Origin of the sequence: Streptomyces luteolifulvus, from assembly GCF_008806595.1 — a bacterium.
Taxonomy (GTDB): Bacteria; Actinomycetota; Actinomycetes; order Streptomycetales; family Streptomycetaceae; genus Streptomyces; species Streptomyces luteolifulvus.
Map to the genome: position 1 here is coordinate 1 of NZ_VZRB01000041.1, position 55,682 is coordinate 55,682.

At 70.0% G+C, this 55,682-nt stretch carries 57 protein-coding genes, 1 rRNA gene, 2 pseudogenes and 1 riboswitch (1 of these 61 running past the window's edge); of the genes and pseudogenes, 32 read left to right on the forward strand and 28 right to left on the reverse strand.

The window, feature by feature from the left end:
• The first annotated feature begins 10 nt into the window (after positions 1-10).
• From rrf to F7R91_RS35720, 11 genes are all read left to right on the forward strand, one after another.
• Positions 11-127: ribosomal RNA gene (gene rrf / locus F7R91_RS35670) — 5S ribosomal RNA — on the forward strand.
• A 109-nt stretch (positions 128-236) separates the two neighbouring features.
• The gene (locus tag F7R91_RS35675; protein ID WP_150956888.1) at positions 237-845 is read left to right on the forward strand and encodes a CDP-alcohol phosphatidyltransferase family protein; all 609 of its coding nucleotides are present in this window, start codon (positions 237-239) and stop codon (positions 843-845) included.
• A 114-nt stretch (positions 846-959) separates the two neighbouring features.
• The gene (locus F7R91_RS35680) at positions 960-3,455 is read left to right on the forward strand and encodes a mannose-1-phosphate guanyltransferase (RefSeq protein ID WP_150956890.1); all 2,496 of its coding nucleotides are present in this window, start codon (positions 960-962) and stop codon (positions 3,453-3,455) included.
• Between the two features lie 97 nt (positions 3,456-3,552).
• Positions 3,553-4,458: a DUF881 domain-containing protein gene (locus F7R91_RS35685; RefSeq protein WP_150956893.1), complete on the forward strand. Its 906-nt coding sequence runs from the start codon at positions 3,553-3,555 to the stop codon at positions 4,456-4,458.
• A complete protein-coding gene (locus F7R91_RS35690; protein WP_003988855.1) occupies positions 4,455-4,787 on the forward strand; it encodes a small basic family protein in 333 nt (110 codons plus the stop codon). Before F7R91_RS35685 ends, F7R91_RS35690 begins: the two co-directional genes overlap by 4 nt.
• Before the next feature lie 5 nt (positions 4,788-4,792).
• Entirely contained in the window at positions 4,793-5,623 is an 831-nt protein-coding gene (locus F7R91_RS35695; RefSeq protein WP_150956896.1) for a DUF881 domain-containing protein, read from the forward strand.
• Positions 5,624-5,684: 61 nt separating this feature from the next.
• On the forward strand, positions 5,685-6,587 hold the full coding sequence (locus F7R91_RS35700) for an FHA domain-containing protein (protein WP_150956899.1): 903 nt from the start codon (positions 5,685-5,687) through the stop codon (positions 6,585-6,587).
• A gap of 41 nt (positions 6,588-6,628) precedes the next feature.
• Positions 6,629-7,366 (forward strand): transcriptional regulator FtsR, encoded by a 738-nt coding sequence (gene ftsR / locus F7R91_RS35705; protein ID WP_150956902.1) that lies wholly within the window; start codon positions 6,629-6,631, stop codon positions 7,364-7,366.
• 84 nt (positions 7,367-7,450) lie between these two features.
• Positions 7,451-7,924: a bifunctional nuclease family protein gene (locus tag F7R91_RS35710; RefSeq protein ID WP_004002801.1), complete on the forward strand. Its 474-nt coding sequence runs from the start codon at positions 7,451-7,453 to the stop codon at positions 7,922-7,924.
• A gap of 259 nt (positions 7,925-8,183) precedes the next feature.
• Positions 8,184-8,828 (forward strand): MerR family transcriptional regulator, encoded by a 645-nt coding sequence (locus F7R91_RS35715; protein WP_150956905.1) that lies wholly within the window; start codon positions 8,184-8,186, stop codon positions 8,826-8,828.
• A 55-nt stretch (positions 8,829-8,883) separates the two neighbouring features.
• A complete protein-coding gene (locus tag F7R91_RS35720) occupies positions 8,884-10,452 on the forward strand; it encodes a DNA polymerase IV (RefSeq protein WP_150956908.1) in 1,569 nt (522 codons plus the stop codon).
• On the opposite strand, the gene F7R91_RS35725 is transcribed toward F7R91_RS35720, so the two are convergent.
• Complete coding sequence (locus F7R91_RS35725; protein WP_191971790.1) at positions 10,374-10,745, reverse strand: PRC-barrel domain-containing protein; 372 nt, start codon at positions 10,743-10,745, stop codon at positions 10,374-10,376. The two genes, F7R91_RS35720 and F7R91_RS35725, sit on opposite strands and share 79 nt — an antisense overlap.
• 114 nt (positions 10,746-10,859) lie before the next feature.
• Positions 10,860-10,955: riboswitch (glycine riboswitch) on the forward strand.
• Positions 10,956-11,131: 176 nt separating this feature from the next.
• Between F7R91_RS35725 and gcvP the strand changes: the two genes are divergently transcribed.
• The gene (gene gcvP / locus F7R91_RS35730; RefSeq protein WP_150956914.1) at positions 11,132-14,017 is read left to right on the forward strand and encodes an aminomethyl-transferring glycine dehydrogenase; all 2,886 of its coding nucleotides are present in this window, start codon (positions 11,132-11,134) and stop codon (positions 14,015-14,017) included.
• A 51-nt stretch (positions 14,018-14,068) separates the two neighbouring features.
• Here the strand turns inward: gcvP and F7R91_RS35735 are convergent, their stop codons facing one another.
• From F7R91_RS35735 to F7R91_RS35770, 8 genes are all read right to left on the reverse strand, one after another.
• On the reverse strand, positions 14,069-14,488 hold the full coding sequence (locus F7R91_RS35735; protein WP_150956917.1) for a TOBE domain-containing protein: 420 nt from the start codon (positions 14,486-14,488) through the stop codon (positions 14,069-14,071).
• Between the two features lie 26 nt (positions 14,489-14,514).
• Positions 14,515-15,600, reverse strand: a complete 1,086-nt coding sequence (locus F7R91_RS35740) for an ABC transporter ATP-binding protein (protein WP_150956919.1) — start codon at positions 15,598-15,600, stop codon at positions 14,515-14,517.
• A 31-nt stretch (positions 15,601-15,631) separates the two neighbouring features.
• The gene (locus F7R91_RS35745) at positions 15,632-16,492 is read right to left on the reverse strand and encodes an ABC transporter permease (RefSeq protein WP_150957086.1); all 861 of its coding nucleotides are present in this window, start codon (positions 16,490-16,492) and stop codon (positions 15,632-15,634) included.
• Positions 16,492-17,325, reverse strand: coding sequence for a molybdate ABC transporter substrate-binding protein (gene modA / locus F7R91_RS35750; protein ID WP_150956922.1), 834 nt, complete (start codon positions 17,323-17,325; stop codon positions 16,492-16,494). The genes F7R91_RS35745 and modA overlap by 1 nt, the downstream gene beginning before the upstream one ends.
• 153 nt (positions 17,326-17,478) lie before the next feature.
• Positions 17,479-17,877 (reverse strand): TOBE domain-containing protein, encoded by a 399-nt coding sequence (locus F7R91_RS35755; RefSeq protein WP_150956925.1) that lies wholly within the window; start codon positions 17,875-17,877, stop codon positions 17,479-17,481.
• A gap of 126 nt (positions 17,878-18,003) precedes the next feature.
• A complete protein-coding gene (locus F7R91_RS35760) occupies positions 18,004-19,959 on the reverse strand; it encodes an APC family permease (protein ID WP_150956928.1) in 1,956 nt (651 codons plus the stop codon).
• 439 nt (positions 19,960-20,398) lie between these two features.
• Positions 20,399-20,605 (reverse strand): DUF5999 family protein, encoded by a 207-nt coding sequence (locus F7R91_RS35765; RefSeq protein WP_150956931.1) that lies wholly within the window; start codon positions 20,603-20,605, stop codon positions 20,399-20,401.
• A gap of 376 nt (positions 20,606-20,981) precedes the next feature.
• Entirely contained in the window at positions 20,982-21,560 is a 579-nt protein-coding gene (locus F7R91_RS35770) for a hypothetical protein (protein ID WP_150956934.1), read from the reverse strand.
• A 546-nt stretch (positions 21,561-22,106) separates the two neighbouring features.
• On the opposite strand from F7R91_RS35770, the gene F7R91_RS35775 reads away from it, so the two are divergent.
• The gene (locus tag F7R91_RS35775; RefSeq protein ID WP_150956937.1) at positions 22,107-23,624 is read left to right on the forward strand and encodes a glutamate-cysteine ligase family protein; all 1,518 of its coding nucleotides are present in this window, start codon (positions 22,107-22,109) and stop codon (positions 23,622-23,624) included.
• A 27-nt stretch (positions 23,625-23,651) separates the two neighbouring features.
• Here F7R91_RS35775 and F7R91_RS35780 read toward each other — a convergent pair whose 3' ends face one another.
• Positions 23,652-25,421, reverse strand: coding sequence for a substrate-binding and VWA domain-containing protein (locus F7R91_RS35780; RefSeq protein ID WP_150956940.1), 1,770 nt, complete (start codon positions 25,419-25,421; stop codon positions 23,652-23,654).
• 116 nt (positions 25,422-25,537) lie between these two features.
• Here F7R91_RS35780 and F7R91_RS35785 point away from each other — a divergent pair, with 116 nt between their 5' ends.
• Complete coding sequence (locus F7R91_RS35785) at positions 25,538-26,338, forward strand: CPBP family intramembrane glutamic endopeptidase (protein WP_150956943.1); 801 nt, start codon at positions 25,538-25,540, stop codon at positions 26,336-26,338.
• Positions 26,339-26,387: 49 nt separating this feature from the next.
• Here the strand turns inward: F7R91_RS35785 and F7R91_RS35790 are convergent, their stop codons facing one another.
• Positions 26,388-27,224, reverse strand: coding sequence for a PhzF family phenazine biosynthesis protein (locus tag F7R91_RS35790; RefSeq protein ID WP_150956946.1), 837 nt, complete (start codon positions 27,222-27,224; stop codon positions 26,388-26,390).
• A 93-nt stretch (positions 27,225-27,317) separates the two neighbouring features.
• On the opposite strand from F7R91_RS35790, the gene F7R91_RS35795 reads away from it, so the two are divergent.
• A complete protein-coding gene (locus F7R91_RS35795; protein WP_150956949.1) occupies positions 27,318-27,911 on the forward strand; it encodes a DinB family protein in 594 nt (197 codons plus the stop codon).
• 307 nt (positions 27,912-28,218) lie between these two features.
• The gene (locus F7R91_RS35800; protein ID WP_225320987.1) at positions 28,219-28,476 is read left to right on the forward strand and encodes a hypothetical protein; all 258 of its coding nucleotides are present in this window, start codon (positions 28,219-28,221) and stop codon (positions 28,474-28,476) included.
• Positions 28,477-28,488: 12 nt separating this feature from the next.
• Here the strand turns inward: F7R91_RS35800 and F7R91_RS35805 are convergent, their stop codons facing one another.
• The 4 genes from F7R91_RS35805 to F7R91_RS35820 all read right to left on the reverse strand — a co-directional run bounded on the left by F7R91_RS35805 (position 28,489) and on the right by F7R91_RS35820 (position 33,791).
• Entirely contained in the window at positions 28,489-29,481 is a 993-nt protein-coding gene (locus tag F7R91_RS35805; protein ID WP_150956955.1) for a TniQ family protein, read from the reverse strand.
• Between the two features lie 634 nt (positions 29,482-30,115).
• A complete protein-coding gene (locus tag F7R91_RS35810) occupies positions 30,116-31,129 on the reverse strand; it encodes a TniB family NTP-binding protein (protein ID WP_150956960.1) in 1,014 nt (337 codons plus the stop codon).
• A 32-nt stretch (positions 31,130-31,161) separates the two neighbouring features.
• Positions 31,162-32,685 carry a Mu transposase C-terminal domain-containing protein gene (locus F7R91_RS35815; RefSeq protein WP_225320988.1) on the reverse strand — a complete coding sequence of 508 codons (1,524 nt, stop codon included), beginning with the start codon at positions 32,683-32,685 and terminating at the stop codon, positions 31,162-31,164.
• Between the two features lie 353 nt (positions 32,686-33,038).
• Complete coding sequence (locus tag F7R91_RS35820; RefSeq protein WP_150956966.1) at positions 33,039-33,791, reverse strand: TnsA-like heteromeric transposase endonuclease subunit; 753 nt, start codon at positions 33,789-33,791, stop codon at positions 33,039-33,041.
• A gap of 196 nt (positions 33,792-33,987) precedes the next feature.
• Between F7R91_RS35820 and F7R91_RS35825 the strand changes: the two genes are divergently transcribed.
• Complete coding sequence (locus F7R91_RS35825) at positions 33,988-34,638, forward strand: PadR family transcriptional regulator (protein ID WP_150956969.1); 651 nt, start codon at positions 33,988-33,990, stop codon at positions 34,636-34,638.
• Between the two features lie 62 nt (positions 34,639-34,700).
• On the opposite strand, the gene F7R91_RS35830 is transcribed toward F7R91_RS35825, so the two are convergent.
• Positions 34,701-35,129 carry a type II toxin-antitoxin system Rv0910 family toxin gene (locus F7R91_RS35830; RefSeq protein WP_150956971.1) on the reverse strand — a complete coding sequence of 143 codons (429 nt, stop codon included), beginning with the start codon at positions 35,127-35,129 and terminating at the stop codon, positions 34,701-34,703.
• A gap of 211 nt (positions 35,130-35,340) precedes the next feature.
• Here F7R91_RS35830 and F7R91_RS35835 point away from each other — a divergent pair, with 211 nt between their 5' ends.
• Positions 35,341-35,886, forward strand: a complete 546-nt coding sequence (locus tag F7R91_RS35835) for a Clp protease N-terminal domain-containing protein (protein WP_150956974.1) — start codon at positions 35,341-35,343, stop codon at positions 35,884-35,886.
• Positions 35,887-35,917: 31 nt separating this feature from the next.
• Positions 35,918-36,937: an EamA family transporter gene (locus F7R91_RS35840; protein WP_150956977.1), complete on the forward strand. Its 1,020-nt coding sequence runs from the start codon at positions 35,918-35,920 to the stop codon at positions 36,935-36,937.
• A 104-nt stretch (positions 36,938-37,041) separates the two neighbouring features.
• Here the strand turns inward: F7R91_RS35840 and F7R91_RS35845 are convergent.
• Together F7R91_RS35845 and F7R91_RS35850 are read right to left on the reverse strand one after the other, a co-directional pair.
• A pseudogene (locus tag F7R91_RS35845) lies at positions 37,042-37,301 on the reverse strand (FMN-binding negative transcriptional regulator); the annotation flags it as partial.
• Positions 37,301-37,984, reverse strand: a complete 684-nt coding sequence (locus F7R91_RS35850; RefSeq protein ID WP_150956980.1) for a pyridoxamine 5'-phosphate oxidase family protein — start codon at positions 37,982-37,984, stop codon at positions 37,301-37,303. The pseudogene F7R91_RS35845 and the gene F7R91_RS35850, both read right to left, overlap by 1 nt.
• Positions 37,985-38,019: 35 nt before the next feature.
• On the opposite strand from F7R91_RS35850, the gene F7R91_RS35855 reads away from it, so the two are divergent.
• On the forward strand, positions 38,020-39,351 hold the full coding sequence (locus F7R91_RS35855) for an aminotransferase class I/II-fold pyridoxal phosphate-dependent enzyme (protein ID WP_150956982.1): 1,332 nt from the start codon (positions 38,020-38,022) through the stop codon (positions 39,349-39,351).
• Positions 39,352-39,418: 67 nt separating this feature from the next.
• On the opposite strand, the gene F7R91_RS35860 is transcribed toward F7R91_RS35855, so the two are convergent.
• A complete protein-coding gene (locus F7R91_RS35860; RefSeq protein ID WP_150956985.1) occupies positions 39,419-40,363 on the reverse strand; it encodes a DMT family transporter in 945 nt (314 codons plus the stop codon).
• 75 nt (positions 40,364-40,438) lie between these two features.
• Here F7R91_RS35860 and F7R91_RS35865 point away from each other — a divergent pair, with 75 nt between their 5' ends.
• Positions 40,439-41,341 carry a LysR family transcriptional regulator gene (locus F7R91_RS35865; protein WP_150956988.1) on the forward strand — a complete coding sequence of 301 codons (903 nt, stop codon included), beginning with the start codon at positions 40,439-40,441 and terminating at the stop codon, positions 41,339-41,341.
• A 12-nt stretch (positions 41,342-41,353) separates the two neighbouring features.
• Here the strand turns inward: F7R91_RS35865 and F7R91_RS35870 are convergent, their stop codons facing one another.
• Positions 41,354-41,821, reverse strand: coding sequence for a pyridoxamine 5'-phosphate oxidase family protein (locus tag F7R91_RS35870; protein ID WP_150956989.1), 468 nt, complete (start codon positions 41,819-41,821; stop codon positions 41,354-41,356).
• 142 nt (positions 41,822-41,963) lie between these two features.
• On the opposite strand from F7R91_RS35870, the gene F7R91_RS35875 reads away from it, so the two are divergent.
• On the forward strand, positions 41,964-42,614 hold the full coding sequence (locus F7R91_RS35875; protein ID WP_150956992.1) for a cysteine hydrolase family protein: 651 nt from the start codon (positions 41,964-41,966) through the stop codon (positions 42,612-42,614).
• A 3-nt stretch (positions 42,615-42,617) separates the two neighbouring features.
• On the opposite strand, the gene F7R91_RS35880 is transcribed toward F7R91_RS35875, so the two are convergent.
• Entirely contained in the window at positions 42,618-43,031 is a 414-nt protein-coding gene (locus tag F7R91_RS35880; protein WP_150956995.1) for a Rieske (2Fe-2S) protein, read from the reverse strand.
• A gap of 132 nt (positions 43,032-43,163) precedes the next feature.
• On the opposite strand from F7R91_RS35880, the gene F7R91_RS35885 reads away from it, so the two are divergent.
• The 7 genes from F7R91_RS35885 (at position 43,164) to F7R91_RS35915 (ending at position 49,178) form a co-directional block, all read left to right on the forward strand.
• Positions 43,164-43,919, forward strand: a complete 756-nt coding sequence (locus F7R91_RS35885) for a HipA family kinase (protein ID WP_150956998.1) — start codon at positions 43,164-43,166, stop codon at positions 43,917-43,919.
• Positions 43,916-44,299, forward strand: a complete 384-nt coding sequence (locus F7R91_RS35890) for a DUF3037 domain-containing protein (protein WP_150957001.1) — start codon at positions 43,916-43,918, stop codon at positions 44,297-44,299. Before F7R91_RS35885 ends, F7R91_RS35890 begins: the two co-directional genes overlap by 4 nt.
• A gap of 125 nt (positions 44,300-44,424) precedes the next feature.
• Positions 44,425-45,186, forward strand: coding sequence for a 3-oxoacyl-ACP reductase FabG (gene fabG / locus F7R91_RS35895; protein WP_150957005.1), 762 nt, complete (start codon positions 44,425-44,427; stop codon positions 45,184-45,186).
• An 18-nt stretch (positions 45,187-45,204) separates the two neighbouring features.
• Positions 45,205-45,966: an SDR family oxidoreductase gene (locus F7R91_RS35900; protein ID WP_150957008.1), complete on the forward strand. Its 762-nt coding sequence runs from the start codon at positions 45,205-45,207 to the stop codon at positions 45,964-45,966.
• Between the two features lie 201 nt (positions 45,967-46,167).
• Complete coding sequence (locus tag F7R91_RS35905) at positions 46,168-47,751, forward strand: ABC transporter substrate-binding protein (protein WP_150957011.1); 1,584 nt, start codon at positions 46,168-46,170, stop codon at positions 47,749-47,751.
• 91 nt (positions 47,752-47,842) lie between these two features.
• Positions 47,843-48,526 (forward strand): uracil-DNA glycosylase, encoded by a 684-nt coding sequence (gene ung, locus F7R91_RS35910; protein ID WP_150957014.1) that lies wholly within the window; start codon positions 47,843-47,845, stop codon positions 48,524-48,526.
• Positions 48,527-48,641: 115 nt separating this feature from the next.
• Positions 48,642-49,178: a hypothetical protein gene (locus F7R91_RS35915; protein WP_150957017.1), complete on the forward strand. Its 537-nt coding sequence runs from the start codon at positions 48,642-48,644 to the stop codon at positions 49,176-49,178.
• A gap of 548 nt (positions 49,179-49,726) precedes the next feature.
• Here the strand turns inward: F7R91_RS35915 and F7R91_RS35920 are convergent.
• Positions 49,727-50,215, reverse strand: a complete 489-nt coding sequence (locus tag F7R91_RS35920; RefSeq protein WP_150957020.1) for a hypothetical protein — start codon at positions 50,213-50,215, stop codon at positions 49,727-49,729.
• 75 nt (positions 50,216-50,290) lie between these two features.
• Positions 50,291-50,803 carry a DinB family protein gene (locus F7R91_RS35925; RefSeq protein WP_150957023.1) on the reverse strand — a complete coding sequence of 171 codons (513 nt, stop codon included), beginning with the start codon at positions 50,801-50,803 and terminating at the stop codon, positions 50,291-50,293.
• Between the two features lie 68 nt (positions 50,804-50,871).
• On the opposite strand from F7R91_RS35925, the pseudogene F7R91_RS35930 reads away from it, so the two are divergent.
• Positions 50,872-51,286 (forward strand): annotated as a pseudogene (locus tag F7R91_RS35930) (monooxygenase); the annotation flags it as partial.
• Between the two features lie 10 nt (positions 51,287-51,296).
• Positions 51,297-52,202 carry a Gfo/Idh/MocA family protein gene (locus tag F7R91_RS35935; protein WP_150957026.1) on the forward strand — a complete coding sequence of 302 codons (906 nt, stop codon included), beginning with the start codon at positions 51,297-51,299 and terminating at the stop codon, positions 52,200-52,202.
• Here the strand turns inward: F7R91_RS35935 and lnt are convergent.
• Both lnt and F7R91_RS35945 read right to left on the reverse strand, forming a co-directional pair.
• Positions 52,126-53,646 (reverse strand): apolipoprotein N-acyltransferase, encoded by a 1,521-nt coding sequence (gene lnt / locus F7R91_RS35940; protein WP_225320989.1) that lies wholly within the window; start codon positions 53,644-53,646, stop codon positions 52,126-52,128. The genes F7R91_RS35935 and lnt overlap by 77 nt on opposite strands.
• Before the next feature lie 174 nt (positions 53,647-53,820).
• A complete protein-coding gene (locus F7R91_RS35945) occupies positions 53,821-54,306 on the reverse strand; it encodes a nuclear transport factor 2 family protein (RefSeq protein ID WP_150957032.1) in 486 nt (161 codons plus the stop codon).
• A 50-nt stretch (positions 54,307-54,356) separates the two neighbouring features.
• On the opposite strand from F7R91_RS35945, the gene F7R91_RS35950 reads away from it, so the two are divergent.
• On the forward strand, positions 54,357-54,683 hold the full coding sequence (locus tag F7R91_RS35950) for a hypothetical protein (protein WP_408056094.1): 327 nt from the start codon (positions 54,357-54,359) through the stop codon (positions 54,681-54,683).
• A 9-nt stretch (positions 54,684-54,692) separates the two neighbouring features.
• Here the strand turns inward: F7R91_RS35950 and F7R91_RS35955 are convergent, their stop codons facing one another.
• From F7R91_RS35955 to F7R91_RS35965, 3 genes are all read right to left on the reverse strand, one after another.
• A complete protein-coding gene (locus F7R91_RS35955) occupies positions 54,693-55,262 on the reverse strand; it encodes a chloramphenicol phosphotransferase CPT family protein (protein WP_150957035.1) in 570 nt (189 codons plus the stop codon).
• A 33-nt stretch (positions 55,263-55,295) separates the two neighbouring features.
• Entirely contained in the window at positions 55,296-55,475 is a 180-nt protein-coding gene (locus tag F7R91_RS35960; RefSeq protein WP_150957038.1) for a hypothetical protein, read from the reverse strand.
• 92 nt (positions 55,476-55,567) lie between these two features.
• Positions 55,568-55,682, reverse strand: the end of a protein-coding gene (locus F7R91_RS35965) for an undecaprenyl-diphosphate phosphatase (protein ID WP_150957041.1). It continues 761 nt past the right edge of the window; 115 of the gene's 876 nt are visible here — the last part of the coding sequence; the start codon falls outside the window, past its right edge — the gene reads right to left on this strand; the stop codon is at positions 55,568-55,570.

Below are 55,682 nucleotides of genomic sequence, written 5' to 3' on the forward strand. Positions count from 1 at the left end.
TTCATAGTGTTTCGGTGGTTATAGCGTGAGGGAAACGCCCGGTTACATTCCGAACCCGGAAGCTAAGCCTTACAGCGCCGATGGTACTGCAGGGGGGACCCTGTGGGAGAGTAGGACGCCGCCGAACTCCTTTTACAGCTCTGGCTCTTGGGCACACAGCCCAGGAGCCAGAGCTTTTTTGCGTTGAGGTAAGGTCAGGGGGCATCGTCGGCACGTTTCCCACAGGAGGCTCCCGGGTGGAGGTCCAGGAGACCCGCGTCCAGACGGACCGGGTGCTCACCATCCCCAATATCCTCAGCATGGCGCGGCTCGTGGGTGTGCCGCTCTTCCTGTGGCTGATTCTCAGGCCTGAGTTCGGTGGCCCCAAGAGTGACGGCTGGGCGCTTCTGGTGCTCGCGTTGAGCGGTGTCAGCGACTACCTGGACGGCAAGCTGGCGCGGCGTTGGAACCAGATCAGCAGCCTTGGCCGGCTCCTTGATCCCGCGGCCGACCGGCTTTACATCCTCTCAACTCTGGTCGGACTTACCTGGCGTGAGATTCTGCCAGTCTGGTTGACTGCTGCACTTCTGGCGCGGGAGTTGGTCCTGCTGGTGATGGTGGGCATCCTCAGGCGCCATGGCTATCCGCCCCCGCAGGTGAACTTCCTGGGCAAGGCCGCGACCTTCAACTTGATGTACGCCTTCCCGTTGCTTCTGCTCAGTGACGGAAGTGGCTGGATCGCGTCACTCGCTGCTATTTTCGGATGGGCGTTCGCAGGGTGGGGTACAACGCTCTACTGGTGGGCAGGAGTCCTCTACGTGGTACAAGTCCGCCGCCTCGTCCGCGCGGACGCCATGGCCGATTGACCCCGCCGATTGGTGCGGCCGTAACGGCTGGATGGCCCGCGGTGGAAAAGTGCGGGACAATTTGACGGGTGTAGTCGGCTAGACCGTCGTCTCTTCGAGGAGGACGCTTCCGACATGAAGGCCGTCGTGATGGCCGGAGGCGAAGGCACGCGCCTTCGCCCCATGACCTCAAGCATGCCCAAGCCGCTCCTGCCAGTGGCCAACCGGCCGATCATGGAGCATGTTCTGCGGCTGCTCAAAAGGCATGGGCTCAATGAGACCGTCGTTACGGTCCAGTTCCTGGCCTCGCTGGTCAAGAACTATTTCGGTGACGGCGAGGAGCTCGGTATGGAGCTCAGCTATGCCAATGAGGAGAAGCCACTCGGTACCGCCGGAAGCGTCAAGAACGCCGAGGAGGCGTTGAAGGACGATGCCTTCCTCGTCATCTCCGGCGATGCGCTGACCGACTTCGATCTCACCGAGCTCATCAATTTCCACAAGGAAAAGGGCGCGCTGGTCACGGTCTGTCTGACGCGAGTGCCCAACCCTCTGGAATTCGGCATCACCATTGTCGACGAGGAGGGGAAGGTCGAGCGCTTCCTCGAGAAGCCGACCTGGGGTCAGGTTTTCTCCGACACCGTCAATACAGGCATCTATGTGATGGAGCCCGAGGTCTTCGACTATGTCGAGCCCGATGTGCCCGTCGACTGGTCCGGCGATGTGTTCCCGCAGTTGATGAAGGAGGGCAAGCCCGTCTACGGCTATGTCGCGGAGGGCTACTGGGAGGACGTCGGCACGCTCGAAAGCTATGTGAAGGCGCAGGCCGACGTGCTGGAGGGCAAGGTCGACGTCGAGATCGACGGATTCGAGCTCTCTCCGGGCGTATGGGTGGCCGAGGGTGCCGAGGTGCATCCCGACGCCGTCCTCCGTGGGCCTCTCTATGTCGGGGACTACGCCAAGGTCGAGGCCGGCGCGGAAATTCGCGAGCATACGGTCATCGGATCCAACGTCGTGGTGAAGACCGGGGCCTTTCTGCACAGGGCTGTTGTTCATGACAACGTGTACGTCGGTCAGCACAGCAATCTGCGCGGATGCGTGGTCGGCAAGAACACCGACATCATGCGGGCGGCGCGGATCGAGGACGGCGCGGTCATCGGCGACGAGTGTCTGATCGGCGAAGAGTCCATCGTTCAGGGCAATGTGCGGGTCTACCCGTTCAAGACGATCGAGGCCGGTGCGTTCGTCAACACCTCCGTCATCTGGGAATCCAGGGGACAGGCCCATCTCTTCGGAGCGCGCGGGGTGTCCGGCATCCTGAATGTCGAGATCACACCGGAGCTCGCGGTGCGGCTGGCCGGCGCCTACGCCACCACGCTCAAGAAGGGCTCCACCGTCACCACGGCCCGCGACCACTCCCGAGGCGCCCGGGCGCTCAAGCGGGCGGTCATCTCGGCGCTCCAGGCCAGCGCCATCGACGTACGGGACCTGGAGAACGTACCGCTGCCGGTCGCCCGGCAGCAGACCGGGCGCGGCAGTGCCGGTGGCATCATGATCCGCACCACGCCGGGGGTGCCGGACTCCGTCGACATCATGTTCTTCGACGGGCAGGGGGCCGACCTGTCGCAGGCGAGCCAGCGCAAGCTGGACCGGGTGTTCGCGCGGCAGGAGTACCGGCGCGCGTTCCCCGGAGAGATCGGCGATCTGCACTTCCCCGCGAGCGTCTTCGATTCGTACACCGGGTCGCTGCTCAGGAACGTCGACACGACCGGCATCTCCGAGTCGGAGCTCAAGGTCGTCGTGGACGCGTCCAACGGCAGCGCGGGACTGGTGCTGCCCAGTCTGCTCGGCAAGCTCGGGGTGGACTCCCTGACCATCAATCCGGGTCTGGACGAGTCGAGGCCGACGGAGACCGCGGACGCACGCCGGTCGGGGCTGGTGCGGCTCGGCGAGATCGTGGCGTCCGCGCGGGCCGCGTTCGGGGTGCGCTTCGATCCCGTCGGTGAGCGGCTGTCGCTGGTCGACGAGAAGGGGCGCATCGTCGAGGACGACCGGGCGCTGCTGGTCATGCTCGACCTGGTCGCCGCGGAGCGCCGCAGCGGGCGGGTGGCGCTGCCGGTGACCACCACGAGGATTGCCGAGCAGGTGGCGGCGTATCACGGAACGCAGGTGGAGTGGACCACGACCTCGCCCGACGACCTCACCAGGGTCGGCGGCGACGACTCGACCATTTTCGGCGGGGACGGCAAGGGCGGGTTCATCGTCCCGGAGTTCAGCAGAGTCTTCGACGGTGCGGCCGCCTTCGTACGACTGATCGGCCTGGTGGCGCGGACCCAGCTCACGCTCAGCCAGATCGACGCGCGGATTCCGCGGGCGCATGTCCTCAAACGGGATCTGGCCACTCCGTGGGCCGTCAAGGGACTTGTGATGCGACGGGTCGTGGAGGCGGCAGGAGATCGCTTTGTCGACACGACCGACGGTGTGCGGGTCGTGGAGACCGACGGTCGCTGGGTGATGGTGCTGCCGGACCCGGCCGAGGCCGTCACTCATCTGTGGGCCGAAGGGCCGGACGACGCCTCCGCCCAGGCCCTGCTCGACGAGTGGGCGGCGGTCGTGGACAGCGCCGGACGCTGAAAACGGAGCACGCGCGCGTGCCGGACAAGTGTCCCCAAGGGGGCCTGTCCGGCACGCCGGTGGGGCCATTCGGAGGTAGTGGTCGCGACGTGCGACGATGTGCGGCATGCCGCAGCCGCCCCCCGTTCGGAGCACACCCACGCGCCCCCCGCGTCCGGACGCCTCCATGTCGCTGCTCACCAACGTCATGGATCACAGCCTCGACGACGGATACGCCGAGGCTGCCGCCCGGAAGCGGGCCGACGGGACCGGCGGCCTGCCCAAGACGCTCAGGGCGAAGCTCGGTCTCGCCGCCGGTCTGGTGCTGGCGGCGCTCGTGGTGACCGTGGGAGCGGCGCAGGCGCGCGTGGCGGCGCCGGTGGTCGCCAAGGAGCGCGAGGAGCTGATCGACCGGATCGACCGGGAGACGGAGGCCGCGAACAAGCTCGAGGGGACCGTGGACACGCTGCGCGACGACGTGAGCCGGCGGCAGCGCGAGGCGCTCAGGGAGACCGGCGGCAGCGCCCAGGCGGAACTGGTCGGAATCCTGTCGGGCGCCACCGCGGTGCATGGACCCGGGGTGAAGCTGGTCGTGAACGACGCCAAGCAAGCCACCACGGGCGGCGACGGCGACCCGCGTGAGACCTCCGGCTTCTCCGACACCGGGCGGGTGCGCGACCGCGACATGCAGCGCGTGGTCAACGGACTGTGGGAGTCGGGCGCCGAGGCCGTGTCCATCAACGGTCAGCGGCTGACGGCCCTGTCGGCCATCAGGGCAGCCGGTGACGCGATACTGGTCGACAACAAGCCGCTGGTTCCGCCGTATACGGTGCTGGCCGTGGGGGACGGGGAAAGGCTGAGCACCAGGTTCCAGAACAGCGCCGACGGGCTGTATCTGCACGCCCTGCAGGAGAGCTACGGGATCCGGACGAGCATCTCCGTGGAGAACGACCTCCGGCTGCCCGCCGCACCGAGTGTGATCGTACGAACAGCACAGCCGATAACTGAGAAGGGCACATCGTGATCGCCGTACTGGGCCTCGTCGTGGGAGTCGTGGCCGGCCTGTTGGTCCGGCCTGAGGTTCCGGCGGTCGTCGAGCCTTATCTGCCGATCGCCGTCGTGGCGGCGCTGGACGCCGTGTTCGGCGGTCTGCGGGCCATGCTCGACGGGATCTTCGACGACAAGGTCTTCGTGGTGTCGTTCCTGTCCAACGTGGTGGTGGCCGCGCTGATTGTGTTCCTGGGCGACAAGCTCGGCGTCGGAGCCCAGTTGTCGACCGGTGTCGTGGTCGTTCTCGGGATCCGCATCTTCTCCAACGCCGCGGCGATCCGCCGGCACGTCTTCCGGGCGTGAGGCCGATGAGCAACGAGGACGCGACGCCCGAGAACAGGCTGCGCAAGGAGCTGCCCGAGGAGGTGCCGGCGACGGCGCCCGAGGCCGACGAGGTCCGCGAGCCGGAGCCCGGGCTCACCGGTCGGCAGCGCCTGGTGAAAGGCCTGTGGCCGCCGAGGGCCAGCCGGGCCCAACTCATCGTCGCTCTGCTGCTGTTCGGCCTCGGATTCGGTCTGGCCGTCCAGGTCGCCTCGAACAGCGACAGCGACAGCGCGCTGCGGGGGGCACGTCAGGAAGATCTTGTTCGCATTCTCGATGAACTGGATGACCGAACTCAGCGTCTTGAAGACGAGAAGCAGGGGCTCGAGAAGCAGCGCGACGAGCTGGAGAACAGCTCGGACCAGGCCGAGGAGGCACGCAAGCAGACGGTCGAGAAGGAGAGACAACTCGGCATCCTGGCGGGCACGGTGGCAGCCCAGGGGCCCGGCATCACGATCACGATCGACGACACGAAGGGGACGGTCGAGGCGGACATGCTGCTCGACGCGATCCAGGAACTGCGTGCGGCAGGCGCGGAGGCGATCCAGGTGAACGACGTCCGAGTGGTCGCCGGCACCTACCTCACGGACTCCGACAACGGTGTGAGCGTCGACGGGAACAAGATCAATGCCCCGTATCGTTTCCAGGTCATCGGCAACCCGAAGGACCTCGAACCGGCGCTCAACATCCCTGGAGGCGTGGTCCAGACGCTGGAGAAGGAGCAGGCCATCGTGACCGTCGAGCGGTCGGACAAGATCGTCGTGGACGCCTTGCGAGCCGCGCAGCGGCCTGACTACGCTCGGTCGTCCTCCCGGTGAACCGCGGGTGCATGGGGTACGTCGGGCGAGGGCATGACGTTGCGGGGGGTCGGCGCACCGATTGGGTGGTGCGTGGTGGAAACTGTCTGGTGGATACGGACGTTGTGAGGATGTCCGGGTCGACCGGTGTGTTCAATCAGGGTTCGTCCTGCCCCACGGGCGGGTCTGTTTCGGTCAAGGGGAATCGCCCGTGAAGTTGTTTGCGAAGTTGTTCGGCAAGAGCGCGCGAGAGGGCAGCGGCAATGCGACCGCCCGTCATCGCGCACAGCCCGACGAGGGTCAGCGCCCACTGTTCCGGGACCAGGTGCCTGCCCCGGGTGGTGACATTTCCGGTGGCCAGGGCGCGCCGTCTGTTGACCCTGCCCAGTCCGGAGGCATAGGTTTCGGGCAACCGTCAACCTCAAGTACGGGTGGAGGGTTTTCCCCTATGGCGGCCCAGGTGTGTACGAGGTGCGGTAACCGCAACGCGGAGAACAGCCGCTTCTGCTCCAACTGCGGTGCGCCGCTGCGGGCCGGAGCGGCGGCCGAGCGTCCGTCCGAGACGACCTCGACGATCTCCATCTCCGGACTGGAGGCCTACGACTCGGAGGCCACCGGCCAGACGCAGATGCCGATGCTCTCCCCGGAGGCGCAGGCGGCCGTCGACGCGCTCCCGCTCGGTTCCGCGCTCCTGGTGGTGCGCCGCGGCCCGAACTCGGGCAGCCGCTTCCTGCTGGACGGCGATCTGACCACGGCCGGGCGTCATCCGCAGAGCGACATCTTCCTGGACGACGTGACGGTCTCGCGTCGACACGTGGAGTTCCGCCGCAGCCCGGACGGTTCGTTCACGGTGGCCGACGTCGGCAGTCTGAACGGTACCTACGTCAACCGGGAGCGGATCGACCAGGTCGCCCTGTCGAACGGTGACGAGGTGCAGATCGGCAAGTACCGCCTGGTCTTCTACGCAAGCCAGCGGGGCTACTGACTCTCCCCCGGACTCGTCCGGAGGACCCCCAGGGAAGGTCCATGCATCGATCACTGAGCGGCGGTGCCGTGCCCGGCACCGCCGCCGCGGACAGTGGGCTGATGAGCATCGGCACGGTTCTGAACGTGCTGCGCGACGAGTTTCCCGAAGTCACCATCTCCAAGATCCGTTTCCTGGAGTCGGAGGGGCTCATCGAGCCGCAGCGCGCCCCCTCCGGCTATCGCAAGTTCAGCGCCCACGATGTCGAGCGGCTCGGTCACGTCCTGCGGATGCAGCGGGACCACTATCTGCCCCTCAAGGTGATCCGGGAACATCTGGACGCCATGGAGCGCGGTGAGGCCGTACAGCTGCCGGCCGTGGGCCGCCAGCGGGACGGCGAGGCCGTCGTGGAAGCCTCCGACACGCCGACGGCGGCCCGGATCGGACGGGCCGAGCTGCTCGCCGCCGCCGAGGTCGGCGAGCAGGAACTGCAGGAATGGGAGTCCTACGGACTCATCACCCCGCTTGCGGACGGGGCGTACGACGCCGAGGCGGTGACGGTGGCGGCGCTCGTCGCCGAGCTCGGGCGGTTCGGGATCGAGCCGCGGCATATTCGGCTGATGAAGGCTGCCGCGGACCGTGAGGCCGGGCTCGTGGACCAGGTGGTGGCCCCGCTCAAGCGCCACCGCAATCCACAGACGAGGGCACACGCGGAGGCCCGCACCAAGGAACTGGCGGGGCTCACGGTGAAGCTGCACGCGGCGCTGGTACAGACCGCGCTCGGGGTCCGTCTGCCCTGAACAGGCGGGTGCCGTCAGGCCGTATCGGCCGCGCCTTTCCGGCCCGACTACCCAAACATCCCGGGCACGGCCTAGGGTTGCTGTGTGAACGAGCTCGATGTCGTAGGTGTCCGGGTCGAAATGCCCTCCAACCAACCGATCGTGCTCCTGCGTGAAGTGGGAGGCGACCGCTACCTCCCCATCTGGATCGGGCCGGGGGAGGCCACGGCGATCGCTTTCGCCCAGCAGGGCATGGCCCCCGCGCGACCGCTGACCCACGACCTGTTCAAGGACGTGCTGGAGGCCGTCGGTCAGGAGCTCACCGAGGTGCGCATCACGGATCTTCGTGAGGGCGTCTTCTACGCGGAGTTGGTCTTCGCCAGCGGGGTGGAGGTCAGCGCCCGCCCGTCCGACGCCATAGCGCTCGCACTGCGTACCGGGACGCCGATCTACGGCAGCGACGGCGTGCTCGACGACGCCGGCATCGCGATCCCGGACGAGCAGGAGGACGAGGTGGAGAAGTTCCGCGAGTTCCTCGACCAGATCTCTCCCGAGGACTTCGGCACCAGCAGCCAGTGAGACATGCCGGCCCGGCGGGCTTGCGGTCCGTGACGGGCCGGTGCACGGCTGGTAACGGCCCCAACGCCGGCATTCGCCGGGGGCGCATAAGAGCGTCCTGCGTACCCCTCCGGGCGCATTCGGCTAGCCTTTCCCCGCGGCGGGGTACGGTAAACCACTCCTAGGGTGATTATCACTCGGCGTGCCGAGTGTGGCGATCGTTGACGCACCCCGGGTGACTGCCTACCGTCGAGGAGGCAGGTCAAGGACGGAGGTCGGCGTGAGAAGCAGCGGCGACGGTACGGTTGGGGGCGCTCCCGGAGGCAGTCTCGGGGCGAGCGGTCCGTACCCGCTTCACATCAGCGCGGCCGACCACGCTCCGCAGCGACCGGCGGCCGTGCCGAGCAGCGGAGGGGCGGCGTCGATGGCGTCCGAGGAGATCGGCTACCGGGGCCCGACGGCCTGTGCGGCCGCCGGCATCACCTATCGGCAACTGGACTACTGGGCTCGCACGGGTCTCGTCGAACCGAGCGTGCGACCCGCGTACGGCTCCGGCACACAGCGTCTGTACAGCTTCCGGGACGTCGTCGTCCTGAAGATCGTCAAGCGTTTCCTGGACACCGGAGTGTCACTGCAGAACATCCGCACCGCCGTCCTGCACCTCAGGGAACGCGGTTTCCGCGACCTGGAGCGCATGACGCTGATGAGCGACGGTGCCACGGTCTACGAGTGCACCTCGCCCGACGAGGTCCACGCCCTGCTCCAGGGCGGTCAGGGCATCTTCGGCATCGCCGTGGGCGTGGTGTGGCGGGACGTGGAAAGCGCGCTCTCACAGCTGCACGGCGAGCGGGTCGACACCGGGGAGACCCTCGTCGGCCACAACCCCGCGGACGAGCTGGCGCGGCGCCGCAACCGGGCGGTCTGAGAGGCCCCGGCTTTCCGGCACGGCATTGTCAGTGGCGTAGGGCAGCATCGGAGATGTGAGAACCGCGCCCACGATCCTGCATCTCGACATGGATGCCTTCTTCGCCTCGGCAGAGCAGGCATCCAAGCCGAGCCTGCGCGGGAAGGCCGTCGTCGTGGGCGGGCTGGGGCCGCGGGGAGTGGTGGCGACCGCGTCGTACGAGGCCCGTGTGTTCGGTGTCCATTCGGCGATGCCCATGGCCCAGGCCCGTCGGCTGGCGCCGAACGCCGCGTATCTCGTGCCGCGCTTCGGCTTCTACAAGTCGATCAGCGAGCAGGTGATGGGGCTCCTGCGCTCGCTGTCGCCGCTGGTGGAGCCGCTGAGTCTGGACGAGGCGTTCGTGGACCTGGAGGCCGGGGGAGTGGCATGGGACGAGGCCTCGGCCCGGCTGGCGGGTGTCAAGCTGCGCGCCGACATACGCGCGGTCACGGGGCTCACGGGTTCCGTGGGGCTCGCGGCCTCCAAGATGCTCGCGAAGATCGCCTCGGAGCAGGCCAAGCCGGACGGGCTGGTGGTGATCGAGCCGGGGACCGAGCGTGCCCTGCTCGGGCCCATGTCGGTGCGGACGCTGCCGGGGGTGGGGCCGGCGACGGGCGACCATCTGCGGCGGGCCGGGATCACCACGGTCGACGAGATCGCGGAGGCGGGCGATGACGAGCTCGTACGGCTGCTGGGCAAGGCCCATGGCCATGGGTTGTACGCCATGGCACTGGCGCACGACGAGCGGCCCGTGGTGGCCGAGCGGGAGACGAAGTCGGTGTCGGTGGAGGACACCTACGACGTGGACATCCATGACCGGGTGCGGGTGGGGCTGGAGGTGCAGCGGCTGGCGGACCGGTGCGTGCGGCGGCTGCGCGGGGCGGGGCTGTCCGGGCGGACCATCGTCCTGAAGGTGCGGCGCTACGACTTCTCCACATTGACCCGCTCCGAGACGCTGCGCGGGCCCACGGACGACCCGGCGGTGGTGCGGGAGGCCGCGGCCCGGCTGCTGGACGCTGTGGACACCACGGGCGGCGTACGGCTGCTCGGCGTGGGGGTCAGCGGACTCGCGGACTACACACAGGAGGACCTGTTCGCGCAGGCGGCCGGGGAGGAGCGGGCGGACCGTCCCCCGGAGGAGAGCGACGACCGGCCCGAGGGCGAGCCGGAGGCGCCCGTGGAGCGGCGGTGGCCGGCGGGGCACGATGTGCGGCATGCCGAGTACGGGCACGGGTGGGTGCAGGGCAGCGGCCTCGGCCGGGTCACAGTGCGGTTCGAGACACCCGACTCGGAGCCCGGGCGCGTGCGCACCTTCCAGGTCGACGACCCGGACCTGGAACCGGCGGATCCGCTGCCCCTCGTACCGCACATGCCGCCACCAGCACCGCACGAGCCACCCTGTGCACCCGCCTCGAACGAGCCGCACCTGCCACCCGCATCACACCTGCCACCCGCATCGCACGAGTCGCCCACGCCGCTCGGGACGCGAAGACCCGACGGCCCCGACGGCCCGGGGACCGCCGTGTCTCAGGACTCGTCCGGGCCCGCCACCTTGCCGAAGTCGCGGTCCGGGAACGCGGGAGGAGGGGCCACGTCGAGGCCGTAGTGGTGGTACAGCTGCAGCTCCTGCTCCGGTGAGAGATGCCGGCCGACGCCGAAGTCGGGGGCGTCCTTGATCAGGGCCCGGTCGAAGGGCACATGCAGGGTGCCCTCGACCAGTTGGCTGGGCTCCAGGGGCACGAAGGCATCCCTGCTGAACAGGCCGGTCCGTATGGCTGCCCACTCCGGCTCGCCCGTCGCGTCGTCGAGGTACACCTCGTCGATCGTGCCGATCTTGGTGCCGTTGCGGTCGAACGCCTTGCGGCCGATCAGGTTGCGCGGATCGATGTCGGTCTGCACGGTCCCTCCAACTGGTCGCAACTCATCCGTAGGCACTACAAAAGAACACATTCAGGTTGGTGGCCACTCGAAGGCCCGGTGTCTGCCCTCGCTGGTACGCTGGCAAGCGGCTGCTGACCCCGCGCGGGAGAGTCCTCCAGACACCATCGGAGGCGCCGAAGGAGCAAATCCTCCCCGGAATCTCTCAGGCCCACGTACCGCACGGACGAGGTCACTCTGGAAAGAAGGGCGGTTGTCGACGGCTTCCGCTCTCACCGACGGTGAAAGCCGGGAGCCTTCGGGCGGTCCGGTGAAGCTCTCAGGTTGAGATGACAGAGGGGGAGGCCGTCCGGGTACCCGCGCCGTGGTGCCCCTCGAAGGTCGCGTATGACCAGGAGGCCTCCGTAATGACCGCCCATCGCATTCCGCTCACCGAGCTCGAGCAGGGAATCCCCTTCGAGCAGCGCCACATCGGCCCCGACCACGAGGCCCGGGCCAAGATGCTCGCGCAGGTCGGCTACGGCTCCCTCGACGAACTCACCGCCGCAGCGGTCCCGGATGTGATCAAGAACGCCGACGCGCTGGACCTGCCGGGTGCCCGGACCGAGCCCGAGGTGCTGGCCGAGCTGCGCTCGCTGGCCGACGGCAACCAGGTCCTGGACTCGATGATCGGGCTCGGGTACTACGGGACCTTCACCCCGCCGGTGATCCTGCGCAATGTGATGGAGAACCCGGCCTGGTACACGGCCTACACGCCCTACCAGCCGGAGATCTCCCAGGGGCGGCTCGAAGCCTTGCTGAACTTCCAGACCATGGTCGCCGAGCTCACCGGCCTGCCGACCTCCGGTGCCTCACTGCTCGACGAGGGGACCGCCGCCGCGGAGGCGATGGCGCTGTCCCGGCGCATGGGGAAGAACAAGAAGGGCCTCTTCCTGATCGACGCGGACGCGCTGCCGCAGACCATCGCCGTGATCGAGACCCGTGCCGAACCGACCGGCGTCGAGGTCGTCGTCGCCGACCTCAGCGAGGGCATCCCGGCCGGCATCGCCGCGCGTGAGATCAACGGCGTGCTCCTCCAGTACCCGGGCGCCTCCGGTGCCGTACGCGACATCAAGGCGGTCATCGAGCAGGCGCACGAGCTCGGCGCGCTGGTCACGGTCGCGGCCGACCTGCTCGCGCTCACCCTGCTGAAGTCGCCCGGTGAACTCGGCGCGGACATCGCGATCGGTACGACCCAGCGCTTCGGTGTGCCGATGGGCTTCGGCGGTCCGCACGCCGGCTACATGGCGGTGCACGAGAAGTTCGCGCGCAGCCTGCCCGGGCGTCTGGTCGGCGTCTCCGTGGACGCGGACGGCAACAAGGCCTACCGGCTCGCCCTGCAGACCCGAGAGCAGCACATCCGCCGGGAGAAGGCCACCAGCAACATCTGCACCGCGCAGGTGCTGCTCGCCGTGATGGCGGGCATGTACGCCGTCTATCACGGGCCGGAGGGCCTGAAGGGCATCGCCCGGCGCACCCACCGGTACGCCACGATCCTCGCCGCGGGGCTGACGGCGGGCGGCGTCGAGATCGTGCACGGCTCCTACTTCGACACCCTCACCGCCAAGGTGCCGGGCCGCGCCGCCGATGTCGTCGCCGGCGCGCGGGAGAACGGCGTCAACCTCCACCTCGTCGACGCCGACCATGTGTCGATCGCCTGCGACGAGACCACCGCACGCGCCCAGCTCGGCGCCGTGTGGGCGGCGTTCGGGGTCGAGGGCGACATCGAGGCGCTGGACGCGGCGACGCGGGACACGCTTGCGGACGCGCTGCTGCGCACCGACGCCTACCTCACGCACCCCGTCTTCCACCAGCACCGCTCCGAGACCGCGATGCTGCGGTACCTGCGCCGCCTCGCCGACCGTGACTACGCGCTCGACCGCGGCATGATCCCGCTGGGCTCCTGCACCATGAAGCTCAACGCGACCACGGAGATGGAGCCGGTCACCTGGCCCGCGTTCGGGCAGCTGCACCCCTTCGCGCCCGCCGAGCAGGCGCAGGGCTACCTCACCCTCATCCGCGAGCTGGAGGAGCGGCTCGCCGAGGTCACCGGGTACGACAAGGTGTCGCTCCAGCCGAACGCCGGTTCGCAGGGTGAGCTGGCCGGACTGCTCGCCGTACGCGGCTACCACCGTGCCAACGGTGACGAGCAGCGCACGGTGTGCCTCATCCCGTCCTCCGCGCACGGCACCAACGCCGCCAGCGCCGTCATGGCCGGCATGAAGGTCGTCGTCGTGAAGACCGCCGAGGACGGCGAGATCGACGTGGCGGACCTGCGGGCGAAGATCGAGCAGTACCGCGACGAGCTGGCGGTGCTGATGATCACGTACCCATCGACGCACGGAGTGTTCGAGGAGCACGTCGCCGACATCTGCGCCCAGGTGCACGAGGCCGGCGGACAGGTGTACGTCGACGGAGCCAACCTCAACGCACTGGTGGGGCTCGCCAAGCCGGGGCACTTCGGCGGTGACGTCTCCCACCTCAACCTGCACAAGACCTTCTGCATCCCGCACGGCGGCGGCGGCCCGGGCGTCGGCCCGGTCGGTGTGCGCGCGCACCTGGCGCCGTACCTCCCGAACCACCCGATGCAGCCCGCCGCCGGCCCGGAGACGGGCGTCGGCCCGGTCTCGGCCGCGCCCTGGGGCTCCGCGGGCATCCTGCCGATCTCGTGGGCGTACGTCCGGCTCATGGGCGGCGAGGGGCTGAAGCGGGCCACGCAGGTGGCCGTGCTGTCCGCCAACTACATCGCCAAGCGCCTGGAACCGCACTACCCGGTGCTCTACACCGGCCCGGGCGGCCTGGTCGCGCACGAGTGCATCATCGACCTGCGGCCGCTGACCAAGGCGACCGGCGTGAGCGTCGACGATGTCGCCAAGCGGCTGATCGACTACGGCTTCCACGCGCCGACGATGTCGTTCCCGGTGGCGGGGACGCTGATGATCGAGCCGACCGAGTCGGAGGACCTGACCGAGCTGGACCGGTTCTGCGAGGCGGTGATCGCCATCCGCGCGGAGATCGAGAAGGTCGGTTCGGGCGAGTGGCCGGCCGAGGACAACCCGCTGCGCAACGCCCCGCACACCGCCGCCGCGCTGGGCGGTGAGTGGGAGCACGCATACACGCGCGAGGAGGCCGTGTTCCCGGGCGGCATCCCGGCCTCGGAGAAGTACTGGCCGCCGGTGCGCCGGATCGACCAGGCCTTCGGCGACCGGAACCTCGTCTGCTCCTGCCCGCCGCTGGACGCGTACGAGGACTGAGCGAGTCCGAGGAGAGCCCCGTCCGTGGCCCGGTCGGGGCTCTGCCGTCTGTCATGCCGTGGCCAGTGCCACCTCAGTCGACTTGATCAGGGCGATCACGTCGGAGCCCACGAAGAGGCCGAGGTCTTCGGCCGCGTCCTTGGTGATCACGGCCGTGAGTTCGCCGCCGGGCACGGAGACCTTCACCGAAGCCATGGCTCCACCGAGGCCGAGACGGACGATCGTGCCGGGGAGCCGGTTGCGGATCGACAGGCCCTCGATCGCGCTCGTGGCGAGGGAGATCTCCGTCGACTTCACCAGGGCTCGGACGGATGTGCCCGGGGTGAGGCCCAACTGTTCGACGGCCTCCACGGTGATGGCCGCCACGAGGTCCTGGCCGCCGTCCAGGCGGATCCTGACCGTGGCCATGACCTCGCCGGGGCGGACCTCGGTGACGGTGCCGGGCAGCTGGTTGCGGATGCTCAGTGTCATGGGCACTCACGGTAGAGCGCGTTCGTTCAGGCGGGGTATGCGTGCGTCTGCGTCGCCTTGACCGTCGCCCAGACAGCGGCGCCCGTGTGCAGATCCAGCTCGGCGGCGGCGACCGTGGTGACATCGGCGGCCAGGGGCAGTTCGCCGGTCAGGTCGGCGCGGATCTGGTCGCCGTGGGTCTCCAGGCCGGCCACCTCGCAGCGCCACAGGTTGCGGGCGCTGGAGCCGGCCGGGCGTTCCCGGTAGAGGGTGACGGCGCTCGGGGGGAAGGCGACGAAGGCGGGTCCGGAGAGGAGCTCCGTGGTGGTGATGTCGGGGCCCTTGTCGAGCCGGACGGTGTGGCCGTCCGCCAGGCCTCGGTAGAGGTTCAGCCCGACCAGTTGCGCGATGTAGTCCGTACGGGGGTGGCGGGCGATGTCGGCGGGTGTGCCCTCCTGAACGATCCGGCCGTGCTCGATGACTACGAGACGGTCGGCCAGCACCATGGCGTCCAGCGGGTCGTGCGTGACCAGGACGGCGACGGCCTCGAAGCCGGCGAGGTGGCGCCGGAGCTGGGCGCGTACCTCCAGGCGGGTGCGGGCGTCGAGGGCGGCGAGCGGCTCGTCGAGGAGCAGCAGACGAGGGCCGGTGGCCAGGGCGCGGGCGAGCGCGACGCGCTGGGCCTGGCCGCCGGAGAGCCGCCGGGGCTTGGCGGACGCGTGGTCGGCGAGGTCCATGCGGTCCAGCCACTCGGCGGCCTGGGCGCGGGCCTCCGCCTTGGTCGCGCCCCTGCAGCGCGGGCCGAAGGCCACGTTGTCGAGGGCGCTGAGGTGAGGGAACAGCAGATAGTCCTGGAAGACGACGCCGACCGGGCGCGACTCGGGCGGCGTACGGTCCAGTGAGGTGCCGTCCAGCCGGAGATGGCCGCCGGTGAGGGGCGTGAGGCCTGCCAGGGCCCGCAGAGCGGTCGTCTTGCCAGCGCCGTTGGGCCCGAGCAGGGCGACGACGTCCCCGGGCGCGACGGCCAGCGTCACGTCGAGGCGGAAGGGGCCGCGCTCGACGACGAGTCGGGCGTCGAGGCCCGCGTCGCCCGCGGCCACGGTGTCGAGGCGGGGCGGTGAGGCTTCGGTCATGAGGGGATCGTCCAGCATCCGTGCGGAGTCGTCATGATGCCGTCATCCAGCGGTCGCGCAGCCCGGCCAGGACGGCGATCGACACGGCCAGCAGCACCAGGCTGAGGGCGATGGCCGCCGCCGGGTCGTTCTGCAGGGCCAGGTAGACGGCGAGCGGCATGGTCTGGGTGCGGCCGGGGAAGTTGCCCGCGAAGGTGATCGTGGCTCCGAACTCGCCCAGCGCGCGCGCCCAGGCGAGTACGGAGCCCGCCGCGATGCCCGGCATGATCAGCGGGAGCGTGATCCGGCGGAACGCGGTGAAGCGGGAGGCGCCCAGAGTGGTGGCCGCCTCCTCGTAGCGCGGGTCGGCGGCCCGCAGGGTGCCCTCCACGCTGATGACGAGGAACGGCATCGCCACGAAGGTCTCCGCGACGATGACGCCGGCCGTGGTGAAGGGCAGCGTGATGCCGAACCACGAGTCCAGCCACTGTCCTACGACACCGTTGCGCCCGAGGGCGAGCAGCAGGGCGACACCGCCCACCACCGGGGGCAGAACGAGCGGCAGGGTCACCAGGGCGCGGACCAGGCCACGGCCCGGGAAGTCCGTACGGGCCAGCAGCCAGGCCAGCGGAACGCCGACGACCAGGCTCAGCGCGGTGGCCGCCGTGGCGCACACCAGCGAGAGCCTGAGGGCCTGCCACACCTCGGCGCTCGTCAGCTGCTCCGGCAGGCTGCTCCACGGAGCCCGGACGAGCAGGGCGATCAGGGGCAGCAGCAGGAACGCCAGTCCTGCCAGGGCGGGCACCAGCAGAGGCAGCGGCACACCCCTGCTGGCGCCGTTCCGCACACGCCGGCGCCGTGGCCCGCCCGTCAGGGTGTCGGCCACGGCAGCGGACTTGTCGTGCGGGGAGATCACGGCTTGAGGAACCCGGCCTCGGTCAGGACCTGCTGGCCCTCGGGGGACTGCACCAGCGCGATGAACGCCTTTGCCGCCCCGGCGTTGGGTGCGTCCTTGAGCTGGACGATCGGGTAGTCGTTGACGGCGTCGGCGGACTCGGGGAACTCCACGCCCTCCACCTTGTCACCGGCCGCCTGCACATCGGTCTGGTAGACGACGGCGGCGTCCGCCTCCTTCAGCTCGACCTTGGTCAGGGCCGCCTTGACGTCCTGCTCGTAGGACACCGGCGTGAGCTTCAGCCTGCTCGCGTCCAGCGCCTTCTGCGCGGCGGCGCCGCACGGCACCTCCTTGTCGCAGAGCACCACCTTCAGGCCCGGCTTGGTGACGTCCTTGAGGGAGGAGACCTGGTGCGGGTTGCCGGGCAGGGTGGCGATCTCCAGCTGGTTGCGGACGAAGGTGGCGGGCGCACCGGCCGCGTTCTCCGCGTCCGTCACGATCGCCATCGTCTTGGGGCTGGCGGCGGCGAAGACATCGGCCGGCGCACCACCGGTGATGCTGGCGGCGAGGGCGTCGCTGCCGGCGAAGTTGAAGGTGACCTTGGTGCCCGGGTGCTTCTTCTCGAACTCCTTGCCCAGGGTCGTGAAGCTCTCCTTCAGGGAGGCGGCGGCGAAGACGGTGACCGTGCCGGAGAGCTTTGGGGAGGAGGCCGACGCGGAGGAGCCGGACCCCGCGGAGTCGGCGCCGGATGCGGAGTCGGAGGAGGAACAGGCGCTCAGCGCCAGCAGCGCGACGACGCCAGCACCTGTCAGTCGCAGGGTCCGGTGGGTCCGGCGCGCGGAACGGGTCATCACGTGTCCACTCCTCTGTGCTCAGCGGGGAGGGCCGTCAGCCGCTCTCGGTACGCCGATCATACTGCGCATCTGCGAGGTAAAAAGCCCCTGTCTCATCGCATGAGCATGCGCAGGGTGGTGTGCGGGTGTGCATGTGCGTTCCGATGGGACTCAAGTCCGGTCGATGTGTACATTTGTCGACTTCACGCGGGCGGTGGCCTCCATGCCGACCTCCAGGCCCAGTTCCTCGACGGCCTCCCGGGTCAGAAGAGAGACCAGCCGGTGCGGGCCGGCCTGGATCTCGACCTGGGCCGCCACGTCACCGAGCTTGATCGCGGTGACGATTCCGGGGAAGGCGTTGCGGGCGGAGGTGTAGGAGACGGTCTCCTCCTCGCTGCCCGGCGTCTTGGCCAGCTCGACCGAGAAGGCGGCGAGGTCCCGCCCGTCGATGAGCCGCCGTCCGCTCTCGTCGCGGTGGGTCGCCACCCGGCCCGCATCCGCCCAGCGGCGGGCGGTGTCCGGGCTCACGCCGAGCAGCCGTGCTGCCTGGCCGATCGTGTAGGACTGCATGTGGATCACGATAGGGGGACGCGTCGGCGGTGTGGACGGGACGTCCCGCAACCCGGTGCGGGAGACGTCGCATATGCCGTCATACGCCGCTGTACGCCGTCCCCCATCCGTCGCCGGAGTCAGGGCTCAGCCGGTGTGGACGCGGGGACGGCGGCTGCGGTCCGGCTCGGCCTCGCGCAGGACCTCCCGGGTGACCGGGGCGACCTCGCCCTGGCCGAAGAGGAAGAAGCGCAGGAAGTTGGCGAACGGGTGGCCCTCGGTCCACTCGAAGTAGATGTGCGGGGTGCGGCCGGTCGAGTCACGGACGTGGAGGAGGAGGGCGGCCAGGGCGTTGGGGACGGAGGAGGACTCCAGGGTCAGGACGCGGTAGCGGTTGTGCAGCACCTCGCCGCGCACCGTGAGTCCGGCCTCGAACTCGGAGGGGTCGATGACCGTGACCTCGACGAAGACGAAGTCCTCCTGCTCCGGCATGTCGTTGTCGGCCCGGATCTGCTCGATCTTGTCGCGGTACTCGGCCTTGTCCCGCTGATCGGGCTCGTTGGCGATGAAGCGGATCTTGCGGCTGGCCATGTCGCGGATGAATCGTTCCGCCATGCCGTCGAGCGTCACGCTGGTCACGCGGAGCTCGAAGGCGCGGGCCAGCCGGGACAGGAGGGAGATGAGGATGATGCCGACGATGAAGCAGGCGCCGATCTTCACGCCGTCGGGGCGCTCGATGACGTTCGCGACCGTCGTGTAGAGGAACACCGCCGAGATGACCGCGAAGGCGATGGTCCAGTTGCGCTGACCGGCCTTGCGGGCCGCGATGGTCACCGCGATCGCGGCGGAGCTGATCAGCACCAGCACACCGGTGGCGTAGGCGCCGCCCTGCGCGTCGACGTCGGCGTCGAAGATCCAGGTGACCAGGAAGGCGACCAGGGTGAAGACGATGACCATGGGGCGCACGGCGCGGGCCCAGTGCGGGGCCATGCCGTAGCGGGGCAGGTAGCGCGGCATCAGGTTGAGCAGACCGGCCATGGCGGAGGCGCCGGCGAACCAGAGGATGGCGATGGTCGAGATGTCGTAGACCGTGCCGAAACCGTTGCCCAGGTATTCGTGCGCCAGGTAGGCCAGCGCGCGGCCGTTGGCCTCGCCGCCCGACTCGAACTCCTTCTCCGGGATCAGCAGGGTGGTGATGAAGCTGGTGGTGATCAGGAACGCGCTCATGATCAGAGCCGCGGTGGTGAGCAGCTTCTTGGTGTCCCGGATGCGGCCGGTGGGCCTCTCCTCGGTGTCGCTGTCTTCGCCCTTGACGTGGGGCATCACCGCGACGCCGGTCTCGAAGCCGGAGAGGCCGAGCGCGAGCTTCGGGAAGACCAGGAGGGCCACTCCGATCATGACGAAGATGTTGCCGTGTTCGGCGGTCAGGGCACTGGACCAGTCGGTGATCACATGGCCCGCGGTGATGACGTGCCACAGGCCCACGACCACGACGACGGCGTTCAGGGCGAGGTAGATGCCCACCAGGGCGACCGCGACGCCGATAGCCTCCAGGAAGCCCTTCAGGAACACCGCGCCGAGCAGCGCGACCAGGATCAGCGTGATCAGCAGCTGCTTGTCGTGCAGGGCGCTGGTCAGATGCGGGTTCTCCACCAGGTGGGTGGAGGCGTCGGCGGCGGACAGGGTGATGGTGATCAGGAAGTCCGTGGCCGCGAAGCCCAGCAGCGTCAGGACGAACAGCTTGCCCTGCCAGAAGGAGAGCAGTCGCTCCAGCATGGCGATGGAGCCCTCGCCGTGCGGGCTTTCCTTGGCCACGCGGCGATAGACGGGCAGGGCGCCGGCCAGAGTGACGATCACCAGCACGATGGTCGCGATCGGGGACAGCAGTCCGGCGGCGAGCGCGGCGATGCCCGGCTGGTAGCCCAGGGTGGAGAAGTAGTCGACGCCGGTCAGACACATCACCCGGTACCACCGCTGACCCTTGTGGGCGGGCTCCACCTGGGCGTGCGGTCCGGTGTGGCCGCCTCCCTTGCCCATGTCGGACAGGCCCTCCAGCATCCAGGAGCGCAGGCGACTGGGCGGGGGGTGCTCGGTGGTGGCCATCGGGCGGGCTCCTGGTGTGCGGCGCAGCGTGCGGTTCCGGCCATCACACGGACGGCCGAATCAGCGTAAGCGGAGAGTGACGTGAGGGTGGGTGGAGGAGCGGGCCGTCCGCGTCAAACTTGCGTTAAGACTGACCGGTCAGCTGTCTGAGGCTCGGCTGTGGGCGGGGCTGTGACGCAGGGTGGCCACGCCGGAGTGCTTCCGCGGTGGGCAGCGCACGGCTTGGGTGGCTGGTTTCGTTCACGGCACGCTGATGGCCCGTGGCGACGACCGTCATCGTCGTCGTAGGGCGCCCACGGCCCTTGTGGCCACGAACGGCATCTCACACGAGGAACTACGGGGAGTGACCGCCCTCGGACATGTGTCGGGGCCGGTGCGCAGTCGTTCGCGAGCCGGCCCCTCATGTCCGCGGGCGGGACGTTGCGCCGCCCGGTCGTGCCTAGGCGGCTGTCATCACCGAGCCGGCGCCCAGCGGGCGGTGGGGCGCGATGATCTGGCCGTCGGGCAGGAGCTCACCGGTGTCCTCGAAGACCAGAACGCCGTTGCACAGCAGGCTCCATCCCTGCTCCGGGTGGTGCGCCACGAGACGGGCGGACTCCCGGTCGGCGGATTCGGCGGTGGGACACGGTGGCTGGTGCTGGCACATTGGTGGGATCTTTCGCTCTGTCGTGACCTGTGAGATGGCTGTCGTGCGTGTTTCGCGGCTTGAAGCCTCGTTCATGGCCGCCCCCCGTTGTGATAAGTCGGTTCCAACCCAGTGTTGCCCCACGGGCGTCAATCCGCAGGGATTTCGCAGCAGCGCTTCTTACAGGTTGATGACGCGCGGCCCGCGCGGATGGTTCATCCCCACCACACTGTCACTTCGGGTGGTTCATCGTGGTCGGAAGGGGCTAGTCCGAACTGGTCAGAAGCCTATTCCGGCTCTTACGAGCCATTGAGTGCTCGTAAGAGCGAAACACGTCGTACCCCGTTGCCCGGAATTCCGGGCAACGGGGTACGAGAGGCCATCGCGCCGCGAGATGTCAGGCGGAAAGCAGCGGTGCGGGGGTGACCCGCAGGGTGAGCACCGGAAGCAGATCGGCGACCTGGTGCGGACTGTGGGCGGCGATACCGGGTGGCGCCGGAGCCAGGGGGACGAGCAGATCGGTGGCGGCGGGGTGGCCGGTGGCGGCGTCCGCGGTGGTGTCGCCGTGCAGCCAGAGCGTGAGCATGTACAGGCCGGGGACCGACAGCAGGCGGGGCTGGTAGGACTGCTGAACGGTCTCCGCCTGGCGCAGCGCGCGCTCGGTGGAGGCGATGTAGGGGCCCTCGAAGAAGTGCGAGAACGCCCAGCCGTCGGGGGTCAGCATGGTCTCGGCCGCCGCCACCGCACGGTCGCCGCAGCGGATCAGGAAACGCCATCCTGCCAGCCGGGTGACGGGGGCGCCGGCGGGGCCGATCTGGTCCAGCACATGCACGGGCAGCGGGAGTTCGGGCGTGGCGGGTCCCTGGGCACGCACCAGGGAGGGGGTTCGGGCCTCACGGACTGCGGTGGGGGAACCGAGTGCGGTGAGGACGGAGCGAAGGGCGGGCGCGGGAGCCGGGGGGACATGCAGCGGCATGGTGGGTCGCCTCTCATTCGACAGGCACGATGGCGCGAGGGCGGGGGCGGACGGCGCTGTCAGCTCACGGAGACAGAGAGACGGGTGCCTGGGGCGGGGGGTACGCGTGGGTGGGCTCTGCCGTACGACACCTGGACGGCAGGATCAAGAACCTCGGGCGCCGGCTTTCTGCCTTGTTCGCGGAGTTTATACGACAAGTGTTCAGGCGGTGTTTCGTCTACCCGTTTCCGGCGCCCGGAACAAGGTTGTATTCGGTCGTCGATTCGCGGAAGTCGTCCCGATTTCCGGCCGACTCTGCGACGTTGACCTCGGGAAACGCCCGGCAAGCGGTCGGCCTATTGTCGTCGGCGTTTTTCACGAGTACTCGGGGCACTCGAAACTGCATCGTGCCCCATGCCCCGTGAATGTGCCGCAGGTCTCCTCCGACAGAGTAGCGGGGACCGGGCCGTCCCGGGACGTTATCGATCGCTTCCGCTGGGCATCATCCCACCTGACCCGCACACCGGCGGCCGGATTCGGCCCGCCCATCCGAGGAGGGACGCTTCGATGGGGGAGAAGGTCGTGGCAGGTCCGTTCGACCTGTCCGATCGCCAGCGCTACCGGGACAAGCTCCGGCGGAACCTGACGGGGCTGGAGCGACTCCTGGCCGAGAAGCGGTTCGATCGCCCGAAGAACCTCATGGGGCTGGAGATCGAATTGAATCTCACCGGCGCCGACGGTATGCCGAAAATGCTCAATGCGCAGGTCCTCGAACGTATCGCCAGCCGTGATTTCCAAACAGAACTCGCCATGTTCAATCTGGAAGTGAACATAGCCCCTCACCGGCTGGGTGGGCGGGTATTCGATCGGCTCGCCGAGGAACTCCGCACGTCCCTGGCATATGCCGACAGAAAAGCCGGCGAGCTCGACGCGGGAATCGTGATGATCGGCATTCTGCCGACCCTGGACCGGGACGACCTGGTCTCCTCCAACCTCTCCGACGTCGACCGCTACGCCCTGCTCAACGAACAGATCGTGGCCGCCCGCGGCGAGGACTTCGCGCTCGACATCGACGGCGTGGAGCGTCTCACCTGCACCTCGAAGTCCATCGCGCCCGAGGCCGCGTGCACCTCGGTGCAACTGCACCTCCAGGTCACCCCGGCCCGCTTCGCGGACGTGTGGAACGCCGCGCAGGCCGTCGCCGCCGCCCAGGTGGCCGTGGGCGCCAACTCGCCCTTCCTGTTCGGCCGTGAGCTGTGGCGCGAGTCGCGGCCCCCGCTGTTCCAGCAGTCCACCGACACCCGCCCTCCGGAACTCCAGGCCCAGGGAGTGCGGCCGCGCACCTGGTTCGGGGAGCGGTGGATCTCCTCGGCATACGAACTCTTCGAGGAGAACCTGCGCTTCTTCCCGGCCCTGCTGCCGATCTGCGACGACGAGGACCCTCTGGAGGTGGTCGACGCCGGCGGCGTACCGAAACTCGCCGAACTGGTCCTGCACAACGGCACCATCTACCGCTGGAACCGCCCGGTGTACGGCATCGCCGACGGCGTCCCGCATCTGCGCGTGGAGAACCGCGTCCTGCCCGCCGGCCCCACCGTCACCGACGTCGTCGCCAACGCCGCCTTCTACTACGGCGTCGTCCGTGCCCTCGCCGAGGAGTCGCGGCCGGTGTGGAGCAGGCTGCCGTTCGAGGCGGCCGCGGCCAACTTCGACGCCGCGTGCCGCGACGGCATCGACGCCCGGCTGACCTGGCCCCGGCGGGGCCGGTACGGCGGCACGGCGGAGGTCGACGCCGTCAGCCTCGTACGCGACGAACTGCTGCCGCTGGCCGAGGCCGGACTGGACGCGTGGGGGGTGGAGCCCGCCGACCGGGATCTGTACCTCGGTGTCATCGAGGAGCGGTGCCGGCGCCGGGCCAACGGTGCGACCTGGCAGGCCGCGACCTTCCACCGGGCCCTGGAGACGGGGCTCACGCGGGATGCCGCACTGGCCGCGACGACCCGGCGCTATCGCGAGCTGATGCACGCCGGGGAGCCCGTGCACACCTGGCCCGTGGGGCTGCCGGAGCCCGTGCCGCTGGGGTGAGCCGCGCAGGCTTTCGCGCCCGCGGGATCAGCCCTGGCTGCCCTGCGCACCCGCTGCCACGATCGCCTTGAGGATCACCGCGTGGATCTGCGAGGGGTCGGTGACCTGGTGGCCCGAGCCGCCGGTCGATCCGGCGATGAGGCCGGCCTCCTCGCGGTCGGCGTCCGGGCCCACCGCGATCATGATCAGCGGAACCGGGCGCTCGGGGTCGGCGAGCTTCCGCAACCGGGTGAGGAGGCCGCCGCGCGAGATGCTGCCGGGGTCCTGGTTGACCCCGTCGGTCAGGACGACGAGCGCGTTGAACCTGCCCTCGGCGTAGGAGGACGTGGCCGCCCGGTACGCGGCGAGCGTGGTGTCGTACAGGCCGGTGGCGCCGTCGGGGACCGGTGCGAGATCGCCGAACGCCGCTGTCAGCCGGTCCCGCTGGGTGCCGCCGCCGACGCGGTCGCCGAGCCGTTCGGTCGGCACGAGGACGTGGTAGTCCTTGGCGCCGTCCAGCTTTGTCGAGAAGTCCCACAGGCCGATCTCGTCCTCGGGCGTGAAGCCGGCCAAGGCCTGCAGCAGCGACGCCTTGGTGACGTCCATGCGTGACCGGCCGGTGCCGGGGACGGGTTGCGCCATGGAGGCGGAGGCGTCCACGACGGTGGTGACCCGGGCGCTCTGCACGGTGATCGTCCAGATGCCGAGGGCCTCGTCGAGCGCGGCCGCCGAGGCGGGCTGCAGGGAGGGCTCCGCATACGGCTGCGGACTGCTCCCGCCGGCCCTGCCGACCACCGCGGCCGACGGCTCCTCCGCCGTCCTGAAGCCGTGTTCCTGGAGTAACCGGCGCTGTTCGGGCTGCCGCAGATAGGTCATGAACCGGATCGCGGCCCGGCTCTCGTCCGTCGACAGTTCGGACGTGTCGACCAGCGTGTACGGGTAGTCGAGCCGCGGCGAGCCGTCCTTCGGGTAGAACATGTCCAGACCCGCGCCACCGGCGGCCGAGGAGTTGTGGGTGAACGCCGCCTGCTCGGTGAGGACCAGCGCATGGTTGCGCTTCGGGTTGTCCCGCTCGGTGCCGGAGGAGTCGCGGGGGAGCGTGTCCAGGACCTGGCCGTCGGTGTCGGACGTGCGCTGCGACAGCGTCTTCATCATGGCCGCGGCCCGGGTCCGACCGTCCTCGAACCGGGCGGCGGCAGTGGTCAGCTGGGTGAGCGCGAGCAGTCCGCTCGCGCTGCGTGCCGGGTCGGCCGCGCCCAGCCTGAGGGAGTCGTCCCGCTGGGCGGCGCCGGCCAGTTCGCTCCAGCTGTACGTCTTCTTCGGCCACCCCAGCGACTTCGCGGCGGACGGGACCATCGCCACCCCGACCGGTGTGGAGGCGACGCTGCCCGTGGAGGTCACCTGCGTCGCGGCCCGGTTCGCGGTGATCCGCTGGACCCATACGTCCGAGTCCGGCACCCACACCTGGACACCGGGGTTCTTCCCCGCTGTGAGCGTGTCGGTGACCTTGTACGACTCGTGGGCGGCGACCGTGACGGCGACACAGCGCCCGTCGGAGGTGATGTTCTCCTTGCGGGCCCGCTGCGCCGCGGCCGTCAGCGCCGGGGCCAGGTCGGGGGAGGCGGCGAGCTTCAGCCCGACGGGGTCGTCCTGGCACGGGGAGCCGAGGGAGAGCAGTCCGCTGCGGACGGCCACGGCGGTGCCGCCGGCGACGGTGAGCACCATGACCGTGGCGACGGCCGCCGTACGGCGGCGCGCGCGGGGGCGGGGGTCGCTGCCGCCCGCTCCATACTGATCGGGCAAGCTGTGACGTCCCATGACGTGGTGCCCTCCCTGTCCCCCCAACGGCCGGTCGCGCACATTTCGTAACTTCTTTCGAGACCCTAGCGGGACGGTGATGGGGACGAGGCGGGATTACTCAACTGGAGGCAGGTGTGCAGGCGGAGGCAGGCCCGGTGGCCGATTCTTTTCCTCCGGAGGGGCCCTCGCGGCGGATCTTCCGTGACGAGACGCTGCTCGTTCTAGGGGTTTCACTCGGTGCGAGCGCTGTGTCCGCCCTGATCAGCTTTGTCGGTTCGGTCACCAAACCGGGAGGTCTCAAGGACCAGGCCGCCACGCTCAACGCCTCGGCCGCGCCGGGCCGTCCCTGGCTGGATCTTGCCTGGCAGCTCTTCGGGATCGCCACAGCACTCGTGCCCGTCGCCCTCGTCGCGCACTTCCTGCTGCGCGAGGGGAAGAGCCTGCGCACCCTCGGCTTCGACCGCACCCGCCCCTGGTCGGACCTGGGCCGCGGGGCCGCGATCGCCGCCGTGATCGGCAGCACCGGCATCGCGTTCTACCTGGCGGCCCGGGGTCTGGGCTTCAACCTCACCGTCGTGCCCGAGGCGCTGCCCGAGGTGTGGTGGAAGTACCCGGTGCTGGTCCTTTCGGCGCTGGAGAACGCGATCGTCGAAGAGGTCATCGTCGTCGGCTATCTGCTGCGCCGGCTCGGCCAGCTCGGCTGGACGCCGGGCACCGCGCTGGTGGCCAGTTCCGTGCTGCGCGGCTCCTACCACCTCTACCAGGGCATCGGCGGCTTCGTCGGCAACATGGCCATGGGCGTCGTGTTCGTCTACCTGTACCGGCGCTGGGGCCGGGTCGGTCCCCTGGTGGCGGCACATACCCTGCTCGACATCGGGGCGTTCGTGGGATACGCGCTGCTGGCCGGGAAGGTGAGCTGGCTACCGACGGCGTGAGCGACCGCACGAGGGGCGTACGGGCATGTCGTACGCCCCTGTTGTGCCGTCAGGCGTGCAGCCTGGCGTGCGGTGGGGCCAGCAGCTCCCCGTCGATCACCGTCACCGCGCGGCCCGTGAGAAGGGTGCGGTCGCCGCGCAGCCGGGTGCGGACCAGCCCGGACCGGGGCGAGGCCTGCAGGCCGGTGAGGTCGGGGCGGCCCAGGCGCTCGGCCCAGTAGGGGGCAAGGGCCGTGTGGGCGCTGCCGGTGACCGGGTCCTCGTCGATGCCGACCTTCGGGAAGAAGCAGCGGGAGACGAAGTCGTGGCTCCCGGCGGGGTCCTCGGCGCGGGCGGTGGCGATGATGCCGCGCTCGGAGAAGGCGGCGAGGGCCTTGTGATCGGGGAACAGGCCCAGCACGGTCTTCTCGTCGGCGAGTTCCACCAGCAGGTCGCCGACGTTCGGGCCGGTGTCGTAGGCGGCGTGCGGCTCCGTGCCGAGCGCCTCGGCGACTCCGTCCGGGAGGTCCACGGGGACGAGGGGCGCCGTCGGAAAGTCGAGGGTGATCGAGCCGTCCTCGCCGGGCGTCGCGACGAGGACACCGCTGCGCGTGGCGAACCGCACCGGGCCCTGATGGGCGCCGGTGGTGTGCAGGACGTGGGCGGTGGCGAGCGTTGCGTGCCCGCACAGGTCGACCTCGGCGGCGGGCGTGAGCCAGCGCAGCGCCCAGTCCGCCTCCCCGCCCTCGGGCAGGCGGTGGGCGAACGCGGTCTCCGCGTGGTTGACCTCCATGGCCACGTTCTGGAGCCAGTCGTCGTCCGGGAAGGGGGTGTCGAGGAGCAGGACTCCGGCCGGGTTGCCGGCGAAGGGGCGGTCGGCGAAGGCGTCGACGATTCGGATGCGCATGCGAGGACGCTAGGGGCCGAGTGGCCCGGCTGACCAAGGCCAATTCGAGGAACCTGGCCCGATTCCGTGTGTGAGGAGCACCAGACTGGCCCCATGACCTCAACGGATGCCAAGGCCGACCTTCACTTCTACCTCCAGTCCGCCCGTGATGCCCTGCTGTGGAAGCTGGAAGGGCTCTCGGAGTACGACGTCCGCCGCCCGATGACTCCGACCGGCACCAACCTCCTGGGACTGGTGAAACACACGGCAGGCGTGGAGCTGGGCTACCTCGGCGACACCTTCGGACGGCCGTCCGGCGAGCCGCTGCCCTGGCTCGAGGACGGTGCCGACCCCAACGCGGACATGTGGGCCACCGCCGACGAGTCACGCGAGTACATCGTGGAGCTCTACCGACGGGCGTGGGCGCACGCCGACGCGACGATCGACGCGCTGGCGCTGGACACGGTCGGCAGGGTGCCGTGGTGGCCGGACGGCCGGGACGAGGTGACGTTGCGTCATGCCGTGGTGCGCGTGATCTCCGATACGCACCGGCACGCCGGGCAGGCCGACATCATCCGGGAACTCATCGACGGTGCCGTCGGGATGAGCAAGGGCAACGACAGCATGGCGCCGGGCGACTCGACGTGGTGGCAGAACCATCGCAGCCGACTGGAACGCGCAGCTCGGGAGGCAGACCGGGGCGTGTAGGCGGCTTTCCGTCACCCCCGGAGCACTCGGGTGTCCTGTCTCAACGAAGTTAGTCGTTCGCGTGCAGCTGACCTGCGTGGACTGGATTGAGTGAGACGCTGGACTCGGTTCGTTGAGACGGAACGGGCCTGAGTGTTGTCCCACGAAGGGAGTTCGAGAGGGTAACGGCTTGTTCATGGCCGGTCATCAGAGGAAGAGAGCCTTCCGCGCTAGGCTCCGTTCAGACTGAGCGGGGGCGATGATGAAACGGTGGCCTGAGGGTCCCGCCGCTGATCCGGAAGCGGCGCGGGAGCGGTATGACTCCGACATGCGGTCGGTGCGCAAGGCACTGCGAGAGGCGATCAGGGCAGATCTGCCCGCCGCGCACTTCGGTCTGGGGATCGTCATCGTCGCGTGCGTGATCGTGGGCTTGCTCGTGGGACCCGTCGCTGGGGCCCTTGTAGCTGGTGCCTTTGCTGCTCTGTTCCTCGTTGCTCTGGTGGTCATGTTTGTTCGCGGCATTCGAGGTGCGGACGCGAGGCGACGGGCCTATCTCTTCACGTTTGGTTGGGCGAACTGGGTGTAGGCCCCGCGGGGCTCAGTACCGGTAGTAAGGGTGGAAGGGGCTCCACCGTGTTTCGGCGTCGGCTTCATCTGGCTGGCGCGGTGGCGGGATCGTTTCGCGGGGGAAGAACGCGTCGTAGATCCTCGGACTTCGGTGGAAGGCGACGAACTTGTGGGTGGAGAAATGCTGCTCAACCCACTGGATCAGAGGGTCCTCGCGCTCCTTGGGGACGTAGCCGAGAAGGACGTTGCGGACTGTGATCTGCTCGACGAGCCACGCGACGTGGCCGGAGACGACCGCGCGGTGTTCCCACTCCCGGCCCGCGAGAAGTCCGGCGAGCGTCACGACTTGAGGGTGGAAGACCATCGTGAGCGTCAGGTCGGGAGAGGGCGGTTTCCCGGTGCCGTCGGTGAGGATGCGACGTGCAGTGTCGAGCAGATCGAACGGGTCGGCGGTCTGTTGCAGCCAGGTGAAGTAGATCTTGCGGGCATCCGGATAAGCGTTGCGGACCCAGCGGCGGCCGTGGCGGGCTATCAGGTTTCGGTGGTGTCTCTGGGCTCGTAGCGTGTCGGAGAGCCTGCTGATGTCGACTTGCTCGTCGGCGTTGGTGAGGCCGTCCCCGATCCAGAGGCGGTGGCGGAGACAGACGTTGCGGTCATGAGTGGTCCAGCAGGTCACGGGCATGGTGATGCCTGCGGCGTGGGTGCAACGGCGGCAGGCGGGACGCTGGATGGCGCTGTGCAAGGTTGAGCGCGGACGGCCGATGGCTCCGAGCTTGTCGACGGCGTCGGCATCGAGGAATTCGGGCAGGGCCAGTTCCAACGTCCCTGGGCGGACTCCGGCCGCGGCGGCGAGAGGCTCAAGGAACGTGTTGACCGGGGTCTTCTTGGTGCGGCGGATCTCCAAGAGGGGCAGCAACTGGGCGGTGGGAAGGTGGTTGGCGGCAGCGAGCCTGCGGAGGAAGGAGTCCAGGGTCTCGTTGTGAAAGAGGGGAACGGTGCGTGGAAGCGGCTGTAGCGGTGGCACTAATCGTCACGTTCCCGCAGATGGCGGAGGGCGGGGAGGGCTCTGAGACGTTCACGGTGGGCCGCGGCGCGGCAAATACGTGAACACCACATCGGCTGGTGCCCACTTCCGCGCGAGGAGCTCGCCTTCCGCCCCAGATTCTGCCCGCAGTGCCCGCACCGCCCCTTGGCCCACCGGGCTTCATGAGCGGCCTGCCTGCAAGGTTCGGAGCACCAGCGAAAAGGGCGGTTGCGTTCGACGACGGTGCCGCAGTGGGCGCAGGGCGCGCTATGGACGGCGTGCCGGCGGGCGCCCTGGAGCGAGAGCGGGACGCGCCTGCGGCGGGCGATCATGCGGCAGTGGTCGGAACACCACCGTGCGGGCCGGCCCTTGACCGTCCGGGCGCGCAGGGGCTGGAAGCAGATGCCGCATCGCGTGTCGGTCAGCGCCTGTTGCAGGTCAGCAAGGGGGCGTCCCGTGACTGCGGCCAGTTTTTCGACGACGGGAGGGCCGACGGAGCCCGTCGCGCAGAGATGGGAGCGCAGATCAGCGGGCGGGAGGTGGTTGGCGTGTGCCAGACGGCGGATGTAGGAGTCGAGAGTGTCGCCGCCGGTGGGGCGAACATAGACCGGCAGACGAGAAGGCGGGATGTCAGTCATCGCTGCCGGGCGGGCTTCCGGCCGGGGCGCACGGACTCCGCCGCGTGATCTAGAGGGATGGCGTCGAGCCCCTCCTTGGTGACGCGCTCCGTGCCGTTGAGGATCGCGTCGATCGCGGCGCCCCGGATGGCGTGGGACAGTGCTCCGATCATCCCGTCGGTGCGGTTGTGCAGGTAGCGGTCCAGTTTGACCAGGCTGCGCGGTGGATGGTCGTGCAGGATCAGGGTCTCTTCCATGGTCGCGATGAGGCCCTTCCACTCGTCGCCGTAGGGGAATGGGCCGGTGGGGACGAGAGTGAAGCGGCCCGCGATCTGAGCGCCCCGTGTGCCGACCAAGAGCTCGCTGGTCTCCAAGTCGATGCCTGCATAGACGAAGGTGGCGGGGATGCGTTCCGAGAAGTACTTCAAGGTGTCGGAGACCTCGGCGCCGGCCTGGGTCCTCTGCGAGATGTTGTGGATCTCGTCGACGACCACGAGACCCGTGCGGGTATCCGTGCAGACACCGACCACGGCCTCGATGATGTCGGTCATGTTCGACCGGGGACGGACCGGCAGCCCCAGGAACCGGGCGAACTCCGCGGCGACCATGCGTGCGGTCGCAGCAGGCGGAACGGTGATGTAGAGGACGGGGATGCGGTCGGCGATTTTCGGGTGACGGGCCCGGTCGAGAAGTTCGTGGGCGCGGCCGAGTTGGGCGATGGCGCTGGTCTTGCCCGTGCCGGGAAGCCCCGAGACCATCAGCCCGCGGCGGGCACTGATCGCATGCCGGTTCAGCAGGACCAGGCGACGGCCGCAGATCCGCGTCTTCTCGACGAACGACGTTGAGACGGTGAGCATCCGGGCGTGATGGTCGAGGCGGTCCTCGTCGTAAAGGTCTCGCTCGGTCGGTGACAGTTGCTCCAGCTGTCCCGGGGACAGCCGAACTGGGGGCGGGGGCGGGCCCCCGATGAACTTCCGCCAGCCGGCCAGAGTGGTCAGCTGTCGGTTCGCCTCGGCGTCGGCCTCCTGCACTGCCGTGGGCCCAGCCGCTGGGCAGGAGGGGGTCACGTGCGCCTCCAGGGGTTGGCGAGCGGGTCGAACAGGCCCAGCGGGATGACGTCGGCGAGCTCGGTGTCCGACTCGTCGTTGCATTCGGGCTCGGTGACCGACGGATCGGGGACCGGGCGATCGGTCGAGGTGGCCCGAGTACGAGCAGCGACGCGGCGGTCGCGGCGCGAACGCTTGGCCGGACGATCCTGTTCCGACGCAGGACCGTCGTGGGCCCGCCGCAGCAGAGCCGCGGCCGCATCCGCGATCTGTTCCTCGGTGCCGCCGGGGACCTGGGCGCGAGCGTGGTCCCAGGCAAGCTCACCGAAGGGGACGCCGACGCGGTGCAGGTGCTTCCAGAACACCGTGATCCACCGATCGGCGCGGGAGTCGCGTACCCAGATCCGGGAGACGTCGTAGGGGTCGTAGTGAACCTCCCACAGGCCCTTCTTTGTCGTCACTCCTGAGCGCTGGCGGCGCAACGGGTTCAACTCCGGGCTGTCGTAGGTGCGGTGCTTGATGCGGATGCCGTAAGCGTTGATCGCCTGCCAGCGCTCGGGCAGCAGCTCGACGTAGTCCTCCCCGCCGAGTGGCACTGGGACATATCCACAGGACTCAAGCAGCATGGCGCACTTCTCGTTCGGTGAGAACGCTCGCGCCGGTGCGTCGGGGTCGCGCAGGGCGTCGTGTGGCCTGGTCTGCCAGACGGCGATGATCCACTCGTCGAGGAGGTTTTGGAGTTCGGGCAGCGACCACAGCGGCCCGTCTTCCAGGCCGCGGCCGCGGCGGTCCGTCGTCGAGCCGGTGTATCCCGCGACGAACTGGGCGAACAGCGTGGCCACGGAGCCCAGGGTCTTCTCGATCGTCCCCTTGTCGGTCGGCGTCGCTTTGTGCGCCGGCTGAAGGTTGATGCCCAGGTAACGGCAGGACGCCCTGAACGCGTGCGAAATGAAGACGCGGCCGTGGTCGCAGACGATCGTCTCCGGCACGATCACCGGGCGCGCAGCCGCGTGCGCCAGTCGTTCGTCGATGCTCAGCAACCGCCGGTGCGGCAATGCCGACCGGGACATCCGTAGGGCTTCCGCCCAACCTGGACGCATCGGCTCAGGGGTAACACTGCGAGCCAGCAACGCGGAGGCGTCCGCAGCCTTTGTGGTGGGTCGCAGCACCGCCGCGGTGATCGACCTGGTGGCGATATCGACCATGGCCGTCAGCTCGACCTTCTCGGCGACGCCGTCATCCAGCCGCACCAGCACGTCCATCGGCGTGGAGTCGATCTGCATCAGCTCGCCGGGCGCACTGGCCGGCACTTCGCCGAATGGCCCGGAGGGCCGTGCCCCGACAGAGCGGCGGGTGCGGGCCGACCCAGTGGCGTGGGTGCCGGCGGCGAGCCTGTCGAACAGTCGGTAGAGCGTGGCCCGAGACGCCAGCTCAACCTCTGCGGTCTCCTCCCGATCGGACAGGAGTTGCTTGGTCCGCCAGATGATGAAGCCGATAGTCCTCGACGACGCGTCGGCGGTCTCGGCGATCGCCTGTCGCATGGCTTCCACCACGGCCGGGTCGACCTGGCCGAAGGTCTGCATCTGCTTGGCCGACCGGCCGTCCGCAAGCCCGACCAGCCCATTCCGTTGGTAGCGCTGGCGCCGCTGCTTGATGCCGCTGGCCGACACCTGATGCCCGGCCGCCGTCAACTCGGCAGCCTTGGCTCGCTCGCGCTGGGCCAGCGAACAGCGCTTCGGATCGAACTCCGGCCGCGGCTTGGTCCCTTCCGGGGCATCCGGCGGCAGACCGTGCAAAACCTCCAGGATGTGCCCTTCCCACCAGCGGGCCTGTTCAGCGGCAGCTTCGGGGAACTCCGCGATCCGGGAGGCCGGCGGCACCCGCCTCTTCCCCGTCACCGGCCGACTCCGCCGGCCACGTGCACGATCGTGCGCGGCCCCAGCAACTCGGCCGTCATGTCCGCGGCGGTCATCTCCTGAATCCAGAGGAGGTGGAACAGCACGGGCAGCGTCGACAGCCGGTCCCCGGCCGTATCCGCCCCCACCATCAGCGGCCTCGGGATCGCGAAGACCTCCCGGAGCCGGGCCGCGACCAGGTCGTGCAGACACCGCGGGTGCCGGTAGCGCGACAGCCACCGGACATTCGCGAGCAGCACCGCGTCAGGTGCCCCCAGCCGCTCGAACCTCCACCCGGCCTGGGCGCAGAGCAGGCGCGTCACCTCGAACGCTTCGGCGTCCCTCGGCTCGATCCGCCCGTCCGCACGGACATCGACGACGACCGCCGAGCCGTCCGCGTGGCGCACGAAGTAGTCCGGGGCATGGCGACGCTCCCGCTCGCCGTCATGCCAGTGCAGCCAGAACGGCTGTGAGCCAATTCCCACCACGCTCGGGTCGAAGTCCATCAGCAGCAGCCGGTCCCGCTCCAGCCACGACTCGAAGCCGACATGCCGCCCGGTCGTGGCCGCCCAGTACCAGCCCGGGAAGTGACGCTCACCGCGCGACCAGCGAAACGTGCGCACCGGAGCGACATCTTCGAACCGGCCCGTCACACAGTCCCGCAGCGGACACCGACGGAGTCCGTGCACCGCGTCCACGTACGACAACTCGACGCATGGCCCCGCGTGGTCCACCCCAGCCGGTACAGCCATCCAGCACCCCCAGCGCCCTCAGTCGCGCGACTAGGTTCGCTGAGACAGAAGCCCGGACGACTCGGTTCGTTGAGAAAACGACTCGATTGAGTGAGACGGGACATCGGGTCCTCGAAGAAGGGGATTGTCATCCGAACAGTTCCGATATATCGTTGACGCATCGCGACAGATCAACGATGGGAATGGAGTGAGGGCGATGCGTACTCACGGATACGAGCGTGGACATGGACGTCGACAGGGCGGTCCGGGCCGGCGTGACCGGGACGGCTTCGACGGACGGCGTGCGGCCTTCGGGCCTTTCGGGCCGGGTGGCCCCGGCGGTCCCGGTGGTCCCGGCTTCGGCTTCGGCGGGCCGGGCTTCGGTCCCGGGCCCTGGGGTCACCGGGGGCGTGGCGGACCCAGGGGGAGGGCACGGCGAGGCGACGTACGCGCCTCGATCCTGGCCCTGCTCAAGGACCGGCCCATGCACGGTTACGAGATGATCCAGGAGATCGCCGAGCGCAGCGGCGGGGCGTGGAAGCCCAGCCCCGGCTCGGTGTACCCCACCCTCCAGCTGCTGGAGGACGAGGGACTGATCACCAGTGAGACCGAGGGCGGCAAGAAGCTGTTCTCGCTCACCGAGTCCGGCCGCGCGGCGGCCGAAGGGGGTCCGGACGCGCCGTGGGAGGAAGCCTCTCGTGGCGTCGACTGGGAGGCCCTCGGCGAGATCCGGCAGGCCGGCTTCGGTCTGATGGAGGCCTTCGGTCAGGTCTGGAAGACGGGCAACAAGGAGCAGCGGGAGAAGGCGCTGGCCGTCATCAACGAGGCCCGCAAGAAGCTGTATCTGATCCTCGCCGACGAGGACTGACGGACGCCGGGCGCCCCGTGGAGTGACCCGCGGGGCGCCTTCGCGTGCGGGGCGAGGTGGAGTCAGGACACCAGTGTGCCCAGCTTCCGCAGCGACTCGTTCAGGGCGGCGGTCGCCGAATCCTTGAGCCTCCCCGCCATCAGCGAGACGGCGGCACCCGTGAACTCGCCGTCGATACGGACCGCCGTGCCGTCGCCGTCCGGAGTGAGCGTGTAGCGCGTGGCGACGGTCACGGCCATCGGGCCCTTGCCGCGGATGGCGAGCACCCGGGCCGGCTCCAGCTCCGCGATGGTCCACTCGACCTCGGCCGGGAAGCCCATGAGCTTCATGTTCTCCTGGAAGGTCCCGCCCACGACGAGCGTCTCGGGTCCGCCCTTGGGGAAGCTGGTGTGGGTCGCGTTCCACTCCCCGTACGCGGACCAGTCCGTGAGCTGCGCCCAGACCTTCTCCGCGGGTGCCTGAAGGCGTGCCTCCGCGCTGACTTCGGCCATGCGACCACCTCTTCGAGTCGGGCTCCGGTGTCGCGGAACGTAGCCGCGGGGCCTGAAACATTCAATACTGATGAACCGTCAGGAAGAGTGGAGATGGCTTGATGTCCTCCGTGAGGAGGAGATTTCAGCCACCGCAGTCCACTCTGCGTGGGACGCGAACATGGTTCCCTCCGAGGATGACCGGATCCGCGGAGGCTGATGGGGTAGGGGTGTGCAACCCCGTATCCCCCGGCAGTCGGCCGAGGAACAGGACGGCCGGCGCTCGGAACAGCGCGACCACGACGAGAACGATCCAGGACTCAGCGCGGAGCTGGCAGCGGTACTCTGCGGCGCCCGCCGGCGTGCGGTCAGGGACGGGGATCGGCAGATCGATTCGGCCCATCTGCTGCACTCGCTGCTGGAGTCCGACCCCGAGGTGCGTGCCCTCTTCGACGGCGGACCGCACATGGCCCGTCTGCTCGGCTACCTCGTGCAGCGCAGCATCGGCTACGGGCTGCGCTGGCAGGGCACGGTCGAGGACTCGGGTGCCGTACCCGCGGTGACGGAGCCCGCGGGTTTCTCGCCCCTGGCCGCGGGCGCACTGGAGTACGCCTGCGCACGCGCCGCGCTCCGGGGCGGTGAACCGGCCCGGGGAGTCGACCTCCTCGCCGCGATCGTCGTGGACCGCCAGGCGCGGGCCGTCGAGGTCCTCACCCGTGCCGGGATCGACGCCGGGGAACTGTCCGCCCTGATCGACGTGCTGCCGTCCAGCCGGTGAGACAGGTGCCATCGGGGGTGACGGTCATGTCATGGCCTGTCATCATGGGTCGGTGCATACGTCTGACAGCAGCCGGGGTCACCGCGGCAGGGGCGTCGGGCTCGGCCTCGCCCTGGGATCCGCGCTCGCCTTCGGCGGATCCGGTGTCGCGGCCAAGCCACTGATCGAAGCGGGGCTCGACCCGCTCCACGTGGTGTGGCTGCGGGTGGCGGGCGCCGCCCTGGTGATGCTGCCGGTCGCCGTGCGCCATCGTGCGCTGCTGCGCAGCCGTCCCGCACTGCTCGCCGGGTTCGGACTGCTCGCCGTCGCCGGTGTCCAGGCCTGCTACTTCGCCGCGATCTCCCGGATCCCCGTCGGGGTCGCCCTGCTCGTCGAGTATCTGGCGCCCGCCCTGGTGCTCGGCTGGGTGCGGTTCGTACAACGGCGGCCGGTGACCCGTGCCGCCGCGCTCGGTGTGGTCCTCGCGGCCGGCGGACTCGCCTGTGTCGTCGAGGTCTGGTCCGGGCTGAGCTTCGACGCCCTCGGCCTGCTGCTCGCGCTCGGTGCCGCCTGCTGCCAGGTCGGGTACTTCGTTCTGGCCGATCAGGGCAGCGACTCCGGTGACCGGGCCCCCGACCCGCTCGGGGTCATCGCCTACGGCCTGCTGGTCGGGGCCGTGGTGCTGACCGCCGTCGCCCGCCCCTGGCACATGGACTGGTCCGTGCTCGCGGACACGGCGTCCATGGACGGCGCCCCCGTCGCGGCCGGTCTGCTGCTGGCCTGGATCGTGCTGATCGCCACGGTCCTCGCCTATGTCACCGGCGTGCTCGCGGTGCGCCGGCTCTCGCCGCAGGTCGCCGGAGTCGTGGCGTGTCTCGAAGCGGTCATCGCCACCGTTCTCGCCTGGATCCTGCTCGGCGAACACCTCCATGCGCCGCAGATCATCGGCGGTCTGGTGGTGCTGGTGGGCGCGTTCATCGCACAGTCGTCGGCACCTGCCAAGGGCTCCGCCGAACCGGTGGCCGGCGGTGGCACGGAGCGGGAGCTGTCGGCGCGCGGGTCCGCCGCGTAGGGCCTGTCCGGCCCGCCACGGCAGAGGCGGGAGGTTCACGGCACAGGCGGGAGGTTCTACGCCCCGCGCCTGCGCAGCAGGTGTTCGCGCGCCGCCGTGTCGCGCGGGCCGGGGACGCACACATGGTCGTCGACGACGTTCAGCACGACGTCCGGGTTCGCCTCCAGGGCGTGCCACAGGGGTTGGGGCGGGCGAGATGCGTGACGGCCTCGCCGCGTTCGGTGTCGTAAGCGATGTGCAGTGGCCGGACATGGGGCGGTTCGCCCGGCTGGCCGTTGACGGCGAGCTGCCCGAAGTCGCGGTCGGCCGGCCACCGCTGCCACTTGGTGTCGTCGCCGGCTGCGTCCCAGGGATGGATCAGCATCACAGTGCCTTGAGGTAGGCGGGGACCTCTGTGCCGGCGGCCAGGTCGGCGTCGGCGAGCGGGGTCTCGTAGCCCTTGCGCAGCGGGACGACGCCGGCCCAGTGAGGGAGGGTGAGGTCCTCCGGCTCATCGTTGACGCCGCCGGTGCGGAGCTTGGCGGAGACCTCGTCGAGGTCGAGGCGGATCACCGCGGTGGCCGCGAGCTCCTTCTTGTTGGCCGGCCGGGAGTCGCGGGACCGGCCCGGTACGACGTGGTCGACCAGGGCGTCCAGGGCCACCCCCTTCTCCTCGGGGTCCGTGACGTCGTGGGCGATGCCGTGCACGACCACGGACCGGTAGTTGATCGAGTGGTGGAAGGCCGAGCGGGCCAGGATCAGCGCGTCGACATGCGTGACCGTCAGGCACACGGGCAGCCCGGGGCCGGCCTGTCCGGTCATCCGCAGCGGGCGCGAGCCCGTCGAGCCGTGCACATAGAGCCGGTTGCCGACCCGGCCGAAGAGGGTGGGCAGCACCACCGGGGTGCCGTCGCGGACGAAGCCCAGGTGGCAGACGTACGCCTCGTCGAGTATCGCGTGCACCAGGTCCTTGTCGTACGACGCCCTGTCCGCGGAGCGTGTGGGGACGGTGCGGTCGGTCGGCGTGTAGGCGGCTTGCTGCGACGTCGGCGGCTGGGTCCCCTGCATTGCGCTCTCCATTGCACTAGTTCATAATCTTTTTTGTGCTAGGAGGATATCGGATCGAAGGGCGACGCGCAGCTGAGATCGCCGCGAGCGTCGAGCGTGCGGTGGGGGCCGGTGAGCTGGAGCCCGGTCAACTACTGCCGCCCATGCGGGAGTTGGCGACCGATCTGGGTGTGAATCCCAATACCGTCGCTGCCGCGTACCGCACCTTGCGCGAGCGCGGGGTGATCGAGACCGCCGGGCGCCGGGGCAGCAGGGTGCGGCCCAAGCCGGCCACCACGGGGCGCGACCACATCCGGGTGGACGTGCCCGAGGGCGTGCGTGACGTGTCCGACGGCAATCCCGATCCGGCGCTGCTGCCGTCGCTGGTGGGGGCGTTCGCGGCCGCCGCCGAGCAGGGCGACCGGGAGCCCGTGCTGTACGGGGACGCCCCGGTGGAACCGGAGCTGGCGCGCCGTGCGCGAGGGGGGATGGACGCCGACGGGGTGCCGGACGGGCCGCTGGCCGTCGCCTCGGGCTCGCTCGACGCGATCGAGCGCGTGCTCACGGCTCACCTCAAGCCGGGGGACACCGTCGCCGTCGAGGATCCGGGGTGGGGCAGCCTGCTCGATCTCGTCCCGGCGCTCGGGCTGCGCACGGCACCCGTGGGTGTCGACGACGAGGGGCCGCTTCCCGACGACGTCCGCCGGGCCCTCGATGCGGGGGCCCGGGCCCTGATCGTCACCGACCGTGCGCAGAACCCGACGGGCGCCGCGGTGAGCGCCACGCGTGCGCGTGCGCTGCGCTCCGTCGTCGGGGCTCGCCCCGAAACCCTGCTGATCGAGGACGACCACGGCCATGGAATCGTCGATCAGCCCGTGCATCCGCTGGCCGGCGGCACCCGCAGCTGGGCGTTCGTGCGCTCGGTCGCCAAGGCCTACGGGCCCGACCTGCGGCTCGCCGTGCTCACCGGTGACGCCGTCACCCTCGACCGTGTCCGCGGACGGCAGCGGCTCGGGCCGGGCTGGGTGAGCCGGCTGGTGCAGCGGGCCGTGGTGCGGCTGTGGGCCGACGGCGCCCTGGACACACCGGCGGTGGCGGACGCGTACCGCAGGCGCCGGGACCTGCTGATCGGGGCGCTCGCGGAACGCGGCGTCGAGGCGCACGGGCGCAGCGGCCTGAACGTCTGGATTCCCGTGCCGGACGAGACCGGAGCGGTAGCCCGCCTCCTGCACGCCGGCTGGGCCGTCGCGCCCGGCGCCCGCTTCCGGATGAGTGCCCCGCCCGGAATCAGGATCACCGTCTCCACCCTGACCCCCGAAGAGGTCGCCCCGCTGTCCGACGCGATCACCTCGGCGGTGGGCCCGTCGCCGGTCCGGAGCTACGTCTGACGGGGCGCTTCGGCCGGGCGGTACCCACGACCCTGCCCGCTCCCGCCCAACTCCGGCCCCTCCGGCGCTACGGCGTGGCCCACCGCTTCGGGCGGGCCTGTGTCAGGGCCGCCCCCGCCAGGATGATGGCCGCGCCGACCGGGGTCGACCACGTCAGTGGTTCGCCGAGGATCGCGACGCCCGCTGCGGTGGCGATGACCGGGATGAAGTACGTGACCATCTGTGCCGTCGTCGGGCCTACCTCGGCGACGATGCCGTACTGAAGGAGCATGGCAAGGCCCGTGCCCAGCGCGCCCAGTGCCACGACCGCGAGCAGTGGCAGGACCGGGAAGCGGGCAGGCAGGTCGGTGAACAGCGGGGTGATGACGGCCAGTTGCAGCGTGGCGAGCAGCAGCTGTGCGCCGGTCAGGGACAGATGCGAGTGACCCGTGCCGGCCAGGGTGCGGCGGACGTAGATCCAGCCGATCGGATAGCTGAGCGACGCGAGCAGCGCCATCGCCGTGCCCGTGGCGTCCAGGCCGGCGAAGCCCTCCCAGGCGCCGAGGACGGTCAGGACACCGAGGAAGCCGATGCCGAGCCCGGCGACCCGCAGCCGCGTCGGCCGGTCCTCGGAGAGGGCGACCAGCGACAGGGCCATGCCCCACAGCGGCGAGGTCGCGTTGCAGATGCCCGCGAGCGTCGAGGGGATCGTCAGCTCCGAGTACGCGAACAGCGAGAAGGGCAGGGCGTTGAGCAGGAACGCGGCGACCGCCAGATGACCCCAGACGCGCGCGCCGCGCGGCAGCCGCTCACGCTTCACCGCCATCGCGGCCCCGAGCACCGCCGTACCGAACACCAGTCGCCCGAGGGTGACCTGGAAGGGGGCGTAGCCGTCGGTGCCCACCTTGATGAGCAGAAAGCTGAAGCCCCAGATCAGCGAGAGGGCGGCGAAGCGCAGACGCCAGTCGAGGGCGGGGCGGGGCCGGGAGTCGGGGAGGACCGGGGTGCGGGTGGGGGCCGTGGCGGAGCTCATGCGGACCACGATGCGGGAGAAACACCTCGTAGCACAATCGAGATTTCGCCCCACATATCTCGTAGCATTGCTTACATGTTGAACCTGGAGCGCCTGCGCACCCTCGACGCCCTGGCCCGGCACGGCTCGGTCAGTGGTGCGGCCGAGGGACTGCACATCACGACGTCCGCCGTCTCGCAGCAGATGTCCAAGCTGGAGCGCGAGGTGGGGCAGCAGCTGCTCGCCAAGAACGGACGGGGCGTACGGCTCACCGACGCGGGCCGGCTGCTCGCCGAGCACGCGGCGCGCATCCTCTCGCAGGTAGAGCTCGCCCAGTCGGATCTGGAGGCACAGCGCGGACAGGTCGTCGGCGAGCTGAGACTGTCGGCGTTCCCGACCGCCGCCCGCGGACTGTTCCCCACCGCGCTCGCCGCCCTGCGCGCCGAGCACCCCGCGCTGCGGCTGCGCTCGAGCGAGCTGGAGCCGGAGTCCGGGATCAGGGGAGTGGTCCGCGGAGACCTCGACCTGGCCGTGGTGCTCGACTGGTACAACAAGCCGATGCCCCTGCCCGACGGCCTGGTCAAGGCGCCGATCCTGGACGACCCCGCGGATGTGGCGATGCCGGCCGCCCATCGGCTCGCCGGCCGGGACGAGGTGGATCTCGCCGAGTTCGCCGAGGACGAGTGGATCACCTGGGGAGAGGGCGAGTTCTGCCATGAGTGGCTGATGTTCACGCTGCGCTCCCGGGGCATCGAGCCGATCGTCGGCCATCGCGCCGCCGAGACGCACACCCAGCTCGGACTGGTCGCCGCGGGACTCGGCGTGTGCATCGTGCCGCTGCTGGGCCGCCATCCGATGCCCGCCGGCGTCGTCACCGTCCCGCTGACACAGCGGGTGCGCAGGCATGTCTACGTCATCTGGCGTGCGGACGCCGACCGCCGCCCGTCGATCCGGGCGGCGGTCCGGTCCCTGCAGGCCGCGGCGGAGAAACTCGGCTGACCCCGGACCGGCCTACACCGAACCCAGCTTCCGGAAGTCCCAGGAGACGATCTTCTCGGGCGTCAGCCGAATCCAGGCGTGCCGGCCGTCGTGCGGCATCTCCTCCAGGCCGAAGTTCTTGCGGGCGAACAGGGTCTCCGGGACGTCGAGTTCCGCGCACAGCTCCCCGGTGCGCGGGGCCTCGCCCACGAACTCCACGGTCCCGGACAGCTCGACGCCGCGCAGGTCGTCGTACTCCTCGCCGCTGTCGACCACGATCGCCACCCGCGGGTCGCGCCGCAGGTCGGCCCAGCGCTTGCTGCGCACCACCGAGTACAGCCACAGCGAGACGCCGTCCCAGGCGAACCAGAGGGCGCTGACATGCGGCGCCCCGTCGGTCGACACGGTGGCCACCCGGCAGGTGCGCTGGCTGGTCAGGAACTCGTCCAGCTCGCCCGGCGTCATCATGATCTTTCGGCCCCGGCGCTGAGTGACGGTCATGCGGCCCCCTCTTCTCTTCTCCCACGTCGTGCCAGAGGAGAGATCCTCTGACATCACGTCAGAAAAGGATGAGTCGTCTTCCGTCCGAGCGCAATGGTGGCTAGTCTCGCCCGCTCCACACCCACGGCGACCAGGGGGGACCATGCCGTCGTACCAGCAGCTCAGCGACCTCCTCGACCCCGCGACCACGGTCGTGCTCACCGTCGAGTGCCAGCAGGGAGTCGTCGGCTCGGACAGTGCGCTGCCCGAACTCGCCGGACAGGCCCGCGCCTCGGGAGCCCTCGCCAACGTCGCCCGGCTGGTCGCCGCGGCCCACGAGAGCGGGGTCCAGGTGATCCACGCGATCGCCGAACGCCGCCCGGACGGCCGGGGAGCGAGCCGCAACGCCCGTCTGTTCCGCGCCGCCGAACGGCTGCCCGTACAGCAGCTGGCCGGTACCACGGCGGTCCGTGTGGCCGCCCCGATCGAGGTGGCCGAGGAGGACATCGTCGTACGGCGGCTGCACGGTCTGTCGCCCGTCCAGGGCACCGAGGTCGACGCCCTGCTGCGCAATCTGGGCTGCCGCACCCTGGTCGTGACGGGCGTCTCGGCCAATGTGGCGATCCCGGCCGCCGTCTTCGACGCCGTGAACCTCGGCTACACCGCCGTGGTGGCGACGGACGCCATCGCGGGGGTGCCCTCCGACTACACCCCCGCGATGATCCGCCACACGCTCGCCCTGGTGGCGACCCTCGCGACCACCGACGACCTGCTCGGCTGTCTGAAGCAGCCGCGCCGGACGGGACGTGCGTGACGCTCAGGCCAGCGTGATCTCGTCCCCGGACACCGAGACCTTGACCTCGGACAGCGGCTTCGTCGCGGGGTCGTGCTGCACGCTGCCGTCCTCGATGGAGAACTTGCTGCCGTGGCACGGGCAGATGATGCTGCCCTTGTCGACCTTGGTCACCGGACAGCCGGCGTGCGTGCACTTGAACGAGAAGGCTTTGAACCGGCCCGCGGCGGGCTGGGTGACCACGACGCCGGCGTCGTTGAAGATCTTGCCGCCGCCCTCGGGGATGTCAGAGGTCTTGGCGAGCGCCGTGCCGGACGAGGCGTCGGAGTCGTCAGAACCGCACGCCGTCAGCGCGACGGCGATCCCGGCCGCTCCCACCGCCGCCACGACGGTGCGGCGGCTCGGGCCTGCGGAGGGCTGAACCGATTCGCTGGTCATGCTGACGTCCTTCCCTGGGACATTCGTGATCCGAAGAGCAGTACGGCTTGCCGGGACGCGCTGTTCAGCCCGTGCGGAAGATACCGTGCGGCCGTGGCCGGACGACCATGAACGCCCCAGTAACCTGGGTCGATGCTCAAGGAAGTCACCGCGACCCGCTACATCACGCCCCTTAGGGAGGGCGGCTCGCTGCCCGGGCTCGTCGAGGCCGACGACTTCGCGGCGTACGTCATGAAGTTCACGGGTGCCGGGCAGGGCCGCAAGACGCTGGTGGCCGAGGTCGTCTGCGGCGAGCTGGCCCGACGTCTGGGCTTCCGGGTGCCCGGCCTGGTGACGATCGGCCTGGACCCGGTGCTGGGCCTCGGCGAACCCGACCAGGAGGTGCAGGAGCTGCTCAAGTCCAGCGGCGGCACCAACCTCGGCATGGACTTCCTGTCCGGCGCGCTCGGCTTCGATCCGCTCGCCTTCGAGGTGAGCCGCAAGGAGGCCGGGCGGATCGTCTGGTTCGACGCGCTGGTCAACAACGTCGACCGCTCCTGGCGCAACCCCAATCTGCTGATGTGGCGGGGCGAGGTGTGGCTCATCGATCACGGGGCGACCATGATCTGGCACCACAACTGGCCCGGCGTCGAGGCATCCGCGGCCCGCCCGTACGACATCTCCGACCATGCACTGCGGCCCTTCGCACCGGATGTCGCGGCGGCGGCCGCCACGCTCGCCCCGCTGGTCACCGAGGAACTCCTCGCCGAGGTCACCGCCCAGATCCCGGACGTCTGGCTGACGGACGAGCCCGGATTCGACACACCGGACGACCTCCGGCGGGCCTACGCGCGGCCGCTGCTCGCGCGTGCCGCCGTCATCCACGAACGTATCGAGGGGGGCAAATGAGCGAGCGGGACGTCTTCGAGTACGCCGTGCTGCGCGTCGTGCCCCGTGTGGAGCGCGGCGAGTGCATCAACGCGGGGGTGCTCGTGTACTGCCGGGCGAAGTCCTACGTCGGCGTGCGCACCCATCTCGACGAGAACAGGCTGCTGATGCTCGATCCGGAGGTGGACCTCGACGGCGTACGGGCCGCACTGCATGCCGTCGAGGGCGTGTGCACCGGCGGTGCCACCGCAGGTCAGGCCGGGCGCGACGACGCCGGGCGGCGCTTTCGCTGGCTGATCGCGCCCCGCTCGACGATCGTCCAGCCCGGCCCGGTGCACACCGGACTGACGGCCGATCCCGCGGCCGAGGCGGAGCGGCTGCTGGACCTGCTGGTGAGGTAATGGATCACACCCTGCTCGTGTGGCGTTGACACCGCGTGCCAGGGCTTCTAGCGTCACGTCTGCTGAAGGTACTAAGCGGTCGCTCACTAGATGGGCGTCCTTCTCGAGGGCGAGGAGAACCAGCAATGTCCACCACTGAGCAGCGGGTCGCCGTGGTCACCGGCGGAGCGCGGGGGATCGGCGCCGCCACCGCCGTACGGCTGGCCGCCGAGGGCCGGGCGGTCGCCGTGATCGACCTGGACGAGGCCGCGTGCAAGGACACCGTGGAGAAGATCACCGCGGCGGGCGGCACGGCCATCGCCGTCGGCGCGGACGTTTCGGACGAGGCGCAGGTCGAGGCCGCGATCGCGCGGGTCGCCGAGGAGCTCGGCGCACCGACCATCCTCGTCAACAACGCGGGCGTGCTGCGCGACAACCTGCTGTTCAAGATGAGCGTCTCCGACTGGGACACGGTCATGAACGTGCATCTGCGCGGCGCCTTCCTGATGGCGAAGGCCGTCCAGAAGCACATGGTCGACGCGGGCTTCGGCCGTATCGTCAACCTCTCCTCGTCCTCCGCCCTCGGCAACCGGGGCCAGGCCAACTACTCCGCCGCCAAGGCCGGTCTGCAGGGATTCACCAAGACCCTCGCCAAGGAACTCGGCAAGTTCGGCATCACCGCCAACGCCGTCGCCCCCGGTTTCATCGCCACCGACATGACCGCCGCCACCGCCGCCCGCGTCGGCATGGGCTTCGAGGAGTTCAAGGCCGCGGCAGCCACCCAGATCCCGGTGGCCCGCGTGGGCGAGCCGGACGACATCGCCAATGCCATCGCCTTCTTCACGGGCGAGGCGGCCGGCTTCGTCTCCGGCCAGGTGCTGTACGTCGCCGGCGGACCCCTCGACTAGGGCCGGAGGAACACGGACATGACTGCTCTTCCCGAACTCTCCGGCAAGGTCGCCCTCGTCACGGGCGCCAGCCGCGGCATCGGCTACGGAGTCGCCGAGGCGCTGGTCGCCCGCGGCGACCGGGTCTGCATCACCGGCCGCAACGAGGACGCCCTCAAGGAGGCCGTCGAGGCGCTCGGCGCCGACCGCGTCATCGGCGTGGCCGGCAAGGCCCATGACGAGGCCCACCAGGCCGTTGCCGTCGAGCGCACCATGGAGGCCTTCGGCCGCGTCGACTTCCTGGTCAACAACGCCGGTACGAACCCGGTGTTCGGCCCGATCGCCGACCTCGACCTGAATGTGGCACGGAAGGTCTTCGAGACCAACGTGGTCTCCGCGCTCGGCTTCGCCCAGCGGACCTGGCACGCCTGGCAGAAGGACAACGGCGGCGCGATCGTCAACATCGCCTCCGTCGCCGGCCTCTCCCCCTCGCCCTTCATCGGCGCGTACGGCATCAGCAAGGCCGCGATGATCAACCTGACCGTGCAGCTGGCGCACGAGTTCGCGCCCAAGGTGCGGGTCAACTCCATCGCCCCGGCCGTGGTGAAGACCAAGTTCGCGCAGGCCCTGTACGAGGGCCGGGAGGCGGAGGCCGCCGCGGCCTACCCGCTGGGCCGGCTCGGGGTGCCCTCCGACATCGGCGGCGCCGCCGCGTTCCTGACGTCGGACCAGTCCGACTGGATCACGGGCCAGACGCTCGTCGTCGACGGCGGCATCTTCCTGAACGCCGGCGTGGGCTGATCCCTGTCGGGTTCGTCACATTGACACGGGCGCACGTCGACGGAAACGGCGCCCGTGTCGATATAAAGCGGACGACAGGGAAATGACAACGTCGTCAAATAAACATCGATCAAGAAGGTCGTTCCCCAGGAGGTCCACAGGGCGTGGCGCTGCGGTATCGTCTGCCGACCCTTGTGGTATGGCAGATCGAGGAGCGTGCGCGTGTTCAACCGGAACCGATGCCTGCGGCAGTTGGCGGCCATCGCGTCCATATCATCCCTGGTGGCCGGTTGCGGCGTTCTGTCGTCCGATGCCTCCGACGACGAGGGACCGATCGTGGTGGGCACCACCAGCGCCCCCAGCACACTGGACCCGGCGGCTTCCTGGGACGGCTCCTGGGAGCTGTTCCGCAACGTCTACCAGACGCTGCTGGCCTACCCCAACGGCGCGACCACGCCCCAGCCCGACGCCGCCGAGAACTGCGCGTTCAGCGACAGCTCCAACACGACGTACCGCTGTGAGCTGCGTGAGGGACTGAAGTTCTCCAACGGCCACGCCCTGAACGCCGTGGCGGTGAAGTACTCGATCGACCGGATCAGGAAGATCAACCACCCGGCCGGTCCCGCCGGACTGCTGGGCAGCCTGGACCGTGTCCAGGTACTCGGGGACCGTGAGGTCGTCTTCCGCCTCAAGGAGGCCGACACCACGTTCCCGTTCGTGCTCGCCACCCCCGGCATGGCCATCGTCGACCCCGCCGACTACCCGGCCGGAGCCATCCGCGAGGACGGCCAGATCTCCGGCTCCGGGCCGTACCGCCTCGAGGCGTACGACGACGGCAAGAAGGCCGAGCTCGTCGCCAACAACCAGTACAAGGGCTTCGCCAAGCTCAGGAACGACGCGGTGACGATCCGCTACTTCCAGGACTCGGACGTCATGGTCAAGGCGCTGCGGGACAAGCAGATCGACCTGACCGACCGCGGCCTCGCCGCCGACGACGTCGTGGCCCTCCAGACGAAGAGCCGCAAGGAGGCCCTCCAGCTGATCGAGGGCTCCAGCACCGACATCAGCTACCTGGTGTTCAACCCGAAGGACGAGTGGGCGAACAAGATCGCGGTCCGCCGTGCGGTCGCCCAGATCATCGACCGGGGAGCGATCGCGCACAACGTGTACAAGGGCACTGTGGACCCGCTGTACTCCATGGTCCCGAAGGGGCTGACGGGCCACACCACCGGCTTCTTCGACGACTTCGGCGAGCCCAGCGTCTCCAAGGCCCAGAAGCTGCTCTCCGAGGCGGGCATCACCCAGCGTGTCCCGCTCACCTTCTGGTACACGACCGACCGCTACGGCTCCGACACGGCCAAGGAGTTCCAGGAGCTCAAGCGCCAGCTCGAGGACTCCGGCCTCTTCACGATCACCCTGAAGAGCCGTCCCTGGAAGACGTATGTCACCGGCTACCAGAAGGGCGAGTACCCGGTCTTCGGACGCGGCTGGTTCGCCGACTTCCCGGACGCCGACAACTTCATCACCCCCTTCGTGGGTGAGCAGAACGCGCTCGGTACGCCCTACCCGGCGAAGAAGATCGTCGACGATCTGCTGCCCCGCTCGCGCAGTGAGAGCGACCGTGCCAACGTGGTGAAGGAGTTCGAGGAGGCCCAGCAGATCCTCGTCGACGACGCCCGGCTGCTGCCGCTGTGGCAGGGCAGGCAGTACGTGGCGGCGAGCGAGGACATCTCGGGTGCCGAGCGGGCGCAGGACGCGTCGACGATCATGATGCTGGGGGAGCTGTACCGCAAGACCAGCTGGTAGAGCGCCGGTTGTCCCGTCCGCGGTCCGATTGTCAGTGGTCGCCTGTAGGTTCTGTGGCCTGGAAGTGACCGCACATCGTGAGGACGTTGACGTGACCGACATCGCCATGCTGCCCGAGTCCTGGCGCGGGGTTCTGGGCGACGAGCTCCAGCAGCCCTACTTCAAGGAGCTGACGGAGTTCGTCGAGGAGGAGCGGGCGAAAGGTCCCGTCTACCCGCCCCGCGAGGAGGTCTTCGCGGCGCTGGACGCGACGCCGTACGACAAGGTGAAGGTCCTGATCCTCGGTCAGGACCCCTACCACGGCGAGGGGCAGGGCCACGGCCTGTGCTTCTCGGTCCGTCCCGGGGTGAAGACCCCGCCGTCCCTGCGCAACATCTACAAGGAGCTGAAGGAGGAGCTCGGCCTGCCCGTCCCGGACAACGGCTGTCTGATGCCGTGGGCCGAGCAGGGCGTGCTCCTGCTCAACGCGGTGCTCACGGTCCGCGCCGGCGAGGCCAACTCGCACAAGGGCAGGGGCTGGGAGAAGTTCACCGACGCGGTGATCCGCGCGGTGGCCGACCGGCCCGACCCGGCGGTCTTCGTGCTGTGGGGCAACTACGCGCAGAAGAAGCTCCCGCTGATCGACGAGACGCGGCATGTCGTGGTGAAGGGCGCGCACCCCTCGCCGCTCTCGGCGAAGAAGTTCTTCGGCTCCCGCCCGTTCACGCAGATCAACGAGGCGGTGGCACAGCAGGGCCACGAGGCGATCGACTGGGCCGTCCCGAACCTGGGCTGACCTGCCCCTGGGCCGGCCCGGTGGCGGGCCCGGCCCAGCGCCGCGTCTCCGACAGGATCCGCCGGACAAGCCCTAACGTCGGACGGGACAACGGACGAGTTGCCCGGAGGACACCGTGGTGGAGCGACAGGAGCAGGCGGTGCCGGATGCCGTGCTGACGCGGATCGGGCAGGTCGTCATGCTGCATCACGCAGGGGACCGCGAGGAGGCCCGGCACCGCTTCCTCGGCCTGTGGGCGGAGATCGGCGAGGACGGCGACCCGCTGCACCGCTGCACCCTGGCGCACTACCTCGCCGACACGCATGAGGATCCCGCGGACGAACTCGCCTGGGACCTTCGGGCGCTGACGGCCGCCGCGGAGCTCACGGACGACCGGCTCGCCGAGCACGAGGGCGCGCCCGCCGTACGCGCCCTGTACCCCTCGCTGCATCTGAACCTGGCCGCCGACTATGTGAAGCTCGGCCGCGCCGAAGCCGCCCGCACCCATCTGCGCCGTGCCCGCGCCGCCGCAGAAGCCCTCGGCGACGACACCTACAGCGACGGCGTGCGCGCCGCGATCAGCCGCCTGGAGCTGCGACTCGGGGAGGGGGGCCGGGCGGACGGGGGCGCCGCGGACGGTGGAGGCTGGGGGCCACCGCGGCAGCGACCGTGAGGCGACGGCGTCAGGGCCTGCGCGCCGGCTGAACGGGCCCGCCTCGGCGACCGTACGGCGCTGTGCACACGGCCCACGGCCCGCCTCAGCGCCGCGCGCGGGCGGGTGCAGACGACCGCCTCCGCGCCCGTACGCCGACCTGAACACGACTGCCTCAGGGCCCGTCGGCGGCGTGAACGACCCGCCGTGGCGCCCGGTGTACACGACCCGCCTCAGCACCCGTACGCCGACCTGAACACGACCGCCTCAGGGCCTGTTGGCGGCGTGAACGACCCGCCTCCGGGCCCTGCGGCAGCGTGAACACGACCCGGCTCAGCGCCTGAAAGGCGGGTGCGCAAAGGACCGGCCGCAGCGCCCCGTACGGCGATGTGCACACGCCCGGCCTCTGCGGCCGTACGCCGGCGTGAGACACGACCCGGCTCAGCGCCCGAAAGGCGGGTGGACCGGCCCAGCGGCGGTACGGCGGTGTGCAAAACGCCCGGCCTCTGGGGACGTACCGGCGATGTGCACACGACCGCCTCAGCGACTAAAGGGCGGCGCGGACACGGTCAGCGCCCGTACGTCTGCGCGCAGATGACCGCCTCAGGGCTGCCCGGCCGCCAGCCGCCGTACTTTCTGCCGAGTGCGCAGACGTCCGACTGCTGCCGGCTCGTCCCGCGGGGCGACTCGCGTGTCCCGGTCTTGTCGGGGATCTCGGCGCGCAGCTGCGGCCGGCGGGATTCCGGGTGCGGCGGGCGTGGGTTCGGGTGCCTGCGTGGAGCCGGCCGCTCCTGCGCGGCGGGTGGGACCGGCGCCGGGCGGGCCGCCCCGGGTGCGGTCGCCTTCGGACGGCGGGACGGGCCGATGAGTTCCAGGGCCTCGCGGGCCGGGGCCTGTACGATCTGCGGCCCCGCCCGGCCGTCCGGGCGGGGCGCCGTCGGCTGGGACGGAGCCGACGGCTGGCCAAAAGCGGCCGGGCGGTGGACCGTCACACAGCCGCACAGGGCCGTCGCGGCCACGGTGACCAGGAGCGTTGCGGTGGTCGTCGTTCGATGCACCCGCGCAACTTTGCTGGGTCCCGCGGCCTTTGGGACAGCGGACAAGCGGAGGTTGCCCCACAAGAGTGATCTGCTTCAGTCCCCGGTGGCGCCGTCGATGCGCTCGCGGATCAGATCGGCGTGACCGTTGTGGCGGGCGTACTCCTCGATCATGTGCGTGTAGATCCAGCGCAGGCTGAAGGGCTCCTCGGTGAACCTGCTGCGGCCCTTGGAGAGGTCGTCCAGAGCGAAACCGGCCGCGTGCCGGCGGGCGATCTCGATCTCGGCCTGCCAGGTGGCGTGCGCCTGCGCCCAGGTGTCCGCCTCGGTCAGGTGGAACTCGCCGTCGCGGTCCTCCTCCGTGTGGTAAAGCGGCCCCGGGTCGTCGTCCGCCAGCACCTTGCGGAACCAGCCGCGCTCCACCTCCGCCATGTGCCGCACCAGCCCCATCAGCGTCAGTGCGGACGGCTCCACGGAGGCGGTCCTGAGCTGGGCGTCGGTCAGGCCCTCGCACTTCCGGGCGAGGGTCTGGCGGTGGTAGTCGAGCCAGCCCTCCAGCATGGTGCGTTCGTCGGCGTTCTGGGCGGGTTCACTGCGCTGTGTCGTCATGACCGCATCGTGGCCCCGTTCACCGGAGCGCACCACGCGTTTTCTCGCGCCGGGGCGCCCCGCTTCAGGGGCCGATCTGCGCGTACGCCGCCGCCGTCGCGCCCGCGGGGGAGCGCGCCGGACGCGCGGGCCGAACTCCTCCGCCGCTACGGCGACTGGCACGACCCGATCCCCGCCGTCCTCGCCGCCGCCCGCCCCGAGGACGTCCTGCGCCACGACGTCCTCGCCCACCACGCCGACGACCTGGCCGTCCACACGGCCGCCCGGCTCCCCCGTACGACGGCGATCGCCGGCCGGGCCGTCCAGGTCGCCCGCCTCAACATGACGGGCAACCGCGCGCCGATGGCCGTACGCGACACCGCGATCGCCGCCCTGTCGAAGGCCCGTCGCGCCCTCTTCCTGCGCGGATTCGAGCGGATCGCCTACTGGCGGCCCCCGCAGCAGCCGTATGCTTCCGGGGTGACCCCGGCAGGCAACCGGTAGAGGAGACCCCGTGAAGGTCGGCTGCATCGGACTCGGCGACATCGCGCAGAAGGCCTACCTCCCGGTCCTCGCCGTGCAGCCGGGCGTGGAACTGCACCTGCAGACCCGCACGCCCGCCACCCTCGCCCAGGTCGCGGACAGCCTTCACCTCCCCGGCGCACAGCGCCACGCCGACCTGGACGCGCTGCTCGCCCAGGACCTCGACGCCGCCTTCGTCCACGCGCCCACCGCCGCCCATCCGGACATCGTCACCCGCCTCCTGGAAGCGGGCGTACCCACGTACGTCGACAAGCCGCTCGCCTACGAACTCGCCGCCTCCGAGCGGCTGGTGGCGCTCGCCGAACAGCGCAACCTGAGTCTCGCGGTCGGCTTCAACCGGCGCTATGCGCCCGCCTACGCGCAGTGCGCCGACCATCCGCGAGAGCTGATCCTCATGCAGAAGAACCGGATCGGGCTGCCGGAGGAGCCGCGCTCGATGATCCTCGACGACTTCATCCATGTCGTCGACACACTGCGCTTCCTGGTGCCCGGTCCGGTCGACGACGTCACCGTGCGCGCCCGCGTGGAGGGCGGTCTGCTGCACCACGTCGTGCTTCAGCTCTCCGGCCACGGCTTCACCGCGCTCGGCGTGATGAACCGGCTCAGCGGTTCGGCCGAGGAGATCCTCGAGGTGTCCGGCCAGGACACCAAGCGGCAGGTGCTCAACCTCGCCGAGGTGATCGACCACAAGGGGCAGCCGACCGTGCGACGGCGCGGGGACTGGGTACCGGTGGCCCGGCAGCGCGGCATCGAGCAGGTTGTCCTCGCCTTCCTCGACGCCGTGCGCGCGGGCAAGGTGCTCAGCGCCCGGGACGCGCTGGCGACCCACGAACTGTGCGAGCGGGTGGTACGTGCGGTTCAGGAGCGGGCCGCCTGAACCGCAGGGTCCGTACGCCCTCCGCCGCGCACCAGCCGGCGATGATCAGCAGCGCCGCGTGCACCGGCCAGTCGCCGAACCGGACGTACGGGGTGATGCCGTGCGCCAGCGGGACCTCGTACACCTCGGCGGCGGACGCGTCCGTGCCGAGCCAGGGGCCGAGGCGCTGCCCGGCGGGTCCGTAGACCGCGGAGACCCCGGTCAGCGTCGCGTGTACGAAGGGGCGGCCGGTCTCTGCGGCCCGCAGCGCGGCGAGCGAGGCGTGCTGCTCGGGCGCCCAGCTGTGCTGGAACGTCGACGTCGAGGACTGGGCGATCAGTACGTCGGCGCCGTCGTCGGCGAGATGGCGGCTCATGTCGGGGAAAGCCGTCTCGAAGCAGACCATCGGGCCGACGGTCAGGCCGTTTCCGGCGTTCATGATCACCTGCTCGGTGCCGCGCATACGGTCCTCGCCCGCCGCCTTGCCGACGGAGGTCGCCCAGCCGAGCAGCGAGCGCGCCGGGACGTACTCACCGAAGGGGACCAGACGCATCTTGTCGTAGCGGCCGTGGGTGAGGCCGTCGGGGCCTATGAGCACCGAACTCTTGTAGATACCCGGTTTGTCGGAGCGCCGGGCGTCCACATTGACCAGGATGTCGGCCCCGGTCTCCCGGGAGAGCGCCCCGATCCGTTGCGCGAGGTCGGGGCGCCGGCCCAAGTCGAATCCGACGCTGCTCTCGCCCCACACGATCAGGTCCAGGTCCTGCCCGGCCAGCCGGCGGGTCAGCTGCTCCTCGCGGTCGAAGCGGCGGTCGCCGCTGGCGCTGCCGTCGACGATGCCCGGCTGTACGACCGCTATGCGGGTCTCGCCGTCCACGTCGGGGCGCGGCGACCACACCCAGGCCGCCGAGGCCGCGACGGCCGTGGCCACAAGGCCCGCGACGGCGGGTATCCGTGACGCGCGGACCGAGACGAGCACCGCCATCGCGATGTTGACCGCCACGACGAGGAAGCTGAGCAGCCACACCCCGCCGACCGAGGCGAGCCGCAGTGCCGGCTCCACCTGCCACTGGCTCGCGCCGAGCATGCCCCAGGGCCCGCCGAGCCCCTGCCAGGAACGGACCAGTTCGATCGCGAGCCAGGCCGACGGCAGGACGACAAGGGCGGCCGCGACCCGGCCCCCGGTGGGAGTGCCGGCCAGGAAACGGCGCACCAGCATGCCCCACGGTGCCCACAGCGCCCCGAGCAGCGCGGCGATCACGAACGTGAACACGTGCAGGCTGGGCAGCAGCCAGTGGTGCATCGCCAGCATGAAGCCGAAGCCGCCCCACCAGCCGTCGTACGCCGCCCGCTTCCAGGCCGGCGCGGAGCGGATGAGCGCGATCCAGGGGACCAGGGCGACGTAGGCGAACCACCACAGGGACGGGGCGGGGAAGGCGAGCACGGGCAGAGCGCCCGCCGCCACGGCGACGGCGGAACGCCGCCACCCGGAAGCGAGCCACCCGCCGTCGGCCGGGGCGGTCGTCGTGTGCCGCCGGGGTGAGGCGAGCCAGGTGCCGAAGGTCTTCACGGCAGTTCCCTACCCAGTGGGTCCTTCCAGTGTGCGTGCTGGGAGCGATCCCCGACAGGTGGAACCGGCTCAATCGATCACGGGAGCGGTGGGCCCGTCGGGCAGACGGCGCCACTTCTCCTGGACGACCACCTCGCGCAGCCGCCAGCCGTCGTCCGTCCGCAGCATTCTGAAGGCGTACCGGCCGCCGCACACGAAGTCCGGGGCGGCCGATCCGCCGTCCTCCTTGGCGAAGCGCATCGGATTGACGTAGTCGGCCCGTACCTCGGCCGTGTCGCCCGTGTCCTGCTCCAGGAGCCCGAAGCGGACCCGACGGTTGACGATCAGATGCTGCCGCATCGGAAACAGCCGCATGCTCTCCGCGAGCCATGCCGCGACATTCCCCGCATCGCCCGCGATGCCGCCGGCCGACCGGTAGTCCGCCCGCCCGTCCGGCGTGAACAGCCCCCGGTAGCCCTCCCAGTCGCCGTCGTCCACCGCCACCGCGTAGTCGGTGATCAGTCCGTCGACGGCCAGCCGGTCCATCACCGTCGCGAGCTCCACACGCTGAGTCATCGGCTCAGTGTTGGCCATGGGGCGTGCCGCGCCAAGGGGCAGGCCGCGAGATTCGGCTCTTTCTCGCGTACGGCCATCTCGGCCGCCGGGCATCGGCCCGCGCGCTGGCCGCCACCACGTTCCAGAGCGAGCAGGCGTTCGGCACCCTCGCCGGGCGACTGGTGGCCCTGGGACAGATCGAGCGCCGCCCGGGCGGCGGCCGGCGCATCGCGCACTACCTCACCCCGTCCGGCGAACAGGTCCTGGCAGCCGGGCACCGCATCGCCGACGAGGTCCTGAACACCTGCTTCGCGCCCCTCGGCGATGCCGAGCGCACCACCTTGCTTCGACTGTTGCGGCGGCTTACCGGGGGCGTGGACGCTGACGCTGACGCGTAGGGCGCAGGTTCAGCGGGCTGCTCGGAGTCGCTGGAAGGCGGTCGGCGTCGGTCTCGCCGGCAGGAAGTCCTTGATACGGCCTGCGCAGGCGCGGGGAGTGGAGCTGCCGGTGTCGCACTCGATGTCGTAGACACCGCGTGCATGCACCTGTGCCAGCTGGCGGGCGGCGAGGCCGGACGGCCGGTCGCCGCGCTCGCGTTCCCGGCGCTCCAGCTCCTCCAACGGGCAGTGCACGCCGACGAATACGACGTCCTGCGGCACGAACAGCGAGAGACAGTCCGTCAGCCGCCACTCGGCGCTCAGCACATGGTCCATGACGACGTTGTTGCCCGCGGCGGCCATGCCGGCGACAGCCCGGTGGTACCCCTGCCAGGTGCGGTGCAGGACGGTGTCGAGCCGGTCGGGCGGGATCTCGGCGCGGGAGCGCATCGCGTGGAACGCGTCGACGGGCATATGGAAGTACGGTTCGTCGAGGATCCGCAGCAGCTCGGCCGCGATGCTCGACTTGCCCGAACTGGACGTGCCGTTGAGGAAGATGACGAGTCCGCGGCGCGGCGGGACGCTGTCCAGATGCTCCATGTACTGGATCTTAAAGACGCTTGGGCCGGCGCTTCAGGCCGCCTCGATGACCTCTCCCCGGATCGCGGCCGCCCACTCGACCACCAACAGCTCGTACTCCGCGCGCTCCTTGGCGGTCAGGGAGCCGCCCGCGCGCAGCCAGAGGGCCCGGATCTGCTCGTTGACTTCGGCAGCAGACCGCACGGAACCAGGGGCAACGGAATGGGGGGACATGCGGACAAGCCTAGGGCCAACCACTGACAGCCCGCTACCGAACGGCTACTCATCCCGTATGGGCTTGGTCACGGAAAGGTGACGCCTGCGGATCAGCCCGCCGACTCCGCCGCGTGCGGGCTGAGTGCGCCCGTCACCACCAGGGCGATGATGACGATGCCGAGCGCGATGCGGTACCAGACGAACGGCATGAAGCTCTTGGTCGAG

Bases quoted from the DNA above. Each gene is read 5' to 3' on its own strand.
- F7R91_RS35680 (WP_150956890.1), top strand. From the start codon at position 960: ATGAAGGCCGTCGTGATGGCCGGAGGCGAAGGCACGCGCCTTCGCCCC.
- F7R91_RS35685 (WP_150956893.1), top strand. From the start codon at position 3,553: ATGTGCGGCATGCCGCAGCCGCCCCCCGTTCGGAGCACACCCACGCGC.
- F7R91_RS35695 (WP_150956896.1), top strand. From the start codon at position 4,793: ATGAGCAACGAGGACGCGACGCCCGAGAACAGGCTGCGCAAGGAGCTG.
- ftsR (WP_150956902.1), top strand. From the start codon at position 6,629: ATGCATCGATCACTGAGCGGCGGTGCCGTGCCCGGCACCGCCGCCGCG.
- gcvP (WP_150956914.1), top strand. From the start codon at position 11,132: ATGACCGCCCATCGCATTCCGCTCACCGAGCTCGAGCAGGGAATCCCC.
- F7R91_RS35735 (WP_150956917.1), bottom strand. From the start codon at position 14,488: ATGACACTGAGCATCCGCAACCAGCTGCCCGGCACCGTCACCGAGGTC.
- F7R91_RS35740 (WP_150956919.1), bottom strand. From the start codon at position 15,600: ATGACCGAAGCCTCACCGCCCCGCCTCGACACCGTGGCCGCGGGCGAC.
- modA (WP_150956922.1), bottom strand. From the start codon at position 17,325: ATGACCCGTTCCGCGCGCCGGACCCACCGGACCCTGCGACTGACAGGT.
- F7R91_RS35755 (WP_150956925.1), bottom strand. From the start codon at position 17,877: ATGCAGTCCTACACGATCGGCCAGGCAGCACGGCTGCTCGGCGTGAGC.
- F7R91_RS35760 (WP_150956928.1), bottom strand. From the start codon at position 19,959: ATGGCCACCACCGAGCACCCCCCGCCCAGTCGCCTGCGCTCCTGGATG.
- F7R91_RS35765 (WP_150956931.1), bottom strand. From the start codon at position 20,605: ATGTGCCAGCACCAGCCACCGTGTCCCACCGCCGAATCCGCCGACCGG.
- F7R91_RS35770 (WP_150956934.1), bottom strand. From the start codon at position 21,560: ATGCCGCTGCATGTCCCCCCGGCTCCCGCGCCCGCCCTTCGCTCCGTC.
- F7R91_RS35775 (WP_150956937.1), top strand. From the start codon at position 22,107: ATGGGGGAGAAGGTCGTGGCAGGTCCGTTCGACCTGTCCGATCGCCAG.
- F7R91_RS35780 (WP_150956940.1), bottom strand. From the start codon at position 25,421: ATGGGACGTCACAGCTTGCCCGATCAGTATGGAGCGGGCGGCAGCGAC.
- F7R91_RS35790 (WP_150956946.1), bottom strand. From the start codon at position 27,224: ATGCGCATCCGAATCGTCGACGCCTTCGCCGACCGCCCCTTCGCCGGC.
- F7R91_RS35795 (WP_150956949.1), top strand. From the start codon at position 27,318: ATGACCTCAACGGATGCCAAGGCCGACCTTCACTTCTACCTCCAGTCC.
- F7R91_RS35800 (WP_225320987.1), top strand. From the start codon at position 28,219: ATGCGGTCGGTGCGCAAGGCACTGCGAGAGGCGATCAGGGCAGATCTG.
- F7R91_RS35815 (WP_225320988.1), bottom strand. From the start codon at position 32,685: ATGCGACAGGCGATCGCCGAGACCGCCGACGCGTCGTCGAGGACTATC.
- F7R91_RS35820 (WP_150956966.1), bottom strand. From the start codon at position 33,791: ATGGCTGTACCGGCTGGGGTGGACCACGCGGGGCCATGCGTCGAGTTG.
- F7R91_RS35825 (WP_150956969.1), top strand. From the start codon at position 33,988: ATGCGTACTCACGGATACGAGCGTGGACATGGACGTCGACAGGGCGGT.
- F7R91_RS35830 (WP_150956971.1), bottom strand. From the start codon at position 35,129: ATGGCCGAAGTCAGCGCGGAGGCACGCCTTCAGGCACCCGCGGAGAAG.
- F7R91_RS35840 (WP_150956977.1), top strand. From the start codon at position 35,918: ATGGCCTGTCATCATGGGTCGGTGCATACGTCTGACAGCAGCCGGGGT.
- F7R91_RS35850 (WP_150956980.1), bottom strand. From the start codon at position 37,984: ATGCAGGGGACCCAGCCGCCGACGTCGCAGCAAGCCGCCTACACGCCG.
- F7R91_RS35860 (WP_150956985.1), bottom strand. From the start codon at position 40,363: ATGAGCTCCGCCACGGCCCCCACCCGCACCCCGGTCCTCCCCGACTCC.
- F7R91_RS35865 (WP_150956988.1), top strand. From the start codon at position 40,439: ATGTTGAACCTGGAGCGCCTGCGCACCCTCGACGCCCTGGCCCGGCAC.
- F7R91_RS35870 (WP_150956989.1), bottom strand. From the start codon at position 41,821: ATGACCGTCACTCAGCGCCGGGGCCGAAAGATCATGATGACGCCGGGC.
- F7R91_RS35875 (WP_150956992.1), top strand. From the start codon at position 41,964: ATGCCGTCGTACCAGCAGCTCAGCGACCTCCTCGACCCCGCGACCACG.
- F7R91_RS35880 (WP_150956995.1), bottom strand. From the start codon at position 43,031: ATGACCAGCGAATCGGTTCAGCCCTCCGCAGGCCCGAGCCGCCGCACC.
- F7R91_RS35885 (WP_150956998.1), top strand. From the start codon at position 43,164: ATGCTCAAGGAAGTCACCGCGACCCGCTACATCACGCCCCTTAGGGAG.
- F7R91_RS35890 (WP_150957001.1), top strand. From the start codon at position 43,916: ATGAGCGAGCGGGACGTCTTCGAGTACGCCGTGCTGCGCGTCGTGCCC.
- fabG (WP_150957005.1), top strand. From the start codon at position 44,425: ATGTCCACCACTGAGCAGCGGGTCGCCGTGGTCACCGGCGGAGCGCGG.
- F7R91_RS35900 (WP_150957008.1), top strand. From the start codon at position 45,205: ATGACTGCTCTTCCCGAACTCTCCGGCAAGGTCGCCCTCGTCACGGGC.
- F7R91_RS35925 (WP_150957023.1), bottom strand. From the start codon at position 50,803: ATGACGACACAGCGCAGTGAACCCGCCCAGAACGCCGACGAACGCACC.
- F7R91_RS35945 (WP_150957032.1), bottom strand. From the start codon at position 54,306: ATGACTCAGCGTGTGGAGCTCGCGACGGTGATGGACCGGCTGGCCGTC.
- F7R91_RS35955 (WP_150957035.1), bottom strand. From the start codon at position 55,262: ATGGAGCATCTGGACAGCGTCCCGCCGCGCCGCGGACTCGTCATCTTC.
- F7R91_RS35960 (WP_150957038.1), bottom strand. From the start codon at position 55,475: ATGTCCCCCCATTCCGTTGCCCCTGGTTCCGTGCGGTCTGCTGCCGAA.